This is a genomic window from Pseudoalteromonas sp. SG43-1 (assembly GCF_014164415.1).
Taxonomy (GTDB): Bacteria; Pseudomonadota; Gammaproteobacteria; order Enterobacterales; family Alteromonadaceae; genus Pseudoalteromonas; species Pseudoalteromonas distincta.
The window spans coordinates 1-57,671 of sequence record NZ_JACJFD010000019.1; the positions used below are offsets into that span (position 1 = coordinate 1).

Below are 57,671 nucleotides of genomic sequence, written 5' to 3' on the forward strand. Positions count from 1 at the left end.
TTGTTAGTATGTAGCATGAGAGTTACCTCTTATATGTTTTGATTTAAAGATTCGACACCTTTTATCAAAACGGGTAACTCTCACTTTTGCAAGTTGATGTGTCAGATCTTGTCTGAACTAATACAACTTATTGATAAGTTCATTGTTCGAGAAGTCCCACATTGTTCCGTGTCCTCCTGCATAAACTACCGCTTGATAATCTTCACTGTTTACATCTTCAATTGCTATGGTGTTTATAATTGAAGCCATAAGTTTTTTATCATTGATAAACCTAGAATTATCTTCGTCTGAAAAATCTAGACTTTCAGGGTCTATTGGTGCCATTCCACCTTCAATGCTAGCAACATCAACTTCAAAGCCTGCATCAGCAAGAACATAATAAGGGTGCGTTAATTCACCTAGCCAAAATCCAGTTTTCATATCTAACGAACCCATCTTATTGTGGCTAGTCAATACGAAAAGGACTTTATCCGCAGCAAAGCTTGGGGCAGCGAAAACTAGCGTCATGAATAATAATAGAAATTTCATAATATCTTTCTCATACAAATTTAACCAACGGACTCGTTGGTTACATATTTAATACTTTACCAACTACCAATATTTGGCATTGAAGCCCAAGGCTCAGCTTGTGGTAGCGGCTCACCTGCTTGTAACAACTCGACTGAAATATCATCTGGGGAGCGTACAAAGGCCATGTGACCGTCTCTAGGAGGTCTATTTATTTCGATACCTAGTGCCTGTAAATGAGCGCATGTCTCATATATGTTTTGAACCCTGTATGCTATGTGCCCAAAGTTTCGTCCAGAATATAGAGAATCAGGATCCCAGTTATACGTAAGTTCAATTTGAGCGCTTTCATCACCTGGTGCAGCTAAAAAGATTAGAGTGAACTTATCTTTAAAGTAGTCTTTCCTTTTAAGAATCTTCAACCCTAAACCTTCACAGAAAAACCTCAGTGATGCTTCAATATCTGATATGCGCAGCATTGTGTGAAGATACTTCATTTATCACAAACCTTAAAACACACGAGCTGTTTGAATATCGACTGATAGCACTCTATCTTCTAATGAGGCTTGTAATTGAAGATAATGCGGCAGACTCTTATGTTGTTCTAAAGAATCTATGTCACGCCACATTTCAACCAATGTGATCTTTTGTGAACCATTCGTATCAGGGTAAACATCATAACGCTCGCACCCATCTTCAAGCACACTTTCACTTGCGCACTTATAAATTGCGTTTAAAGCGGTGTTGTAATGCTGTGTTTCACATAGGATATCCACAACAATCATAACTTCATTGTTCATTTTTAACCTCTATTTTGGTGTATAAGGCTGCTTACACAGCCTTTAGTTCAAGAAGAGAGAATTAACGCTCAATGACGATTTTGCCTGTAGCTAATCCTGACTCTAGACGAGAGTGAGCAGCTTTAACTCCATCCAAAGTGAAAGGGAAAACACTATCAATCAAAGGTTTAACTTGGCCTTTATCTACAAGCCCAGCAAGTCGGCGTAGAATGTCACCGTGAGTATCTCTATCGATATTGTGAATAATCGAAATCGCCATAAATACAAGATCTAACCTAAGAGCCTTAAAGTGCATTTCAGTTAAGTTATAATCAGCATAACCAATTGTAGAAATAACATGCCCTTTCAGTTTTGCAGCGATTAGTGAGTTTTGCAGAACTGGCCCACCCACTGTATCAAATACAGTATCGAAACCATGACCATTGGTTAATCTTTCAACATATTCCTTTGGTTCTTCTTTAGGGAATAGAACCGTTTCGTCTGCACCCAATTGTTTTGCAATTTCTGCGCGTTCTTCATCTACAACAGTCGTTGTAACATGTGCACCTAGCGCTTTCGCAAGCTGTAGACCGATGTGGCCTACACCACCTGTACCACCATGAACTAAAACTTTATCGCTCGGCTGGATTTCAGCTCGACCAATAATTGCTTCCCAAGCGGTAATTGCTACTAAAGGCAAGCTAGCCGCTTCACCAAAGCTAAGCGTTTTAGGTTTGTGTGCTAATAATACAGCGTCAGCTTCAACCTTATCAGCTAGAGTACCTGGAATGCCAACAATACCACCGACACAACCATACACTTCATCACCAACTTTGAAGTTAGTTACACCTTCACCAACTTCACTGATTACACCCGATACATCCATGTGAAGGATTGCAGGGTAAACCATACCAGCAGTACCTTCACTGCCTTTACGGATTTTAGTATCTACAGGATTCACACTTGTCGCTTTTACATCAATTACGACATGACCACGTTTTGGTTTTGGTGCATCAACTTCGATTTCGTGTAGAACATCAACATCACCATGACCATTAATTGCAATTGCTTTCATAAAATTTACCTCTTTGTTATTGACGAAAGTGATGTTATCAACATAATTAACTACTAGAAACACACCAAAGGTTTAATGATTAATTCCGAAAGGTTGATAATGTGATTGATTCCATAGAAGAGCTGAAGATATTCAGTACGATTTTTGAACTCAAATCTATCCGAATGGCTGCTGATGCTCACAATCTAACGGCTGCGGCAGTAAGTAAAAGGTTGATAGCGCTCGAAAACAGACTGAGTGCGAAATTATTTTATAGAACAACTCGGACTCTTAGTCCGACATTTACAGGTGAGAAGCTATATAACCATGCACAAAGACTGTTAAGTATTAGTGATGAGATTGAACATGACCTTGACCCAACTAATACGTTAAAAGGAAAAATAAAAATAACTGCGTCGGCTTCTTTTACGCAAAGCTATTTATTACCTGTGATTAGCAGCTTTTTAAAAAATTTCCCGCAAGTTAATATTGAAATCATTTCTACTGACAGCTTGGTAAATTTAACTGAACAAGGTGTTGATTTAGCTGTTAGGCATGGCCCTTCGCGGGACTCATCGTTAATAGGTCAAAAGCTATCCGATACAAAGAGAGTCTTATGTGCAACGCCGAGTTATTTAGAAAAGAGAGGAGTGCCACATTCACCTGAATATTTAACAGAGCATACTTTATTAACCGTTGGTAATGAAACTAATTGGTCATTCATTAGAGAAGGTGAACGGAAAACAGTTAAGTTAAACCCTGCCTTTTCTTCTAGCTTAGGAGACAGCGTTTTGAGTATGGTGGAATTAGACCACGGTATCGCGCTTTTGTCAGATTGGCACATTAAAGAAAGTGTTGCTCAAGAGCGCTTAAAGGTTATTCTGGAGGACTGGGAATGCGACCCCTCAATTTCAATTAACCTGTTATATCCTTCTAGGAAAAACCAATCGATAATAGTTAAGAACTTCATTGACCACTTGAAAAAGTGGATAAAAAGTAATCCTCTTTAAATATAAACTTTGCTTTTTTGGAACTCTACCACTGCAAGACGGTTGCTATTAGAATTTAGAGGCTTTCCAGCTAACGAGACTGTAACTGATAATTTTACAAAAATGCGCTAGAGAGGCCGCCCGTTATTCGCTCATAGCTGCTTGTCAGATAAAGTCTAAACTATTTGCGTTTACTGTCAGATTAGATGTGAGCTACTACATTTAACTTCACCAAATGTACGCCTAGGCGAAGTTGAACGCCGACAGGTCATATTTTGTGCTTTAACGCCAAATTGCGTTATATACAACTCAACTGTTTCGTCTATTTGTTGTTTTTGCTGCGTAGTCGCTGCACTGTAAAATGCATCGTATTGCGCAGACCAATTCTCAACCCCCGCTTCTTTTGCAACACCTAGCCAGCCCATTCCGAGTTTAGTAGATTGCTCCAAGTATTGGCCTTTTAAAAACATGAATGCCAACGTATATTGTGCACTTTTATAGCCAAGTGCTGCCGGCTCTTTTAAATCATAAAAAGCTTGCTCGTATAGCCCCTTTTTATACGCTTTATACCAATTCGCTTAATTAAGTAATCTATTTTGAGGATGGAGAAACTTGTTGATAGCTAGGCAAAAAATTCGCTATTTAGTTGTTCTAAATGAAAATTTTTTAACGCAGGTAGCGACACGTTTAGCCCCGCAAAATGATTAAGTATTATTGCGGATTGGTATTAATACCATTGTATTCTTTTTTCTTCATTGTATTGTCGCTGTATAGGCTAACAGGGGTCGACCCACACCCACCTAATAAACCTACAGCCAAAATTGCTGCAACCGATATACATTTAGCCATAACTAGTCCTTTATTATTTTTATATGCGAGTACCGAATCTGGCTTACACTCTTTGCAAAGCCTGCTATTGTGTAATCCTGTTTGTATAATTAAAATACTATCATGAGCTTAGCAAGTTTACTTCGGTTATTTTTTCTGGCTGCAATTTGGGGCGCGTCATTTTTATTTATGCGAATGGCAGCTAACAGCTTAGGCCCAGCGGTGTTAATAGAATTTAGAGTTGGCTTTGCCGCACTCACCCTCTTTATTGTGGCGCTTTACTTAAAGCGCCGCTTAGCGTTTACTGAGCACACAAAACACTTTTTTATTATAGGCGCGTTTAACTCTGCTCTGCCGTTTTTATTTTTTGCTTACGCAGCCCAAACTATCAGCGCATCTACACTCTCAATTTTAAATTCTACAACACCAATATGGGGTGTTGTTGTTGGAATTTTATGGACAAAAACAAAGCCTAATAAAAGTATGGTGATTGGTTTACTGCTGGGTTTAATTGGCGTAGTTATTTTGGTTGGGCAAAATCATTTTGTGTTAAATAGCCAATCAATTTTGGCCATAGTAGCAGCATTAAGCGCATCACTTTGCTATGCCATTGCATCGCATTACACTAAAAACGCGCCTAAACTGCCCCCGTTCGATAACGCCCATGGCTCAATGTGGGCTTCAAGCTTTATGGTATTACCGCTTATCTTATTTATGCCAATACGAGAAATACCAAGCACCAACGTTATGCTAGGTGTACTTGTATTAGGAGTAATGTGTACCGCACTTGCTTATATTTTATTTTTTAAATTAATCGAAGATATAGGCCCTACCTCGGCGTTAACAGTCACGTTTTTAATTCCGCTATTTGGCATTTTTTGGGGGCATTTAATTTTAGATGAGCAAATTGGACCAAATACATTATTAGGCGCATTATTTGTTATTGTGGGCACTATGCTGGTTACTGGTTTCTTACCACGAAAAAAGCACTTAGCTAAAACAAGCTAAGTGCTTATATCAAGCGCTTTTACCAAAAAAGCTTACTTTTGCGCCTTTTTGCTTAAGTTTTCAATTAAGTCATGGGCGCTAAAACTGTTGTCGCTTGGCTTTATACCTTTGCCCATTTTAATATCAATTAAGGTGTGCACTTCTTTGCGTTTATCATTGTTACTTACCTGTACGCCTACGCTGCTTGTTGGGCGTGCACGAGTTTCGCAGGTTAATAAACCACAGCTTCGCTCATATTGCTGGCTTTGTGATGCACTAATAGATGACGCGGGAGCTTGCGATTTAGACTCAACAAAGGTTTCTTTGTTGGTTACAACAAACCAATCGTAGCCTTGTGCTTGGGTAAGCTCAGCCGCGCGTAATAATGCATAGTCACCGGCATCGGCTACATTATTTGATACGCTTTTAAACTCTACTCGGTATTGATCGTCGCTAATTTTTTGCTCGCTGTAACCTTGTGAGCCATTATTTGCGGCGCGATAATCAGGTTTAGATGCACAGCCCGCCATAAGTAAAATACTGATAATTAAAATAGATGTTTTCATAGTTCACCTCGTTTTATACACATTATTATTTGTTTAACTGCCACTTTGCGCTAATTGCTTGCTGCTCTTGCGCTCTATCGAGTGGTGCGCCGCTGATCATGCTATCTATAACAGCATCTAAGTCACTGTTATTAGACGCCGTTTGATATTGCGCGCCATTGTTACTTTGCTGCGTAGCTGTTTGCGCTTTAATTTGCCAACCGCTTTGCGTTTTACAAGCAATGCTTGTTTGCGTTGTATTATTTGAGCTTAGTGCATACTGCCTACAAAGCTCACCTTGCTGATTTTTAAAACTTAGCTGTGCGCTAAATACTGAGCCATCACTTTGCTCAAACACACCACTACTTAGCTGCGTATTAAGGGCTGAAGCTGTATTGCTGGCTACTAAGTTTTGCGCCTCACTGGGTTGTAAATAGCTCGTCATTGCAATACCAAATACCACAGCTACGCTTGCTGCTATTGCTATACTTTTATTAGCCGATTGCTTAACCTTTTGCCAAGGCGTTAACGTTACTACATTACTGTTTAACGTGTTTTTTGTCGTTGCTATATCAAGCTTTGCAACCGTTTTAGCTAATGAGTCACTAAGTGGTGCGTCGTCAATACTTGTTGCGTGCTCTTTCACTCGCATGTCTACTTCGCTTAGCTCTGCAAGTCGCATTACTAGTTCATCATCGGTTTCAAGGGCTTTACGCACTTGTTCCATTTCGTGCTCGCTTAGCTCTGAGTCTAAAAAGGCGCTAAGTGTTTCGTCGTTAATGTTCATACTTGCTCCTTTTTAAAGTCGGGTTTTATTAAGTTATAAAGTGTACTGCGTGCTCGTGATAATTTACTCATTACACTGCCTATAGGTATATCGAGTGTATGTGCTACCTCTTTATAAGCCATGCCCTGCACTGCCACCAGCGATACTATGGCGCGTTGCTCTTCGGGTAATTGCCCAAGTGCTGTATTTACATTTTTAAGCATTTGTTTATTTTCGAGTGTTTGGTGTTCATTGCTTGTAATTGGCTCTGGTAAAATATCGGCCTGAGCCGTATTTTGCCTTACCTTGCGTGAGCGGTATTCGTCTATCCACACATTACGGCAAATTTTAAATGCCCATTTAGCAGGCTCAACGTCATCCGGAATGCCTTTTACTAATAGTTTTTCAATTGTTATTTGCACTACATCGTCTGCATCTGCTTTACTACCCGTTAGCGAATAGGCAAAACGCCTAAGTATGGGCAATAAGGTTTTTATAGTTTCGTTCATTAATTTTTACCCCTTTTATAAAGAAGACGATTCAAAAAAACATTTATTCCCAAATAATTTAAATAATGAAATATTTCTATGTGTTAAACGTTAACTAACCAGCATGATAAATTTAATAGAAGTAACCCACTATGAATATTAAAAACACACGCGTTAAACACATAATAACCGCTTCGCTTTGTATATTTAGCGCAACGAGTTCAGCCAACATAGTAAGAGTCGATCAGGTGCTTGGGCAGCTAAACCCAATAGAGCAGCGTATTGAGCAAACTATAGAGCGAGCACAGCGCCTGCCGCTTCCGGTGCCTGTTCCACAAATATCGATTGATGAACTAAAAGCGCAAATTAGTGAGCCAATTAGCAGCTTACCCAATGTGCTTAACATTAATATAAATAGCCAAAACACCGCATTTGTTGAAGTAGAGCTTGAAAACGGCTTTAGAGCAATAGAGCGCCAATGGTTATTAATGGCAAATAGCCAACAACTTAATACCCTAAAGCAGCAAAATGTAACCATTGTATCGGTAAAAAATTACAACGCACTTAACATGAGCTTAGTGCGCTTTAATGTACCCCAAGGTGTTAACTCTAAAAGTGAGTTATTAAAAGCACTTAACTTAGATGAGTCTGCAATACTTGACCGAAACCACATTTACCAAGCGCAAACAGGCGAGCCTAGCGTGAAAGTAACACCAAATAAGCCTGTTGCTCCTTACTGCACACAAAGCGTAAAAATTGGCATGATCGACAGCGCAATTAATACCAAACACAACGCTTTTAAAGGCGCAAATATCACCACGCAAAGCTTTTTACCTAAAGGGTTAAGCTCGCCAAATTTACACGGCACCGCCATAGCGGGGTTAATTACAGGTAAAGGAGTAATGCTCAGCCCGCTTTTAAGCAGTGCCAAGCTTTACAGTGCCGAGGTGTTTTATAGGCAATCTGAATATGCACAAGGGGCTACATTATTTGCCATAGTAGAGGCACTTAACTGGCTAGTTAGTAATAAAATCCCCGTAATAAATATGAGCCTAACAGGGCCAAATAACGCAATTTTAGAAGCAAGTATTACTGCAGCAATAAAACAAAACGTATTAATTGTAGCTGCTGCGGGTAACCAAGGGCCGGCGTCGCAGCCGTTATACCCAGGCGCGTATAAAAGCGTGATAGCGGTAAGTGCTATTGATTCAAAAAACCACATTTATAGATGGTCAAATAAAGGCGATTACATAGACTTTGCAGCCCTTGGTGTAAATGTTGTTACAAGCCAAGGCAATGGAAAATTTGGGAGGGAGTCGGGTACGTCAATGGCGGCGCCGCATGTAAGCGCGGCATTAAGTTGTTTATTGTTAAAGCATGGGAATAATAAAACCAAAGCACTTAACGAGCTTACATCGCTGGTCGTCGATTTAGGCGAGCAAGGCAAAGACACCACCTTTGGTTATGGCGCCATTTACCCACCTAAAAGTGCACTTTAACTGACGCCGATAAAACCGATTGCGTATAGGTATTACTACTAAGCTTTGATTGATAATCGCCATATTCAGCCTCGGCTATTAGCGTTACGTGCTCAAACACATCTACGTTATAAAACGCATTAACTACATTTCGGTGCTCATCTCGCGACGGTATTTGCTCAAAAAAATCATCCGTTGTTTGCTCATCGTAATCTTTATTTTGATAACGCCAGCCAGCCCCTACTTTGTTAGCCACATTAAAGGCCGTAAATTTGTGCGTAACTTTAGTAGTAAAGCCGTAGCCGTTAAAGTCGTATTGGTTGTCGTCGGCGTTTTCTTTATCAGCACTTAGCGTTGCCATTAGCATGGTTTGGCCATTATTTATAAAATGATAAAGCGCTACATCCCCACCTACACCATCGGCATTACGTGCTTTTGCAGTAGCAAAACGTTTAGCTTTGGTTTTTATGCTCATACGCAAATACGTATGTGGGTTTAAAAAGTGGCCATAGTAAGCACTAGCTTGATTAAAATGTAAAAATGTTTCGCCATCTACATTTGCTTTTGCGCCATCGTAACGAACCCCTAGCTCATGGCTATTAAAGCTGTAGCTGCCATCTAAACCATATTGATGAAGGTCTAAATCGTATTGATCAAATTCATCGTAGTCTTGTTGTTCAAACCGATAGCTTGAGGTTAATTTGGCGCCTTTGGTTAATTTCCATTTTGCATTAACACCGGCTGCGGTTTTTATGCCACTGTCGCTTTGTGACGAAATATCGTCAAGCTCCTGAACAGAGAGCGCTGAATTGCTCAATACCCCAACTTCTGCATCTGCATTTAGCTCAAAGCTACTTTTAAAGGGTTTATTTTGCTCAGGAGTTTTAACGTGGTTGGTTTGTGCAAGCACCGCTTGGGCACTAAAAACACACAATGTGGCGGTTATAACTGCTTTCATATTTATTCTCCAACAGGCCGAATAGGTTTCCCTATTCGGCATTTGTGCAAACACGCGGCGTATTAAAGGCCTAGGTCTAAGTCGTTAGTAATGTTGGTTACTACTTCACTTGCGGTGCTAAGTGCTACATCGTTACTAATTTGATCAGTAACCGCTGCACTCACCTGCCCGCTAACACTTTGTTGTACCGTGCTTTGTAAACTGCTAACCGTACTATCTTGCACACTGGCAATTAAAGATTGCTGAACACTACTTACAATTTCATTACTGGTATTAATTGCATCACCTAACTGCAGTGCAGAACTCATTGAGTTTGCAGCCGTATTAGTAATTGCTAATTGGTTTGTAAGCTCACCCGCATTAAGCGCACTCGCTGCATCAGCTTGTGTTACTGAATCGGTTGCGCTGCCCACATTTGAAAGTAAAGAGGCATCTGTTGGTGTATCAGTAGTATCAGGCTGAGCGGCTTGCTCAGAGGTAAGTCCAAGTAATGACGATTGACTCACAGCGGTTGTTAAATTACCCGCCGATGAGGTTAACTGCGTTGTTGCATCGAGCGCTGTATTGGCTGTGGTAATGCCTGTGGTATTTAAAGACGAGGCCGATGCGTTCAATGAGTTATTTAAAGATGAACTGGAAGATGCAACTAATGAATTTGCAGGCTCTGCGGCCTCACTGCTTTCTTGCGCTGAAGTTTGCGTGTTATTCGCCGTTGAATCTGTGTTTTGCGAGTCATCAGCCGTTACTTGTGTATCGTTAGATACGTTTGACTCGTTGCTACCACTGGCTGTTAAACCATTTTGTGAAAGCGCAATAGATGTAGATGTTTGTTGCTGCGCCGACGTTGACTGAGATAGTTCAATATCAGCGGCATGCACTGCACCTGTAAAAGTACTCACACCGCTTAACATCATTACGCTTACAATTTTATTTAATTTAGTCATTGTTTTGTCCTCTAGTTTGTCGGATTGACATAAAGAAGACGATTTACAAAAACACTTTATTCCAAAATAAATTAAAAAATTACAATAAAATCACTTATTAACTAAATTTCAAATACTTAAAGGTAAGCCAATACCCTACGGCGTTAGCTTTCACTATTTTGTATCAGCAATAACAGCTCCGCAGTGGCGGTTGCGTCGGCCAATGCGCGGTGATGGCTGGTTAAATTTAAATTAAAATGCGCGCTAAGGTTACCAAGCGAATACGACTTTAAGCCTTTAAACGCTTTGCGCGATTCAACCACGGTGCACATTTTTGGCATTTTAAAAAAGTGCCCTGCAACCTCGCATTCTTTTTTAATAAAACCGTAATCAAAATTAACGTTATGGGCTACAAAAATACTGCCTGAGAGTTTATCTAATAGCGGCTTGGCTATATCGGCAAATACAGGCGCGTTGTAAACCATACTGTCGCTAATACCGGTTAATGACGTAATAAAGCCAGGTATATGGCGCTGCGGATTAATAAGTGTAGTCCAAGTATCAATTACTTTACCGTGCTGTACTTTAACTATGCCAATTTCGGTAATTCGGTTGCCGCCTTTTAAGCCGCCCGTGGTTTCTATGTCAACTACGCTGTAAACACGGTTTGGATCTACAAACCACTTAACTGCGGCAATATGTACCGTAAAGCCCACATTTTTTAAATTATCAATAGTTGTAAGTTGGTTGCGCCTAAGCTTATCGCCTGGAGCTTTTACTTCTTCAAAATGTACTTGGCCATTATTAATGACCATTAAATCGGGGTAGCCGTCTTTTAGCTGTAAATAATGTTTACTCATAGCCGTTAAGTGCGCAATTAGTGCCTCAAGTGGGCTGTTTAAAATAAGCGCTTCTAGTGGCTCTAATAAATTGCTGCGCCATCTAAATAAGCCATTGGGCTGATCAAAGTATTGCGCTGCATTTTTGCACACTAAATTAAGTAATGCTTGCGACGTTTGGCACTGAGCTAAGCGCTCGTTTATCTGTGTTTGCTGCGCTTCATAAAAATTACCAAGCCTTAATACTTGCGGATAAATATCAAACTCATTGCATGGCGGATAAGGCGACTCCACAAATAACTCGTGCCAAAATACTAAACCAAACAAACTTTGCCAAAGCGTGTTTTCGGTATTAAATACAGCCATACCTTCGCGAGTATAATAATCGTTTACGCCCTGCTCTACTTCACCTCGGTACAGTTCATCTATTTCTAGCACGCACTGAGTGTCGGCAAGCATGGCACTTAAACGCGAACGTGTTTTTTTATTAAACTTACGCATTAAAAAATCGTCAGCAAAATAAAGTAAATCATCAGTAAGTGGGTTTTCGATAATGGCTTCTAACCGTGCTTTTACCCACTCTTTATTGCCAAGCCTGTATTGCTCTCTTATTTGAATTTCTTGTGCTTCGCTATCATCCACGCACCCTTCAAGTAAACTAAAAGCAAGTTCGCTATCAACTGTTTTTAGCTGCCTATAAAGCCTAACTAATAGTTTGTTTTTTAATACAACGGCAATTGCACCATGTGCAGCTTGCACTAAAACCTGCGACGCTAAAACAACATAGTCGCTCTCATCTGTAATATTTTTAAATGCTAACCGGTAACGGTTTAATAAATAGTTTGATTGCGCTTCGTCAAGTGTTTCAAAACGCGACAAGCTCTCGCTGTGTCCTTCGCGCGTAGCGGTTAAGCCTAAGTCTCGCATTACAAAACGGTTTTGATGATTCACATCACCACTGCTTAGTTTGCCTGCAAATAAAAACTCAAAATACTCGTAGTAATCACTGCGGTTGTTAATTACATACTGGCTATAAAGTGGCGCAAGCTCTTTTGGGCATGCTTTAAAAAACTCACGCGCAATATCCACCAGCGCGCCTTTAGCGGCACTCTTTTTAAAACTTATTTGCTCACTGTAATTACTTAGCAACTCAACCAAAGAAGGCTTAGTTAAGTGCGCTAAAAGCTGCGAATAATGCTGCTCGTTTGGCTCAAATAAAATACCGGCTTTTTTTAGCGTATAAATAGCCTGATGCGGCGAGGTTATTTCTTCATAATTAAGCGATTGCGCCTGCACTAAATAAGGCTTTCGCGAGTACACACGCGCCAACATGCATTGGCTTTGCTCATCTAGCTGATTAATTTTACTAATGAATTCGCTGTGTTTGGGCTCAAGTAAATGCATACATTTACTTGTTACAAACTCAATAAGCTCTCTAAAATGCGCTAAATAGTATTTTGCTGGTAATTCTTTTTTCATAATATCGCCACAACTGTATATAAAAACAGTATCTAGTATTTGCGCTTATTATTCAATCTTAAACTTGTAACTAAAACACGCTATAGTGAGCTTATTAAAGCAAATTCATTAAAAATAAAGGACTTACCATGAGCGCGCATCCGTACGATGTTTTATCACTCAATAACGGCGCAAATATTATTTTTACGCCCTGCCCTGGTACAAAAACGCAAAACCTAGCGGATTCAATCAATACATTAAAAGCAGCTGGCGCTAACGTGCTGCTGTCGCTTATGCCGCAAAAAGAGCTTGAAAAAAACAACGTAGAAACAATTAATAGTGAGTGCAATAAGCACGATATAACGTGGTTTCATTTACCAATAAATGACGACGAAGCACCCAAACAGCCTTTTACATCAAGCTGGAACACCCATAAAATCGACATATTACAGGCCATACAACACAAACAAACCATTGTCATACATTGCAAAGGCGGCACTGGCCGCACAGGGTTGGTCGCTGCGCTTATTTTAAATTCGGCAGGTTACACAAAAGAAGAAGTATACAGCCTAGTACAATGCATTCGCCCTAAAGCGCTTACTATAGAATTGCAAAAAGAGTACTTTGAGAGTTTTAGTCGGTAATAAAAAAGCTAGCGTAAAACAGCAAAGCTACTGATAGTTAAACGCCCATTAACTGGGTCACAGGCATAACCATTAGACGCGTTTATATTACCGGAATGCAATAAATTACTTGGGTATATAACTGCCCGATTTAGCTTAGCCTCTACACTGTAAACTTGCTCAAACAAAGTTGTACTTCCATTTATATATTGTGGATTTTTATGAAGTTTTTGCGCCATGGCTTGTTGCTTAATAGCTTGCCTATAAAGCATAAGCCGCTCTTTTGTTATACGTTCATACCCTAGGGCTCTATGCTTATAAAATGAAGTGCCACCATGAGTTTCATCACATAAAAAGTGCACCATAGCAAGTTGATTCATATTAGGTGTATCAAAATGAGGGAGCATTTGTATTGGCCTGAGCTTATCAGGCTCAGTGCATGCAATTGAAAAAGCAGAAAGAATTACATCGAACTCGCTTTTATCCGCCATATCAAAGTGTGAATTAATAATTGGCGCAAGCGCTTTTAACCGCTCGATATAACTAAGCGGTGCTGCTTTTCTTACTCCTGGGTAAAAATCACTTTCTTGTGCGCAAAACGCTTCTCTAGCACTTTGAGAAAACGCAGCAAAATTAATAAGCGCATCTACATTATTTACAAAATCATCAATAACAATAATTGGGGTTTTTTCTTCCCCTGCAGTATGTATGTGTAACGCCATATTTTCGTTTAGTTTAAAATCAATCATCGGCTAAATTAAGCACTGCATTTTTACGCTCTATCAATGGGTATATTTGGCCAAGTGAGGTTATAACAGTATAAATAGCGGGTAATAAAGCGCTTTGATGTAAAAGCGTAATTTGATCACTATTAAGTTGTGCGAGTCTTTCTTGGTTAATAGTGTATAGGCCGTTTAACTTTGTTTTTTGACTGTTCTGAAACGTGACCTCAAGCGATAATGGCTGCAGTAGATCATGCTGTAACAAGGTATCAATTAACTTTTTATTGTCTATTTCGCCCTGTAGTAAATGCCCTAAACACTGCTTTATTTGTTTGAAATAGCTACTTTCTTCTGCGCTTTGGGTATAAATTGGTTCTAAATTATTCTGGCTTTGCGCTCGATTATTAACGACTGCTGGGCTATTTAAATTAATACACACAGGGTATTGAGTTTGCTGCGCATGAGTATCACCAACAAAAAATGGCTGACGCTGTAATTGAAGCGGTAAATACACACCCTGCCACTGCGAGTTCTGATAAAACAAGTTCTCATGTTGCTCAAAGCCTAATAAAGCATTGAGTGTAAACTCCCCTGTTTCTGAGTTTTTTGCAAAAACTATAGGCTGCTGAACAGCAATTTGATTAAGTTCTGCCATAACAACAGGGACCATATTAATGTTTTCTGCGTGTGATTGTGCCTTTTGTGTGTCTATTTTTATGTGCTGATGAGCACTTTGTTCTAATGCGACTAAATTTTCCATGTGTGTCTCTTTATTGTTTTTATGTGTAAATTTTTAAGCTAAATAGTGCTAAATCCATGATTCTTAACTTTATTTAACAATTCTCGGTTACTAGGTAAGTTAGTTACAGCTTGGTTTATCATGCTCTTATTTTTATCAAACTGACTTTTAGCAAAAACAGTGTCTTCAAGCATATAGGCAGTTGTGCTGTAATCACTTTTAAAGCCCATACCATATAAAACATATTGATAACTCGCCGCTGGAAACACCTCATTGTTACTTGTAAAATCGTGATCAGCAGGGGCGCGGTATTGCCATAGTTTCATTAGATCTTGTAAGCTTTGAGGAATCGTTTTAGGGTCTCTGTTATCGCTCCAAAATGCGTTATCGTCACGGGTTGATAAAATATAATGTAACTTTAAAAAGTCGATTATTTTTTCCCACCTATAGGTAAACGTCTCATTAAAGCGTTTGGCGGTAATATCCATAATATCCCGGGTATGGGGAAGTTGTTCGCTTATCATTTGCGCTGACATTTCTACTAATACCAATGCAGAAGCTTCTAGTGGCTCTAAAAAACCAGCCGAAAGCCCAACCGCAACACAGTTGTTTTGCCAAAAATGTGAGCGGTGGCCACTTTTAATAGGGATTTTTCTAATTGTTAACGACTCTATTTTATCGCCTACATACTCTCTAAGTTTTTCCCTTGCTTGCGACTCGGTACTGTACTTACTGGAGTACACATAGCCCACCCCACGGCGGTGCTGTAATCCTATATCCCATATCCAACCCGCTTCTTGCGCTGTTGAAATTGTGTGAGATGCAATACTGTCATTTTCATCTTCATAAGGGACTTGCACTGCTAAGGCGGTATCAATAAACAGCACATCATCGCAGGGCTGAAAAGGAATCTTATAATGCTCGCCTAACAACAATGATGAAAAACCAGTGCAATCGATAAATAAATCACCGCTAATTTCACCTTGTTGCTTTGTAGTAACGCTTGCAATATCGCCATTTTTAGCATTATTGACCTGGGTTACATCAGCTAAAATATGTTTAACGCCTAGCTGCTGAGTACAATGTTTTTGTAAAAAAACGGCAAATTTTGCAGAGTCTAAATGGTAGGCATAATTGGCTATAGCAGCATATTCTGGTGTACGAATTGTTTTAGGGGCAAGCCCTTGCTCACAAATAGCTTCTTGGTAACACACTGCGTTTGAAAAAGACGTTGACTCTGCTGTGTTATTTAACCAATGTCCTGCCATATCGGTTTTTGAAAAGCCCTGCGGCAGAACTAATGGGTGATAGTAAAAATCATCATCGCTGCCATCCACCCATTTGGCGAATTTTGCTCCTTGCTTAAAGCTTGCTTCACACTCGCGTATAAAATCGGTTTCGCTAATACCAAGTGCTATTAATGTACTACGCATGGTAGGCCAAGTGCCTTCACCAACACCTATAATTGGTACATTTGGAGATTCAACTAGCACAACATTAAGACCATCGGGGGTATTACTTTTATGGTGCGCCGCTAATCGACCAGCTGTTAGCCAGCCTGCTATACCACCACCAACGACAACCACTGTTTTTATTTCTTTATTTTGCTGGTTCATGCTTGTTACCTATAAAGGCGTATTTAAAAAGTGGCTATTACTAAATGTAAAAGCCACTTTTATTATTTAAGTTAGAAACTTCCACGAACACCTAACGCAAAACGTCGCCCGCTATCTTCAACCATTAGTAATTGATTAGAGAAGCGACCACGTTTGTGTACGTATTCTTCGGTTAAGTTTATACCCTCAAAGAACACCGATACATTTTCGGTAATATCATAGCTGCCACTGGCATCGAATTGTGCATAGTCTTCAACTATCGTCACACCATCACCATTTAACTGTGTTAGTGACTGTACAAAGCTATCGCGCCAGTTATAGGCTAAACGCGCCTGAAATGGGCCATTCTCATAAAAGCCAACCACATTATAAGAGTCGCTTAAGCCTGTTAATGCAAATACTTGAGTAATATCTGCAGGGTCTAGTTCTGCATCACTATCAACAAATGTTGCATTAACCATAAAACCAAAGCCACTATCAAAACTATGCTGTAAGGCTATTTCCCAGCCATCAACAATCGCCGATTCGCTATTATTTGGTAATGTGTTTGTAAATACAGCCGTCGAGTCAGCAGCGTCAGGGTTATCTACATCGTTACCTGTTGAGGGGTCAGTCAACAATCCGCCGTCAGACAATTCAAAGGTTAAATCTTCAGTGGTATTGATAATGAAGTTAGCAACATTCTTTCTAAAGTAACCAGCGGATAAATAACTGGCATCAGCGTAATACCACTCTAATGATAAATCTAAGTTATCAGAGGTAAATGGCTCAAGCGCAGGGTTACCAGAGCTTGATGTTAAATTGCCCCCTTGGCGCGTTGTTTCAATTACTGTTACAGGCGACATACTATCGAGTGTTGGTCGCGTAATTGTTTGTGATACAGCAGCACGTGCTATTAGCTCATCGCTTATTTCAAGCTTTACGCTAAAGTTAGGTAAAATCGCTTCGTAATCTGAACTTGCTGAAATATTTTCTACGGCGCCGAAATTAGCAAGCATTTCTGTTTTATCTAAGATAGTTAACGCGCTAACCGGCTCATCTGTGCCCTTTACTTTTACATCGGTGCTTTCATATCTAAAGCCCGCTGTTGCGTATAAAGGCATGCCTGCAAGTTCAGCTTCAAAATCAAATTCTGTATAAAACGAGAAAGTATCTTCAGTTATCTCAAACGACTTATTACGTTTAACTGCATCAAAACTAATAGGCTGACCATTCGCCGCAGCTATTTGCTCAAGGTACGCAAAGTTTGCCTCTCCATCATGTGCAAGCCATGACGTTGGCATACGACCGCTGCCGCTCACATCACCTAAAAAGTCATCTCCTGCGTCAAATACAAATTGCGCTAAGCCATCCATACTTGGGTCATCTGGGTAACCACAAAAGGTACAGTGAATACCTACGCCTTCGTTGTCCCAACGATCAAGGTTTTTAGTTTCAGTTGAATACATAGTACCAAATTTAACCGAAACTAGGCCTGAGCTGCCATCGTTATGCCAAATGCTATCCCAACGAAACTGATCCACAGTATCTTCTACAGCCCAACCACGGCGAAGCATTACGTGTGCACGGCTGTTGGCTGTATCTAAATGATTTGATACGCCATCAGGTGCAACTGCAGGGTTATAAGCAACACCGTCCAGCTCTTGCTGGCCGCTATAAATGTTAGGGTTAGCAGAGGCAAACTCACTCGCGTAAGGTAAGATACCGCCATCCACTTCAAATCGAACTCGGTTAGCATAGCCAATCAACGATAGCTGATCGCCACCGCCATTATTAGCCTCACGCTTGGCTTTTGAGTGGCTCAAATCAAACTTCATATTTAAGTTATCGTTTACATGCCAATCAAAGTTTAAACCTAATGCGCTAGAGTTGGTTAAACGATCAAACTTTTTAGCGTGCATATCGGTGGCAAGGCCTACCTCTTGATATAAATCAACCACAGTGCCATTTTCATCAACAGTTGGCCCTGCAGCGCCGCCAAAGCCTTCTAAGTTTGGAGCTGTAAACCAGTGCCCGTAAGACGTTGTGTCTGCTTCTACATCAAAATCTGAATAGAGCGCATCAGCAGTGATAACTAAATCATCTGAAGGTGCATACTGTATAACTAAATTTGCATTAGTGCGTGTACGTGTCTCTGTAGTAACTTTATGATCGTAATTACGTGGCGAGAAAATATTACCGGTGTATGCTTGCCCGCTTTGAGTTTGAGGATTTGGGACGCCCACGTTTTCTAACCAGCCGTCTACCTGTGCCTGATTTAAGCGTGTTTCGCGTTCTTGACGAGAAACGGCAAACAACAAACCCAGTGTGTCATCATTAAATGTATTACTAATTAAGCCAGAAATCTCAGGTGTGGTTTCTTCACTATTTTCATCGTAAATACCTTTAACACTACCCGCTATTTTAAAGCCACTAATCGCAAATGGACGTGCCGTATTAACGTTTACTGTTGAGCCAATACCACCAGATTGCATAGTGGCTGTTGAGGTTTTAAATACATCTAAGCTTTTAACCAATTCTGATGCAATGGTATCAAAGCTAAATGCACGGCTTTGATTCTCTGATGCCATTTGGCGTCCGTTTACTAGTACAGTATTAAACTGCGGGCCAAAACCACGCACCGTAATAAGCTGCCCTTCGCCGCCTGAACGGTCTATTGAAACCCCAGTAATACGTTGCAAAGACTCGGCTAAATTTGTGTCAGGAAATTTACCAATATCTTCTGCTGAAATGGAGTCAACCACGCCACCGGCTTCTCTTTTTGCATCCATGGCTCGACCAAGCGAGCCTCTAATTCCGCGTACTTCAATTATTTCTGGTTCTTGTGCTGCTGTTTCTGCTAATGCAGGGAGCGTTGTCATTGTGCTTAGTACAGCAAGTACTGCACTGGACACGCCATTTTTTTTATAGTTAGCCATGTTGTCAGTTCTCTCGAAGCTAGGGTCTATTAAAATAGAAATTTGCCCATCTTCGCTAACTTGCATTTGCAAGCCGGTACTGTCGAGTAAAGTCTGTAATGCATTTATTATTGAATACTCGCCAGTAATAGTATTTGTTTGTAACTGTTGAATTTTATCCAACGGAAAAAGCAAAGTAATATCGGCTTGCTCGGCAAAGTTTATTAGCGATAAATCGGCCCTTTGTCGAGGAATGTTAAACATTGCTTTTTCGTCCACCGAGCTCGCTTTCACCTCTGTGGTGACTAAGCTAAAAACAAGCACATATAGCGGTAAACAAAGTGGCAAATGTATACATTCCATGCGTATAGTTTTTGGCCATACACAGGATGAAGACGAGTGACTTTTTATTTTCCTCCATAAATATTTTTTATTTTTTTCAAATAATTTATTTTTTTGACTAGCCATACTTATTATTACTAAACCTTTATTATTTTTTGGTGTGCAAAAAAATGTTGTGGGGTTTCAACTAAAAAAGTTAAATATATTTTTATATTAATTAATTGGTTATATGAACACGTATAATTATAGAGCTAGCCTATACGTGTTAATAATTTGAAAAACTGTAGTACACTTGGTATTCAAATTACAAGCTTTTAACAACAAGGATTGATAGTGCCTGCAATTTTACAAATAGAAAAACAATTTATTTTAAAATTGAGTAGCGGATTTTTTATTACCAATCGTCTTAAGCTGTAATGGCAAAACAATAACAACAATTGCCAAAACCACACACACACGAGACACACACTCAATGACAAAAGACACACTATTTTATAAGGCTTATCTGGCCTCGCGCAAAGGTCTCTCAAATGTAGTGGCACGCATAGTGCCTCCACATGAAATTGAAGACATTGTGCAAGAAACTTACGTGCGAATTTGTCAAATAAAAAACACTGAAAACATTTGCTCACCAAAATCTTTTATTTATAAAACGGCGCGTAACCTAGCGCTCGATTATCAAAAGCAAGCCAATATACGACTAGTCGATAGTATCGACAACATGGAAGCATTAGAGCAACTCTTAACGGAACATCAGAAAGACGAAATGTACGAAAATGCGCTTACCGATTGCGAATTTTCAAATTTTTGTGAAGCTGTCAGGCTTTTGCCTGTTCAATGCCGTAAAGTGTTTGTATTAAAAAAAGTGTATGGTTATTCGCAGCGAGAAATTGCTGCTCAATTAAACCTTAGTGAAAGTACCGTGGAAAAACATATAGCAACCGGCGTAAAACGTTGTACGCAGTTTATGCGACAATCTGAAAAAAGTGTGTATGGCAAACCTAACTCTTCTTCACAAAAAAGTGCAGGGGGTAGTCATGAGTAATGTCCACCATATAGACGAACGAAATAATAAGGCAGTCGAAGACGCACGCCTTGATTGTGCAAGTGAATGGCTTGCTAAGCTCGATAGAGGTTTAACTAAACCCGAAAAAGACGCATTGCAGCTCTGGTTAGCTCAGTCATATAAAAACGTCGAAGTATTACTTGAAGTTGCACACCTATGGGACAAGATGGGTGAACTCAGCCGCTTATCTGATCTATTCCCGCAATCACAATCTAGACAAAAACGCCTCCCTGTGTGGTTAGGTGCAACGGCCGCTTCTGTTTTATTGGCTGTTGCACTTAGCTTTTTTCAAGAAGCATTTAATTTTTCATTTTTTTATCCCGTTAATCGGTCAGCTGTTGTCGCTAAGCAACTTAACTTTCAAACGGGTGTAGGTGAAAGCAAAGACATAATTTTGCCAGATAAAAGTGAAATTACATTAAACACTAATAGTTTTGTACAAATAAGATATACCCGAGACTCTCGAGTAATTAACTTACTGCGGGGGGAGATACATATAAATGTGGCGCATGATAAGGCACGGCCTTTAAGTGTTATTGCTGGTGATAAAGTTATTCAGGCAGTAGGCACTGCGTTTAATGTTGAAGTGGGTGAAAAACAAATAGAATTAATAGTCACTGATGGAAAAGTGCTTGTTGCCGAACAAAGTAATTCGCAACCATCAAGCCTCCAAAAAAATGGAACAAATAAGCTTGGTAAATTTTTATCAAATAACTCTACAGCAGTTTCTAAAGGTGAAAAGCTCGATTTAAGTTTCAAAGGTAAAATAGCTAAGCACGTTGAAAAAGTAGACCCTATAGACGTAGCGGCTAGTCTTTCTTGGCGTAAAGGAAGCCTTATTTTTAGAGGCGAATCTCTTGCCGATGCCATGGCCGAGATTAGTCGATATACGAATATAGACTTTGAGCTTTCTGATGATGAGCGTTTAACAAGGGTACAAGTCGCTGGTATGTTTAAAACAGGCGATGTTAAGGGCTTATTAGAAGTATTAAATAATAATTTTAATATTAGTTATGAAAGAATTAGCCCAGATAAAATTCGTTTAAATTACGCAGATCCAAGCGCTTCAATATAGTACAGTACACAATAATAAAAATCAGGACACACAATCATGACATCATCTTTATCGCCGAGGAATAATAGCTCGGCGCACACATCAAACACGTGCTCACTTTTTTACGTAATTTTTATCTCTGCCGTGGCTGCTATTGGTGGCTTTTTATTTGGTTTTGACTCAGGTGTTATTAACGGCACAGTGTCGGCACTCGGTAATGCTTTTAACTCAAGCAGTGTAGCTACGGGCTTTAACGTAGCGTCTGTGTTACTTGGCTGCGCCCTAGGTGCACTTGCTGCGGGGCCGCTGGCTGATAAATTTGGCCGCCGTGCAATTATGATCATCACCGCGATTATTTTTGCCATTAGTGCCTTTGGGTCGGGCATTAGCGAAAGCTCAGCTGAATTTATTTTTTATCGCTTATTTGGTGGCTTAGGTATTGGTGCTGCATCAGTATTAGCGCCAGCTTACATTGCTGAGGTTGCACCACCAGCACTTCGCGGTCGTTTAGCTACACTTCAACAACTCGCTATTGTACTGGGTTTGTTTGCTGCGTTTTTAAGTAACTATTTAATTGCTGATGCCGCAGGTAGCGCGCAAAATATTTTAATGCTTGATACAGCCGCTTGGCGCTGGATGTTTTGGGCTGAGCTTGTGCCTGCAATACTGTTTTTAGTGGGTGTGTTGTTTATTCCTGAGTCGCCTCGTTATTTAGTGGCGCAAGGTAAAGTGGATGATGCAAAAGCGGTATTTAGCAAAATTTCAGACGACAATGCAGATAAACAAATAAGCGATGTAAAACGCTCATTGCATAGCGACACAAAGCCAAGTATTCGCGATTTATTTATTGATAACAGTAAAAAAGTACACCCAATTGTTTGGGTGGGTGTTGCGCTGAGTGTATTTCAGCAATTTGTGGGTATTAACGTGGTGTTTTATTACGGCTCAGAGCTGTGGCAAGCCGCTGGATTTGACGAGTCGCAATCGCTATTTATAAATGTACTCGCAGGTACTACTAATATTGTATCAACCTTTATTGCCATTGCCCTAGTTGACAAAATTGGCCGTAAGCCACTGCTATTAGTAGGCAGTATTGGTATGTTTATTAGCTTAAGCGCGCTTACTTATATATTTGGTAGTGCAGGCCTTGATGAAGCAGGCAAACTTGCCCTTAGCGATAACATGGGTACGTTTGCACTGATTATGGCTAACTTATTTGTGGTATTTTTTGGCTTAAGTTGGGGCCCTGTTGTATGGGTATTATTAGGCGAAATGTTTAATAATCGTATTCGTGGTGCAGCCCTTGCTGTTGCAGCTAGCGCACAATGGATTGCTAACTTTGCCATTACCATGACCTTCCCTATTATGCTGGCTAACATTGGCCTTGCCGGTGCTTATGGCTTTTATGCGTTATCGGCACTTATAAGCATATTTTTTGTTGTTAAATACATAAAAGAAACACGCGGTAAAACGCTCGAATCTATGTAATTTTTAAAAGCGGTGATATTAATCACCGCTTTGCTTTTACATACAATGGCGTTATTTAAGAGTGATTGTTTGGATGAGCTCAACGTTAATTAATAAATATATTTTAAACTGCTGTTAATACGTAAACGCTCCTTTTACCAGCAAGCTTTTACTACCAAAGTTTATAGCTACCGATTGCATACTTAAATATCACTACAGCTCAATACGTTAGCGAAACTTTTAACTTAAGTTAAGGTTGAATAGCAATCTACGCTCATTTATTTTAACTTTATAACCATTGCCGTATTACCTTTTATTATTACTAATCTATTTAAATTCCTTTTTAGAATATCAAAAATTAGCTATTGTCCGCCCATTCCAACTTTATGTATTTACTAAAATGAAAAAACAGTTAATTTCAGGCTTAGCTTTAACGTGTGCGTTAGGTTCGTTCAGTGCATTTGCTACTAATGGTTATTTTACTCACGGCTATGGCATGACCCACAAAGGCATGGCTGGCGCAGGTGTAGCGCTGTCAGAAGAGTTAATGTCTGGCGCTAATAATCCAGCAACCTTTTTACCTAATGGAACAGAGCTATCACTGGGCTTAGAGCTTTTTTCACCTGAACGAAAATATACTGCATCAAAAGTAGATACTTTTTACCCTGGCGCATTTTATCTTGAAGCAAAAACCCAAAAAAGTGATAACACTTTATTTGCTATTCCTGAATTTGCTATTGGCCACCAGCTTAATGACAAAGTAAGTATTGGCTTATTAGTTTATGGTAATGGCGGTATGAACACCGACTACAGCGCCGATTCAGAGCCTGAAGGCACATTTTATGCTGGCACTACTGGTGTTGATTTAAAACAACTCTTTATTAGCCCAACAGTAAGCTATGAGTTGAATGAACAAACACGCCTTGGTGTATCTCCTATTTACGTGGTGCAACAGTTTGAAGCGCAAGGGCTTGGAAACTTTGCTCCTTTTTCGCAATCACCCCAAGCGCTTACAAATAATGGCACCGATACAAGCACAGGCTTAGGCATTCAACTAGGTATTAGCCAAGATATAAATTCGTCATTAAGCTGGGGGGCGAGTTACCGCTCATCAGTGTCTATGCAAGAGTTTGATAGCTATAAAGGTTTGTTTGCAGAGCAAGGCGGATTTGATCTACCAAGTTCGTTTCAACTTGGCGCAGCCTACAAGCTTACCCCAAGTAATCAGGTTGTATTTGATTGGCAAAAAATAAATTACAGCGAAGTAAAAAGTATTGCAAATCCAATCAGTAACTTGGTGTCAGCACCTTTAGGGGCTAACGCCGGCGCTGGGTTTGGCTGGAACGATATGACTATTTATAAGCTTGGCTATCAGTGGCAACGTACATCGCAACAAAAAATTCGTTTTGGGGTATCTTATACCGAGCAACCTATTCCTTCATCAAACGTTTTGCTTAATATTTTAGCCCCGGGCGTTCAAGAGTGGCATTTTACTACTGGCTTTAGCCATTCTTTTACCAAAAAGGTACAATTAAACGCTATGGCTTTTTATTCGCCAGCAAAAAAAGTAACGGGTGCTAACTACTTAGCGCCTAATCAACAATTATCAATCGAAATGAAACAAACCGGTTTAGGCGTTTCTATTGTTTGGGAAATTTAAAAATGATAACAGAATTCACCCTAGTATCGGCTGCAATAGGCGGGGCATTAATAGGTATAGCGTGTACGTTATTACTGGTTTTATACGGAAAAGTTGCGGGCATATCAGGCATTGTTAAGTCTGTATTCGCTAAAGCAAATTCAGACTCTCGTTGGCAGTTATACTTTATTTTAGGGTTGTTGTTGGCAGGAGTGGCTGTAAGGGTATTTGCGCCATCTTTATTAGAAGGCGAATTGCAATTACCGCCTTGGCTTATTGTTGTTGCAGGGCTTTTAGTTGGCGCTGGTACAACGTTAGCTAATGGGTGCACAAGTGGCCATGGTGTGTGCGGCATGTCGCGCTTTTCTACTCGCTCTTGGGTTGCAACATGCACATTTATTCTTGTCGCCTTCATTACAGCAAACCTTGTAGGATAAATAATGAAAGCAATTATGATGGTTGTTATAGGCTTTATATTTGGCTTAGGACTTATTATTAGCGGGATGACAAACCCCGCTAAAGTGATTAACTTTCTTACTTATGGAAACCAATGGGACGCAAGCTTAATTATAGTGATGGCTGTTGCCATGCTAATAATGATGCTTACATGGTTATGGGTTGCAAAAAAAGAGAAGCCACTTCTTTCAGGAACGTTTAATTTAAGTGATTTAAAAAAAATTGATGCGCGCTTAATTATCGGCTCGGTACTTTTTGGTTTAGGCTGGGGTTTAAGTGGTATATGCCCAGGCCCGGGCTTGGTTCAATTAGTATCTCTTAAAATGGAGTTTTTATTGTTTTTTGCAGCCGTGCTAGGCGGTATGTGGTTAGCCAAAAAAGTATAATATTTGCTGCCGACTAAACTCGGCAGCTACTTTTACCCAAACAAAGGTACATAACTTGCTGCAATATATAAAACTATATTGAACAGGTTTAAGTTATGCTAAATAAAGCGCTGGAATTTTCTAACAACACACCTTGGTTAGGCGCAGCGTCCTCCCTTTTACTTATAGCTATACTACTGTTTTTAATTCGTTTTTTTGTAATGTACTGGCTAAAAAAATGGACTTCAAAAACCAAATTTATATTCGATACTTTACTAATAGAGTCAATATCTAAGCCGCTAACACTGTGCACAATTATTGTGCTACTCACCATTTTAGAGCACGACACTTTCATTATTGGTACTTCTATTTCTCAACAGATCCCTTTTAATAGCATTAATATTGTATTAGCTCTGCTTGCACTTATTATGTTTTTAGACCGCTTTATTATTGGCACTATTAATTACTATGGTAAACAATCTGCCGTGGTTTTTAATTCAAAAAGCATAATTAAAGGCGTGATACGCGTTACATTATCGTCAGTGGGATTACTGGTATTAATGGGCACGTTAGGTATTTCTATTACGCCCATTATTGCCTCGTTAGGTATTACATCACTGGCTGTTGCTCTTGCTTTGCAACCTACCCTCGAAAACTTTTTTTCTGGCGTGCAGCTAGTAATAGATAAACCTATAAGGGTGGGTGATTTTATTGAGCTTGAATCTAAGGAGCAAGGCTTTGTTGATCATATAGGCTGGCGATCTACATGGGTTAAAATGCTACCTAACAATATGATTATTATACCTAATAGCCAATTATCTAAATCGCGTATTATTAATTACTTTTACCCTGAAAAAGAGCTAAGCGTGCCTGTTGATATAAGTGTGCATTACGATTCAGATTTAGAATTTGTTGAACAAGTAACACTTGAAGTGGCTCGTGAAATACTTATTTCACACGAATGGGGTGTTGATGATTACAATACCTTTGTGGTTTTTCATACCTTTGATAGATCAAGCATTAACTTTACGGTGATGCTTAGAGCTAAAGAATACTTTAATCGCTTTTGGGTAAAATCTGCTTTTATAAAAGCCCTGCATAAACGCTATAAAAAAGAAGGTATTGTAATCCCCTTCCCTATTACGGCTATTAACACTACTCAAGAAGCCGCTAAATTTAATAGTGATAAAAAGGTGCAAGGCGACACTTAAAAAAAGCGCGAGTGACTCTCGCGCTAATAAGTATTAAAACTTGTAGGTTATTTGCCCAATAATTTCACGAGGGCTGCCAGGAAAATGGCCATTTCGTTCACTAAATCCACTTACAGCATATTCTTTATCAAACAGGTTATTAATATTTACACTCAGTAATACGTCGTCAAAACGACTCGTCCAGCTCATATCAAATACGGTAAATGGTTTTACTTTTTGACCACTGGTACTCAGTTGCTCACTTACGTAATTTGCACCAAATGCAATTGATGAGTCAATTGAATCAATAGCGTAGCGAGTCCATAAACCTGCCTGGTGGCGTGGTGCATTAGCAAAGCGCGAACCATCTCCAAATGTATTTGAAAGCGTATCACCCGTTACGCCGTCTACCACTTGCGTATCGTTGTAAGCGTAGTTAGCCGTTACGGTCCAGTGCGCTGATAAATCACCGACTAAAGTTGTTTCAAATCCTCGGCTTTCTACTTCACCTATATTTAAAAGTGCAGCAATGCCATCCCCCGCTCCCGTATCGTCAGGGTTGCTCATTACCACGTTTTCTTTATTAATTTGGTAAATTGCAAAGGTGCTCATTATTTTGCCATCGAGCCATTGGTTTTTCATACCCAGCTCGGTTTGCTTACCGGTCTCTGGTTCTAAATTACCTTCGCCTTCTACATCTTCTTGGTCGGCTGATGATGTAGGGTTAAAGCTCTCTGAGTAATTAATATATACCGATGTGTTTTCTACTGGCTGATAAGTAACAGCAACGCGCGGCGTTATATCGTTATCTGAGTAACTAAAACCTGTTTCTTGATTAAACTCTTTAAAATGGTCATAGCGCAAACCTGCAATTATTGTCCACTGCTCGCCTATGCTAATTACGTCTTGCGCGTATACACCAAATCGGTCGGTATCTACGCCATCGCGGTTCATGTCGGTAAGGTTATAAGTACTTGGATCGGTTTCACCGTAGTTTAAATTAAAAATATTTAAATTAGCGACGCCATCGGCCTCATATCGGGCGCGAAAGTAGTCATATTCGGTATCAACGGTGTGGTAATCACCACCAAATAAAAACTGATGGGTTAATTGTCCTTGTCCAAAGTTATAAACAAAGTCGGTGGTTACACTTGCCTCTTTATTGGCACGAAATTGCTTACGGTATTCACGCTTAATCGTTTCATCGTCAATATTGGCAACGCCATCACCGTTTACATCTACCCAGCTTTGCGACTCATGGTAGGCTTGGTCTCGCTCGTTATCCATGTAACGAAACGTAGTACTTAACGAAAAATCATCATTAAAATAATGGCTAAGTTCTGCTTGAAGCACCAAAGCTTCCATATTTTGATAATCAAACGACTCATTGGCGTTATAACTTGGGTCAACTAAAAAGTTGCCGTTGTCATCTACCGGTACGCCACGTAAGCGGTTTCCGCCTAAGTCTTGTTTAATGTAGTCAACACTTGTGGTTAGGGTTGTTGAATCTGTTAAATCAAATAACAATCCACCTGTCAGCTCGGTATTTTTTGAGTCTGCATTGTTACGAAAGCTGTCTTGCTCTTCATAGTAACCACCCAATCTATAAGCCATTGTATCGCTTAAACCACCTGTCATATCAAGTGATGCACCACGGGTGTTGTAGTTACCTAAAGTAAGCTTTAGTTCGCGTTTTTGTGTGTAGCTTGGCTTTTTGGTTACGTAATTAATCATCCCACCAGGTTCGCCACCGCCATACAAAGCAGAGGCAGGCCCTTTTAATACTTCAACACGTTCAACATTAAATAACTGCGGTACACCAAAGCCCGAATATGGGTCGCCACGCACACCATCATAAAATACATTGGCGTCATCTCTAAAACCACGAAAAGTTACACCTGAGTAGCTGTATTCACTGACACCCGCAATTGAGCGGTATAAATCGGTAATGTCGCGCGCTGCTTGGTCAATAATAAGTTGCTCGGTTAATACCTGCGCAGATTGCGGAAGCTTAATAAGATCTAAATTAGTTTTGGTACCAATTTTACTTTCGGTTTCTAGGTAAAATTGCTGGGCACGGCCAGTTACTTCTATTTTTTCAATATCGTTATTTTGCTCGGCAAATGCCACATTAGAAAAAGCAGAAAAAGACGCAGCAATACTGAGCGCCAAATATTTTTGGTTAAACATATTGATCCAAAGAAGAGGTTTATAAAACACTGCGAATGATAACGACTATCATTAACATGTGCAATGTAAATAATTTCATATTCATCCTTATTTTTCGAATGAAGAGTTTTTGAGTAACACACTAAATTTGCAGCTCAGCATTAAAAAAATTAATTAGCATTACTGGAATACGAAATTGGTATAATATAACATACCTTTAATTGTAATTTAGTAAGATTATTAAATGATAAATAAACTGCCCGTCACAGTGTTATCAGGTTTTTGGGGGGCTGGTAAAACCACTGTACTTAGCCATATTCTTAATAACAGGCAAAGTAAAAAAGTGGCTGTTATAGTTAACGATATGAGCGATATAAATATTGATGCAGCCACTATTAAAAACGATGTATCGCTCAATCACAGTAACGAAAAGCTCGTTGAAATGAGCAACGGTTGTATTTGCTGCACCCTACGAGAAGACTTACTTGTTGAAGTGGGCAAACTTGCCAAAGATGGGCGTTTTGATTACCTCGTTATTGAATCAACCGGTATTTCTGAGCCATTACCTGTAGCCGAAACCTTCACATTTGCCGATGAAAATGGCGTATCACTGGGTGATATTGCCACCCTTGATACTATGGTAACGGTGGTTGATGCCGTTAACTTTTTAAACGACTACGAACAAGCAAATGATTTACAAGATACTGGCGAATCGTTAGGAGAAGACGACGAGCGAAGCGTAGCCGACCTACTTGTTGACCAAGTTGAATTTGCCGATGTAATCTTAATTAGTAAAACTGATTTAATTACAAACGATGAATTAAATAAACTCACTGCCATTTTAAATACGCTTAATACTCAAGCTAACATTATTCCTATTTCAGACGGCCATATTAATATTAACGAAGTGCTAAACACCGGTTTATTTAATTTTGAACGTGCCCAACAAGCACCGGGGTGGCTTAAAGAAATGCGTGGTGAACATATTCCCGAGACTGAAGAGTATGGTATTAGCAGCTTTAATTACACTGCGCGCCGCCCATTTGACCCAGAAAAGTTTTATAACTTTCTTCATAGCACCGAACAATTTGGCAAACTTATTCGCTCAAAAGGGTATTTTTGGTTAGCAACACGCCCTTTATTTTGCGCGCAGTGGAGCCAAGCAGGCGGTATAGCTCATTACGGATTTGCTGGTATGTTTTTTAAAGCCATCCCCCAAAAAGACTGGCCTACAGAGCCTGAACTGCTTGCTGACATAAATAATAAATGGGTAGAACCCTTTGGTGACATGCGCCAAGAGCTTGTGTTTATTGGTCAATCATTAAATAAACAAGCGATGATTAAAGCGCTTGATGACTGCCTACTACCAGAAGATGCGGTACTTAAGGGTAAGGACTTTTGGAGAACCTATAACGACCCGTTTCCTATTTGGGAGGAAGAGTAATGAATGCCCTAGCCCCAATAACTGCGCAAATAAAGCCTGCGGAACCGCTGTACCGAAAAGCAGCTAAAGAGTGTGACGCCGATGTATTGCCACAAATTTATAACCAAGAGACTAACATTGTTATTTGGCAAAGAGACCTTGAGCAAACATTTACAAATGCAGTTAATACTCTCATTAGCGCAAATGCTTTAAAGCCACTAGAACTTGCGGTATCGCCCGATGATGCGTTTGATCAATTAATAAAAACGCTTAAGCCAGAAGATAATAACCGCGATGAAGTTAAAGCGCTGTGTGAAGATATCGCACTGTTGGTTGAAATGTTTTGCTGCCTGTTTGATTTAAAACGCGCCGGTTTAAGGCTAAAAATATTAGATAAACCCATGTGCCCGCGTTTTCATGTAGACAAAATTCCGTGCCGGCTAGTTACTACCTATCAAGGTGTTGCTACGCAGTGGTTAAATCACAGCGATGTAAACCGCTCAAAGCTAGGTACTGGTAATTTAGGTAAACCCGATGAAGAGTCTGGCTTATTTAAAAGCCTAAATAATATTAATCAACTCAAGCAAGGTGATGTTGCCCTGCTTAAAGGCGAGTACTGGGATGAAAACGAAGGTGCGGGGCTTGTACATCGCTCACCCCCGGTGGCTGAAAACGAGCAACGCTTATTACTTACGCTCGATTTTATCTAAAATTTGTTGTGGTGATAAACGCTAAGCTAATGCGCGTTTATCACCCTAGCGATTACTTCGTACAAACCTTGTGTGCTTACAGGTTTAGATACAAAGTCATCCATACCTACACTTAAACAGCGCTGTTTATCATCTTCGTAGGCATTAGCGGTAATTGCAATAATGGGCACATGTGCCTTAGTGTTTACTTCGTTAGCACGTATGGTTTGGGTACATTCGTAACCATCCATATTTGGCATTTGGCAATCCATTAAAATTAAGTCAAAGGTGTTACCCTTAAGCACTTTTAACGCTTCAATTCCATCGTTAGCCATTGTAAGTTGTATATGAGTTGGCTCTAACATTTTTGCAATTACTTGGCGGTTTATGGGGTTGTCTTCTACCAATAGTAATTTTTTGCTACCAAGATCAGGTACTGATTGCGACTTTACTGCGGCTGTGGGCTCTATAAACTCAGCTTTAGGCGCATTAATGTAAAACTTGAGCATGCTGCCTTTACCGGGTGCACTATTTAAAGATATTTCACCCTGCATTTTTTTAATTAACCCTTGGCTAATGGCCAAACCTAGCCCGGTACCGCCATATTTACGCGCAACACCTACATCAGCTTGAGTAAACTCACTAAACAATAACGATTGCTGATCTTTTTCTATGCCAATGCCGCTATCAGACACACTCACAAATAATTGCTGGCCACTGTAATCAAACGATAAACGCACAAACCCGCGCTCAGTAAACTTATACGCGTTAGATAATAAATTAATAATAACTTGGCTTAAGCGTAAATCATCTACGTTAATACAATCTGGCAAGGTGTTACTACACTGAACTATAAACTGCACATCGTCAGAGCTTACAATGGGTGAAAACAACGATTTAATATTTTCGATAAACGGCGCTAAGTTTGTTGGGCGCGGGCTAATTTGCATTGCATTAGCCTCAATTTTAGAAAAATCTAAAATATCGTTTAAGATTTTTAATAAGTTTTGAGCACTTTTTTGTTGCGTATCTAAAAGATCTCTTTGCTCGTCGGTTAACGAACTATCACGCAGCAATACTTCACCCATGCCCAAAATACCGTTCATTGGGGTGCGTAGTTCATGACTCATATTTGCTAAAAACTGCGATTTAGCCACATTAGCTAAATTAGCACGCTCTACTGCTTGCTTAAGCTTGTTAGTTTGCTCAGCAACTTGTTTTTCTAGCTGCTGGTTAAACTCACTGAGTTGTTTGTTTAGGTCTTGGTTTTTTATATTTGACGCTTGCAGGTTTTCAATTGAATGCTGCAGCGCAGTGGCTAGCATTTCAAACTGCTGTTGTAGTTGCAATACTTCTTGCCAACTTGAATCTGTATTAAAAGTATGTTTTTTTGATTTATTAAAGCTTTGCATTAAATTAGTTAAACCACTAATTGGCTGCACTAATAAGTTTGCAAGTTGGCGTACAAACAGCACCACCATAATAATTAGCATAGCGCCTAGCAAAATACTTGGCAGCCATGCTTTAGCTACAGCCATACTCAAATGTTTACGATTATAAAAAGTGATTACTTGCCATTTACTCTGCGGATTAACATATCTAGAACTATGGTAAACCTCATTATTATTGGAGCGAAATAAATTTTTATCGCCCATATTACGCGCATTAAAACCATCTTCGTTAAAGTCGGTTAATATTTTAAACTGCTCAAGGGAGCTAAAAACCACTTTTTGCTTATCATCCAGTACAACTAATTCGCCAGTATTTTCAAATAAATTAGGAATAAACTGCTCTAATCGTCCAAGCTTTAACGACCCCTCTACTACGCCGAAAAACTCACCATCACGATAAATAGGTGCCGACAGCGCAACAATGGCTTCATTGCCAGGCCCTCGACCTTGAAACACACCACCGCTATAACCGAGAGGATATTGCTTAGCCTGATTAAAGTACTCGCGATCAGTGACATTACGCTGCGCCTTAGTTAACCCCGCTATAAGGTTATTAGGCGACGTTATTTCGACGTAGCCGCTAGGGTTTGCATACAAGCTTGTAGCAAACCCTGGAAATAGATTCATTAGCCTTTTTAACTGCTGCTCACTATCTGTGCCCGCGCTTATGGCGTCGCTACTCATTACAATGGCATTTTTATGAAACGTTAAATAATCACTTAATTGAGTGCTTATATATTTGGCTTTTTCTTCGAGTTGGGCGTCTACCTCATACTCTAACCGAGAGTGGTGATCGTTCACTAAAATTACACTGGTAAGCAGTATAACCAATATAATAATAACGCTTACAACATAGCTAAGAATGCGAGCAAGAGGCCTGCCCTGATAGGCACGGCTGGCGTGGGGTACAAATACACTAAATAAATCAACTAAAGCTAAGCTAATTAACGCATTTATGAGGTACTTTGATATTGCAACAACTAGCGTTAACCATGGCAGACCAATAAGAAACTGCCCTATTCCCCAAATTATAGGTAAACCAACTAACAGCCAAAAAACAGTACCAAGAGGGAGTATGGGTTTAGAGCGGCGTAAACAAAAAGTGTAAAGCCAAAAAAGCTCGAGTAAATAAACAATACTCGGCCAGCAATGCCCCCACCTATAAAGTAAAAAGCCAGATACAATCGCAAGGCTTAAGCACGCATAACGCAGCCCAATAAACACTAAGCTACATAATACAAATACTTGCCCAAATAAAAACTCAGAACTGTCGAAAAAATGTAACGGCGAGAGGTTAACTAAACCCCCTAGCAGCCCTAATAAAACAGCGAGTGTCCACTTACTTCTTTGAGGCATTACTTCAACCCTAGAGTACTTTGTTAACACGCAGTGTTAAATTAATATAATTGCTACATTATTGCGTACAAGTTAAAAGTTGTCTAGCGAGAAAAGGAGCTGGAAACTATTAGGTATTATGGATTAATTTAGTGAAAAAATATAAATATTAAGGAGTTAGCGATATACACCCAATGTTGCTTGGAGTATAAGTTGGCATAGAGTTGAATCATAAAATGGCATAAAGTGACTGGTTTTCTTAAATTAAAAGCTCCTGATACCAAAGCCAGTTTTTTAATGCTAAAAAATTCCGATTAATTTAGTAGAAATAGATATTTCTCATTAAGACTTAAACACTGTTAAGTTTCAATTTTTGATGGTGAAGAAAATGATTGGATAAATTTTATGGGATATCTATGTCGATGACATGACGTACCGATTCGCAACAAACGATTATATTAGCACATCAAGAATAGTGGAAATATCACCTCAGAACCAGCTAATCAAAACTGTCAGTGGTAGCCTTTATCAAGTTATTGGAAAAGGCAAAAAGCCGAAGTGCAAATATGAGTGAGCCATTTAACAATTTGGTTAATGCTAAATTATGTCATCTTATGCTTCTGGTTTATGCAATCTTTTAGTACAAATATGTCAACTTATACTTCAAACAACACCCAAATGAGGAATTTGGGTGGCAGTCTTACCAGCCACATCTCGGCACACACGTCACAAACTGTGGCTGCTCCCTTCCGGGCCTGACCAGGTTCGCCTGCTAGTGTTGCGAGAGGACCAATAAGACTACCATTGAGGGCCTTGGTTGGCGCGGGAAGGATTATCTCTACTTTTGCTCTGTTATTCAAGGGATAATCTAAAAAGAAAGTGCGATTGCATACTTCATATACAATCGCGACGTATTTAGCTGTTTTAGTGCGTATTAATTGTTCTCTAACTGCGCTTTTATATTACGAAGTGCTGCTTTTACTTTTTTCATGTTTTCTGGACCCATACGTAAAAGCTGTTTTTGCGCAGCAGGTAATTGCTCCCACTCCGAAAACGCATACTGATACGTCACTGAATCGCGAAGTAACGGCAAGTCACCTTCAGGCTCTGGCGTATCAAGTAATAAATCGATTGCATCGGCTAGCGTTTGATTAAACTCATCATCTCCATAACCAATTTCACTGTATGCATTATTTATAAGTGGCTTGTACTCTTCGTACATGCGAACGGCTTGCGCTGCACTCATACTGGTAAATATTTTCACATACGGGGTATAACGCTCGTAGCTGTTAGGGTTAATTGTGAGGATATCCCCTTCATTAACGCTAAATTTCTCTTCTGGCTGTACAACAGGCGTGTGCTTTTTAGCTACCTTACCTTTAGCTAGGTTATCTACAAATACAACACCACGGCGAATTACATCGTCGGTCACCATTAGGCTCATTACTGAGTCGCTTAGGTACTCATCCATTTTAGCAACCACAACTGCATCACTTTCGTTAAGTGTTGGTAGTGGCTCTACTTCAGGCTCCGGCTCGCTCGGGCTTTGTACTGGTACTTCAAGCTCGGCTGGTTTTTCTGGCATTACAGATGGCGCGTCTACCACTGGGTCGTTCTCGGGTTTAAGCTCCATCATAGGTTGCTCTTTAACTGCGGGCTCTACCTCAGTGCGTGTTTCTTGCTCGTCACTTGGTGTGAGCAATACGAAGGCAGCCGCACATGCTACGACTATTAAAATAATAACGGCGAAAAGAATATTGTTATTAGGTGGACGTTTTTGAACATCTGATGCTTCTGGTTTATCTGACATACGAACTCCATAAAAATTAAAATGCGATATCACTTAGAGTACGCTAAGTGGATTAAATTCATTCTTACACAAATACTATGACATTTTATAATACGGCAATTATAGCAAAGTAAGTTACCTACTAAATTGGGTGATTAAATAATGTAATAAGCATTAGGGCAGTTATCCTTTGATTCTTCTAGCTTAAAGACTTACAGTTAATAAATAAAGTAAAGACGTAGAACAGTTTAACCACCAATATGAAAATCAAGCAAGTTGATCCACAAAAACCTAAAACTGCCTTATTACTTACAGGTGGTGGCGCACGAGCTGCTTATCAAGTCGGTGTGCTAAAAGCGCTAGCTCATAGTATGCCTCGTACTGCTCCATTGCCATTTAGAGTAATAAATGGCACCTCCGCTGGCGCTATTAACTCTGCTGCATTGGCATGTTACGCTTCTTGTGCGCATTTGGCTGTACGAAAGCTCGAATCAGTTTGGAAAAACTTTTCAACCTCTATGGTCTATAAAAGTGACTTTTTAAGCGTGTTTGGTCATATTGCTCGCAATATCTTAACGAGCTTTCAGTCAGAGCATATTAACCACCCACCAGCGAGCTTACTAAATAACCGCCCTCTGCGTAGTTTATTAAACGAGATTTTAGATTTACACCGCATTGAGCGCAATTTACACCGTAATTATTTAGATGCGCTGTCTATTACAGCCTCAAGTTATACAACGGGTGACTCGGTTGCATTTTTTCAATCTAATACGCAAACATCGTGGCAACGTGCTAAACGCGAAGGCCGCGCAACTCGTATTAATGTTGAGCACTTAATGGCATCAAGTGCCATTCCTATGGTGTTTCCAAGTGTAAATATTTATAACCATTACTTTGGTGATGGCTCTATACATCAACTTTCTCCGCTGAGTCCGTCGATTCATTTAGGCGCTGAAAAAATATTTATTATTGGGGTCGATCAACCTAAAGAATTACACCCGCCGGGTTATTCGCCACATTATCCTGGACTCTCTGCTGTTGCGGGGCATTTACTAGACAGTGTATTTACCGACACTATGCAATCGGATTTAGAGCGTTTGGCTCGTGTTAACCGAACATTAGGGCTATTACCCGCGCGTGACAAACATCAAGAACTTAAACAAATAGATACCTTTGTAATTAACCCATCGCAAAACTTTAATGCTATTGCAGCGCAGTATTACGACGATATGCCTTGGGCTATTAAAGTATTGCTACGTACCATAGGTGTTAAAAAACATTCGCAATCGAGCTTAACCAGTTATCTATTGTTTGAAAAACGCTACACCCAGCATTTAATGCAAATTGGTTATGAAGACGGTATGAAAAAATTATCGGAGATACGCAAGTTTTTAGAACTAGATTAAGCTCAAACAGAAACGTTATTCTATTCCGTCGAGCAGGTAGTGCTCTACCCGCTCAACACGCCTTGGTTTACCTTGTAACACTAAAACGTCATTAGCCAATAAGGTTGTTTGTGCTGATGGCGTGTCTATTTCGGCTCCTTCTCTGCGCAGCGCTTTTACCAGTACCCGACGCTTTTCTAAATTTAGATTTTCGATTGTTTTATTAACTGCATAAGCTTTATCAGGCAGAGCAACCACATGTAAGTACTCTAACCGGTCACTTGATGTATCTTCGTTATCTTTAAAATAGCCTGCATAAAAGCTTTGCATTAACGGATAACGATTACGACGCTCTTTACTTACTCTTCGCACAATACGCGTCATCGGTACGCCCGACATAGACAACACATGCGACACGAGCATTAAGCTTGCCTCTAACGACTCAGGTACTACTTCGGTTACACCTAGCTCTTTTAAATAATCTAGCTGGCTATCGTCACGGGTACGAATGAGTATTTTAACATTGGGTGCTATTTGCTTTATGGCATCAATAACAACCTGTGCATGATCAAACTCTGTAAAAGTAATAATAACCAAGCGAGCTCGCTCTACTCCTGCGCACTTTAAAATATCTTTTTGTTTAACATAGCCAAATATGACAGGCTCACCCGCCGCTTTGCCTTCTTGTACTAAAATTGGGTTACTTTCAATCGCAACATAGTCTATTGCTTCGGGCTTTAAAAAACGCGCTATAGTTTGCCCAACTCGCGAAAAACCACAAATAACAACATGGTCACTATAAAGCGTACTACTTTGTGGCTCACTCTCGAGCGCCAAACTTGGGCGATCGAGTATGCCTAAACGCTTTAAAATAAATGGCGTTTTATCAATCAAAAATGGGGTAAATGCCATTGAAAGCACACCAAGGGCAATTAAAAATGAAGCTTGCTCTGAATTTAATAATTGATGCTGGCCAGCAAGTGCAATAAGTACGAAGCCAAACTCCCCCATTTGCCACAGCATAATGCCACAGGCGAGTGAATCTTGGTTTCGCTCATGCATTAGCCGCGCGCTAAAGGCTACCACTGCAATTTTTAACACCAGTAAACCCAGCAAGGCGCCAATAATTATTACGATATGCCCCAGTACAAATAAAATATCTAGCTGCATACCTACAGTAACAAAAAATAGCCCCATTAAAATATCGCGAAATGGGCGTATATCGGCCTCTAACTGATGCCTGTAATGGCTCTCACCTAACATCATTCCGGCTAAAAAAGCACCTAGCGCCATAGACAAGCCAAACATATACGTTAAAAAGCCTGCAAACAACGCGACTAATATGGTGGTAAGTACAAATAACTCATCGGTTCGTACTTGCGCTATTTCTTTAAACACAATGGGCAATACCCATTTACCAATTGCCCAAAGAAGCACACATACAAATGCGCCTTTACTTAGGGCAAACGCTAAAGCCCAGCCAATACTTTGAGAGTCACTTGATGCAAATAAAGGAAGTATTATTAATAGAGGAACAACAGCAATATCTTGAAAAAGTAGAACACCAACGGCTAATTGCCCACGGCGCTGATTAAGCTCACCCGTTTCTTTTAATAGCTTAACTACTACAGCGGTTGAAGAAAGCGCCATAATTGTGCCGATGGTAAAACTGGTGAGTAATGAAAAGTTTAAGCAATATAGAATAATAATGAAGAGTAAACTGGTTATACCTACTTGTAATGAGCCCAAACCAAATACTAGGTTTCGCATTGCCATTAGTCGAGAAATAGAAAATTCTAGCCCTAAACTAAATAACAAAAACACAATACCCAATTCAGCTACAAACTCTATTTCGTGAGATTGTGCAAGCCAGCCAATACCATGACTACCGGCTAAAACCCCCGTTGCTAGGTACGCTAAAATAGGCGGCAAGCCAATGCGCTTAAAAAACCACACAAAAAGAACTGCCGCGACTAATAAGCCAAAAATTTGAGCATTAATACTTTGCAAATGCAGCCTCGCGTTTAAATTAAACTAGTAGCTTGTAAGTAAATATAACAACCATATGTTTTTCATGCAATTTTAAAATATGGCACAAAAATAGCTTAGTTATTGCAAAGTAACACCCTCGGGGGAGAATTTAATGGAAAACGTCCATATTTTGACGCAGCGTGTGTCTGGTCGCGGTGATTTTTTGCCGTTTTCGGCTGAACACTCACCTACAAATGAAATAACTGAAACGCATGAACTCGTCGCAGAGCTACAAACAAGCTTAGTGATCGAGGATGTTCTGGCTATTTACGCTAAATTTGCAAAACAATTGCTCAATTTTTCTGGATTGCAGTTTCAATCAACTTTAGGTACTGCTCAAACATCACAAAGTGATACAAATAGTACACCCTATATTTTTGATTTAGCGATTAATAAAGACCACTTAGGGCAGCTAATTTATTTTAGTAAATTCCCACTTGGTCACGCAATTGAGAAAAAATTACATACATTACATAGTGCGCTGGTTTATCCACTTCGTAATGCGATGATGTATAGCCGCGTACTAAAGCTTGCCACAAAGGATGCGTTAACCGGTTTAAATAATCGTAGTCAATTTAATGACTTTTTACTTCAAAAGCTTGAAAACTGTCGCCGTTATCAACGCCCATTTAGTTTAATGTTGCTTGACTTAGATAACTTTAAACAAGTTAACGACAACTTCGGCCATAAAATTGGTGACGATACACTTAAAGAATTTTCAAAAGTACTGTGTAGCAGTATACGCGGCACTGATTCGGTATTTAGATTTGGTGGTGATGAGTTTGCTTTACTTATTGAAGACCCTGAGTTTACAACTAATAAAGTGATTGCTGAGCGTATAATGTGCTTAGTAAGAAAATCGCCATTAATGTCTAAGTATAAAGTAACAACCAGTATTGGTTTTACTTTAGCTAACAGCCAAGATTGCGAAACTGAGATATTTGCTCGAGCCGATAAAGGTTTATACAAAGCAAAGGCATCAGGTAGAAACTGCGCAAAAGCATATTAGCCTTTACTTAACTGCATTAAATAAAAAAGCCTAGCTTCCCCCGCTAGGCTTTGCACATACCAATTTATAAATAAACAACGCAGCACAAAAACCAAAAAAGAACCCGCTAATTAAATTAAGTAATGCAGTAATAGTCGCAAGCGGTGTAAATAATACTAAAAGCAGTGGCAGACTCACGCCTAAAATAAAAAACAATCCACCTTTACCTAACCAATAAGCTAATAAAAGTACTGCAGATGCAATCCCACCAGCGACTGCATAACCTAACGTAACTATATTTAACTCAAGTAAAACATTAGCGATAACAGCAATAAGCGCTGTTATTAGCATACCCATTGGCGCTTTTTTTACTAACGATAAGCCAACATGCGGCTGTTTACTCATTTATTTACACTCCCAAAAAATACCATTTTCATCAACATGCTTAGCACTTATAAAATAACCAACCACTTGAACTAATTCATCATTATAAAAAATAAGTGGCACACTGGCGCGTAGCCACGGCGCTATTTTTGCATCTTTAAACCAATGCTTAACTGTATTACTACCAGGCTTTTTAAGTGGTTTAATACGTGCGCTATTGCAATTAAAGCGCACTATTACTTGCTCATTTGAGTGTGGAGGTCTTACTCCAAAACCAATGCTTTTAATTAATAAGCGCCCGTCTGCAAGTTTTAGCTGCGAATGATTTAGCTCAATGTCTGTTAATACTTCACTTGGTGTTACAAAATACAAATAACCTTGATGACGACGTATTTGCCCATAGAGCAAATCAATACGCATTTGCGCGTCGTTTTTTGCGCACATTGCTTGATTAATAATTTGCTCAAGCTGCTTTTGCGATGGCATGACCTGTGTAAATAATGTAAGCCACGCACGTACTATATTTGCAATACGCGCTGAGCTGTATTCGCTTATTTGGCTAATGCACAGTGCTTGGTACTCGTTAATACACTTATTTAAATCAAGCTGAGTGTACTCATCAAGTAGTGTCTGCTGTTGTTGTAGTAGCTCAATACTTCGTGCTGTACATTGTTCAAACCCAGTAAAACGCTCGGCTAACACAGGTACTATTTTTGAGCGTAAAAAGTTACGGTCAAAACTTTCATCTGTATTTGAGTCATCAGTTATGTGGTTAATACTAAAGCGCGCCGCAAACGCTTCTATATCGCTTCGCTTTACGTTTAACAATGGCCTAAAACATACACGGCCACTTTGCAGCAAACGCACTTGGTGCATGGCGCCAAGCCCTTTCAAACCCGAGCCACGCTTTAAGCGCAGTAAAAACGTTTCTACTTGGTCGTTTAAATGTTGGCCCAATAAAACAATGCTGCCTTGTGGGCTTAGCTCATCAAGTGCTTTGTAACGTGCATCGCGAGCTTGGGCTTCAAGGCTCGTACGCGACTGCTGCTCAATTACAACTTTTGCGACTTTAAAAGGCACATCAAGCTCAATACATACATTTTTGCAAAAGCGTTGCCAGTCATCGGCATACTGGCTCAAGCCATGGTGAACATAAATAGCCGATACATCAATTGCAGGGTTATCGGCTCTTAAAGCACGCATTAAATGCAGCAACACCACAGAATCAACACCACCAGAAAGCGCCACAGTAAAAACAGTGTTACCTTGCTCAATATAGCTATTTAGTGATTTTTTTAATTGCTGATAAATTGCTGTTGTATGCATATGGCCGCACTTTTATATAAAAACTCTGAACATTTTAAAGCAAAAAAGCCGCATAAGCGGCTTTTTTTAACAATTAATGTGTTTAGCAATAACCAAACGACATTAAACGTTTGTAACGTTGATCAAGCATTTCTTCAAGCGTAAGTGCTTGTAAGTCTGCTAGGTCACGCTTAAGGCGTACTTTTAAGTTACGTGCCATAGCATCGTAATTACGATGTGCACCACCTAGTGGCTCATCAACTAAGTTGTTGATTAAGTCTAGCTCTTTAACGCGCTCTGCAGTTACACCCATTGCTTCTGCTGCAAGCGGTGCTTTGTCAGCGCTTTTCCAAAGAATAGACGCACAACCTTCAGGCGAAATTACAGAATAAGTGCTGTACTGCAACATGTTAACTCTGTCGCCAACACCAATCGCTAATGCACCACCTGAACCGCCTTCACCAATAACTGTACATATTGTCGGCACTTTAAGTGACGCCATTACTTTTAAGTTACGTGCGATTGCTTCAGATTGACCACGTTCTTCAGCGCCAACACCTGGGTATGCACCTGGTGTGTCAATAAAGGTCATGATTGGCATTTTAAAACGCTCAGCCATTTCCATTAAGCGTAATGCTTTACGGTAACCTTCTGGCTTTGGCATACCAAAGTTGCGTTTAATTTTTTCAGCAGTATCACGACCTTTTTGTTGGCCAATAACCATTACCGGTTCGCCATCTAAACGCGCAATGCCACCTAAAATAGCTGGATCGTTAGCAAAAGTACGATCGCCAGCAAACTCGTCAAATTCCGTGAAAATGCGCTCGATATAATCTCGAGTGTAAGGACGCAACGGATGACGTGCTAACTGTGATACTTGCCAAGCGCCTAAATTAGAAAAAATCTCCTGTTTTTGTTTGGCACTTTTTTCTTTTAATTTGCTGACTTCCTCTTCTAACTCAAGGTCTAATTCGCCAGCGCGGCTGATACTTTGTAATTCTTCAATTTTTGCTTCTAATTCTGCAATTGGAAGCTCAAAATCAAGATAATTGAGGCTCATGCTCTAAACTACCTAATTAGTTAAATTCTAGTTCTACATCTTGCGCAGCCATTAGTGATAACTTATGGATTAAGTCGTCACTTGGCGTAACACACCATTCGATCCCAAGAGTTAATTGCGCCAACGCATCTGGACGTTGGTAATAAACCTTGATCGGACACGTTCCCATTTTATAGGGTTCGAGTACTTTTTGTAATTTATCGAAGAAACCTGCCTCGATTTGCACCATGTTCAGCGTCATTTTAATCGCTTTAATACGCTTTTCACGCGCTTGAGCAATGGTGTTTATTTCTCTGGCGGTCATTGTAATACCACCGGAGAAGTTATCAAAGCTGACCTGTCCAGATATTACCAAGATATTGTTAACTTGGAGCATATCTTGGTACTTTTCAAACTCGTCTGAATACAAGCGTACATCAATCCGTGCACTCTTGTCATCTAAAGTTACTAAGGCCCAACGATTTCCTTTTTTATTAATTAATACTCTAGAAGCAATAACTAAACCAGCTGCCGTTGCAAACACATCACGATTAGTTGGCTGTAAATCAACTATTTTTCCGCTAGTGTAATGCCTAAGCTCACGGCGGTACTGATTTATTGGATGCCCAGTTAAATAAAGGCCTAGCGTCTCTTTTTCGCCATCTAACCACTCGTTATCAGTAAGCCCTGTGGCTTTAATAAAAGCTTGTTCAACTTCATCAGGCTCAGTGGCTAATAAACCAAATAAGTCACTTTGTCCTAATTGCTCAGCTTTGTTGTGTTGATCGGCCGCACGCATAGCATCTTTTAAACTGGCTAGTAATGTAGCACGCCCAGATTGGGTTTTCTCTGGTCCTAATTGATCCAAAGCACCTGCGTAAATTAATTTTTCAGTAACACGTTTATTTAAGCGTTTTAAATCAACACGGGCACAAAAATCAAATAAATCTTTAAATGGGCCGCCTTTTGCACGCGCTTCTAAAATTGCTTCAACCGGAGCCTCACCTACGCCTTTTATCGCGCCAATGCCGTAAACAATTTCACCTTCAAGGTTTACTGTAAACTTAAACTCACCTGCATTTACGTCTGGTGGTAATAAGGTGAGCTTCATGTTTTCACATTCATCCACCAAAATAACTATTTTGTCGGTGTTATCCATATCGGCCGACATTACAGCAGCCATAAACTCTGCAGGATGATGCGTTTTCATCCACAATGTTTGATACGATACGAGTGCGTAAGCTGCTGAGTGAGATTTGTTAAAACCGTAACCTGCGAACTTTTCTACCAAGTCGAAGATTTTTATCGCAAGCTCGCCGTCAATGCCGTTATTTCTTGCGCCATCTTCAAATGTTGAACGCTGCTTTGCCATTTCTTCGGGTTTTTTCTTACCCATTGCACGACGCAGCATGTCGGCGCCACCTAGCGTGTAACCTGCTAGTACTTGCGCAATTTGCATTACTTGTTCTTGATACAAAATAATGCCGTAGGTTGGATCAAGTATTGGTTTTAAGCTTTCGTGCTGATACTGCGCATCTGGGTATGAGATTTCTTCTCGGCCCAGTTTTCGGTCGATAAAGTTATCTACCATGCCTGATTGCAGTGGACCTGGTCGGAACAAGGCCACAAGTGCAATCATATCTTCAAAGCAGTCGGGCTTAAGGCGGCGTACTAAGTCTTTCATACCACGCGACTCTAGCTGGAATACAGCGGTCGTTTCGGCGCGAAGTAACAACTCAATACTTTTTTTATCATCCAGTGGAATGGTGTTTATATCAACGGGGTCTTTACCTTGGCGTTTCATGCGCACATTGGTCATATCGACCGCCCACTGCAATATAGTCAGTGTACGTAAACCCAAGAAATCGAACTTAACTAAGCCGGCTGTTTCTACATCGTTTTTATCAAACTGTGTTACAGGAAACTTACCTTCGTCATCGCAATAAAGTGCAGCGAAATCGGTAATAGTGGTTGGCGATATTACTACGCCACCCGCATGTTTACCGGCATTACGTGTACACCCTTCAAGGATGCGACACATGTCGATTAAGTCTTTTACCTCATTGTCGCCATCGTAGGCTTCTTGCAAGCGCGGTTCTACATCAAACGCTTTGGCAAGTGTCATACCGGGGTCACCCGGAATCAATTTTGAAATTCGATCAACAAACCCGTAAGGATGGCCAAGCACTCGCCCTACATCGCGTATTACCGCTTTTGCAGCCATGGTACCAAAGGTAATAATTTGCGAAACCGCATCCCGACCATACAAAGCCGACACGTGATCAATTACTTCGTCTCGTCTATCCATACAAAAATCGACGTCGAAATCGGGCATTGATACACGTTCAGGGTTTAAGAATCGCTCAAAGAGTAAGTCAAACTCAAGTGGATCAAGGTCGGTAATTTTAAGCGCGTACGCAACTAACGAACCCGCACCTGAACCACGACCAGGTCCAACTGGAATATTATTATCTTTACTCCACTGAATAAACTCCATTACGATTAAGAAGTAACCTGGGAATCCCATTTGGTTGATTACACCGAGCTCAATTGCAAGACGCTCATCGTATTCAACACGTTTTACTTTTCTATCTTCTTCGTCGGGGAATAAAAACTGTAGTCGTTCTTCAAGGCCGTCTTGTGACACTTTAACTAAAAAGTCTTCAATTTTAAGCGAGCCGGTTGGGTAATCAGGTAAAAAGTAAGTACCTAATTGCACAGTTACATTACAACGCTTAGCGATTTCTACGGTATTTTGTAGGGCTTCTGGAATATCGCTAAACAACTCAGCCATTTGCTCAGGTGTTTTTAGATATTGTTCTTCAGAGAACCGTTTAGGGCGGCGCTTATCATCGAGCGTGTAACCGTCAAAAATAGCAACACGAATTTCGTGCGCTTCAAAGTTTTCTGGCTTTAAAAACACCACTTCGTTGGTGGCTACAACCGGTATTTGCTCTTTAGCAGCAAGCTCTACCGCCATGTGCAAGTAATCTTCTTCAAGCGGTCGATTGGTGCGAACAAGCTCTAGGTAGTAGTTATCGCTAAAATGCTGCTTATAAAAACTAACAACCGATTCAATTACAGTCGAATTATTTTTTAATAATGCTTTACCTAAGTCACCGTCTTTAGCGCCTGAGAGAATAATTAAGCCTGCTTTTAGCTCAACTAACCACTCGCGGTCAATCACAGGGCGATGAAATACATGCCCACGCTGATAAGCTTTAGATATCAGCAAGGTAATATTTTTATAGCCGTCGTTGTCTTTGGCTAATATAGTTAAGCGGCTTGGCTCATCAGGAAACTCTGGGCTACGAACCCAAAAGTCAGCACCCACTATAGGTTTAATACCCGCATTATGCGTGGCGCCATAAAAACGCACTAAACCACAAAAGTTCATTTGATCAGTAATTGCAATGGCTGGCATTTGCAGCTCTTGCGCTTTTGCGACTATTGGCTTTGTTTTAGCAAGGCCATCAACCATCGAAAAGTCTGAATGAACTCTTAAATGAACAAAATCAGGAGCAGCCATGCTTAGCCCTCACCATTGGCTTGCGCCAAAACGCGCTGCACAGGTTTAAAGCTTTTACGATGCTCGTCAATTGCACCGTACTGTTCAAGCGCTGCAAAATGCGCTTTAGTGGGATACCCTTTGTGCCCTGCAAAACCATATTCTGGGTGGAGTTTATCAAGTTCAAGCATTTCGTCATCGCGTGCTACTTTAGCTAAAATAGACGCCGCTGAAATTTCGGCCACTAAGCTATCACCTTTAACAACAGCTTGTGCTGGCATAGTGAGTTTTGGCAATCGATTACCATCTATAAATACAAATTCAGGTTGTGTGCTTAATGCTTCTACTGCGCGAGTCATGGCAAGCATCGTTGCGTGCAGAATATTTAACTCATCAATTTCTGTTGGACTGCAGCGTCCATACGCGTAGCACAATGCTTTTTCTTTTATTTCAACTGCAAGTGCTTGGCGTTTTTTATCCGTTAATTTTTTAGAATCTGCTAAGCCTGCTATTGGTTTAGTGAGATCTAAAATGACGGCGGCAGTAACTACATCACCAACAAGCGGGCCGCGCCCTACTTCATCTACACCAGCAATTAAGGATACATTGGGTCTATCAATTTGCATTTATTAACTCCGCCACAGCATTGGCTGCTTGTTCACTGGCATTTAATCTAATTTTTTCGTGAATAGCTAAAAAGCGTGCTTTTAGCTCTTTGTTATCTGTGTCAAGCATAGGGGTAAGTGCGTTTGTTAAGTTAGTCACATTACACTCGGTTTGTAAAAACTCAGGCACTAGCTCTTCGTCAGCTAATAAATTAGGCAGCGAAAAGTACTTAATATTAAACGTAAATAAAGTTTTAAAAATCCAATAGCTCAAAGGCTTTATTTTATAGCCCACAACCATTGGCTTTTTATAAAGCATACCTTCAAGTGTTGCAGTGCCCGAGGCTAATAAAATAGCATCAGCAGCTTGCATCGCTAATTTAGATTGCCCATCTAGCAGGTTAACATTAAGGTTTGGCGCGGTAGCGTTTAATATATCACTAAACTGCGCTTTGCGTTTTTCGTTAACTAACGGCACCACAACTTTAAGGTTAGGGTTTTTAGCTTGCAACTCCGCGGCTGTTTTAATGTAAGTCTCGCTTAGCAAACCAACTTCAGAGCCTCGACTACCAGGTAGCAGCGCCAGTACTTTGTCATCAAGGCTTAAGCCGAGTTCTTCTCGTGCTTTAGTATCGTCGTGCTCAAGTGCTATGTCGTCAGCCAAGGTATGCCCCACAAATGTACATGGCACTTGGTGCTTATCGTAGAACTCTTTTTCAAATGGTAATAATGCTAACACTAAGTTAGTGGCTGCACTTATTGTATGAATGCGCTTTTCGCGCCACGCCCAAACAGACGGACTTACATACTGTACGGTTTTAATACCCGCATCTTTAAGTGGCTTTTCTACACGTAAGTTAAAATCCGGTGCATCTATACCTATAAATACATCAGGTGGGTTATCTACAAAATGCTGCACGAGTTGTTTACGTATTTTAAGCAAACGTGGTAAACGCCCTAGCACCTCAACAAGCCCCATAACCGAAAGCTCATCCATGTCGTAAAGTGTTTTACAGCCCTGCGCTTGCATTTTAGGTCCTGCTATTCCTTCAAAAATAGCGTCCGGAAAGTGTTTTTTAAGGGCTTTAATTAAGCCTTCACCTAAAATATCGCCCGACAGTTCACCTGCCACAATACCAATTCGTAGTTGTTTTTTATCTTTATTCATTTGATTTTATTTCACAAGTAAACCAGGCGTTCATGCTTGTTAGTTTACCGTGTTTTACTGTTTGGTTAAACGCTTTAAATAACTGGTTTTTTATTACCTAAGTTAAGGCTTTATGTTGTTTGTTTTTAATACTGATGTAGCATAGGAAATATATATTACGCTTTACTAATATGTATGTTGACAAAGATTGCACAAACGTAAATACTATTACAAACTTTCAGTAATTACTGAAAGTTCATTAAATTTTAACTTTGCCAATAAAATGTTGCCCTGTTAATCCGTCACTCTCAAGGAGCCAATAATGATAGATGAAACCTTTGTGGATCTATCGCGATTACAGTTTGCTGTTACCGCTCTCTTTCATTTCTTATTCGTACCGTTAACGATAGGTATGACCTGGATTTTAGTTATTATGGAATCGGTTTATGTTATGACCGGTCGCGAAATTTATCGTGATATGACTAAGTTTTGGGGAAAATTGTTTGGTATTAACTTTGCAATTGGTGTGGCAACAGGCCTTACCATGGAATTTGAGTTTGGTACTAACTGGTCTTATTACTCCCATTACGTAGGTGATGTTTTTGGGGCTCCCCTGGCTATTGAAGGTTTAATGGCATTCTTTTTAGAATCGACCTTTGTGGGTATGTTCTTTTTAGGCTGGGACAGGCTTTCTAAACGCCAACATTTAGGCGCGACCTTTTTAATGGCCATTGGTACTAACATGTCGGCGCTGTGGATTTTAATTGCCAACGGTTGGATGCAAAACCCAGTAGGCGCTGAATTTAACTATCAAACCATGCGCATGGAAATGACCAGTTTTGCAGAGCTTGTGTTTAACCCTGTAGCCCAAGTTAAGTTTATTCATACTGTATCGGCAGGTTATGTAGCAGCGTCTATGTTTGTGCTTGGTATTAGTAGCTGGTACATATTGAAGGGTCGTGATTTAGCATTTGCTAAACGCTCTTTTTCAGTCGCATCAGGCTTTGGTTTAGCGTCAATTTTGTGTGTAATTTTACTCGGTGACGAATCAGGCTACGAAGTAGGCGAAGTCCAAAAAGTAAAACTTGCCACAATTGAAGCTGAATGGCACACAGAAGAAGCTCCGGCTGCGTTTACCGCATTTGGTTTTCCTGATTCAGAAGAGCAAGTAACACATGCGGCGGTTAAAATACCTTACGCACTTGGGTTAATTGCTACGCGCTCACTAGATGAGCAAGTAACGGGTATTAACGACCTAGAAAAACAACATGAAGTACGTATTCGCAACGGTATGATTGCTTATGAATACCTTACAAAACTTAGAAACGGTGAAGATACGCCAGATAATATCGCCAAATTTAATACTCTAAAAGATGATTTAGGCTATGGCTTGCTACTTAAGCGCTACACACCTGATGTTGTAGATGCTACTGAAGAACAAATTCAAAAAGCTGTTAAAGACTCTTTTCCTAAAGTAGGCCCTATGTTTTGGTCATTTAGGATTATGGTTGCCTGTGGTGTGGCCATGCTAGGTGTATTTATATTGGCATTTTACTACAACGCACACCGCGTTATTGAGCAAAAACGCTGGTTGTTATGGGCTGCCGTATTGAGTATTCCACTACCTTGGATAGCGATTGAGTTTGGCTGGATTGTTGCCGAGTATGGTCGTCAACCTTGGGCTATATCTGAAATACTGCCGACCTTTTTAGCCACGTCGTCACTAACAGTAAACGATATTTTAATTAGCTTAACTGGGTTTATTGTTTTCTATACTGGTTTAGCCATTGTGGAAGGCTGGCTGATGATCCGCTTTGTTAAGCAAGGGCCAAGCTCGCTACATACTGGTAAGTATCATTTTGAATTACCAAGCAAAGCTGATAAAACTGAAGGAGAGCAATCATGATTTTTGATTATGAAACATTAAAAATGCTTTGGTGGTTGATCATTGGTGTGCTGCTTATTGGTTTTGCTATTACCGATGGTATGGATATGGGCGTTGCTATGTTGCTCCGCCTCGTTGGTAAAACAGATTCAGAGCGCCGCACAGTAATAAACACAATTGGCCCGCATTGGGATGGTAACCAAGTATGGTTTATAACTGCAGGCGGCGCGTTATTTGCGGCGTGGCCTATGGTTTATGCAGCTGCATTTTCGGGCTTTTACTTTGCCATGATGCTAGTACTCTTTGCTTTGTTTTTTAGACCACTTGGATTTGATTACCGCAGTAAAGTAGACTCAAAACGCTGGCGCAATAACTGGGATTGGGGCTTGCTTGCAGGCAGCGCGATTCCAGCATTAGTATTTGGTGTTGCGTTTGGTAATTTATTTTTAGGCGTACCGTTTAATATTGATAACCTTATGCGTGTAAGCTACCAAGGATCATTTTTTGGCTTGCTTAACCCATTTGGATTACTTGCAGGTTTAGTGAGTATTACCATGTTAGTTGCGCATGCGGGTATGTGGTTACAACTTAGAACAGCAAGTGTGGTCGCAGAGCGTTCGGGTCAATATGGTCGCTATTCTCTTATTGTGTTTATCGTGTTATTTGCTGCAGCTGGTTTTTGGGTGGCTAACTTAACGGGTTACCAAGTTGTATCTATGGCTGATACACAAAGTCATGCAGACCCTTTAGCTAAAGTAGTCACTACAGCGCAAGGTGCTTGGTTAAGTAATTACAGCACTCGTCCGTGGACAATGACCTTCCCTATTTTAGCCTTTGCAATGGCATTAAGTGCACTTGTGTTTTCAAAATTAAATAAACCTGCACTTGGACTTATTTCAACAAGCTTAATGTTAATTGGCGTAATTATGACGGCCGGTGTTTCTCTGTTCCCATTTATTATGCCATCAAGTAATAACCCTAATATTAGCTTAACAATTTGGGATGCGGTATCGAGCCATAAAACGCTCAATATAATGTTTGTTGCAGTGTGTATTTTTGTACCACTAATATTGTCCTACACCACTTGGTGTTACGTAAAAATGTGGCGCAGAGTAACGGTAGAAGAAATTGAAAACAACACTCATGGTAGCTACTAAGGAGACTAAACAATGTGGTATTTCGCTTGGATTTTAGGTGTACTTTTGGCCTGTACCTTAGGTGTAATAAATGTAATGTGGTACGAATTTCATCAAAATAAAAACAGCATTGCTGATGATGAACAAGCCATGCACGATTTATTAAATGATGCTAACAACACAAAAGATGACGACTAACCCCCGACCAGATCGCGCGCAGCAGCAATCACTGCGCGCTTTTTTAAAGCGTCAAAGTAAACCCGCTGCAGTGTGGTTAAAGTTAAGCATTGCACTGGGTACTTTTAACGCATTACTGATGATTGCAGGTGCTTATTTACTGGCTCAAGCTATTCATAATGCAATGTTTGAAGGTAATAATTTAGCCCAAGTCACTCATTTATTATGGCCCTTAGCAGGCATTATTTTATTGCGCGCGGTGTTTTTAGCGTTAAGTGAGCGCTTAAGTGCATTTGCTGCGCTTAAAATAAAATCGGCTATGCGCCAAACACTTCTCCATAAGCTCAGCTTACTTGGGCCTAGTTATATAGAACAACACGGCCAAGGCGCTACATTAAATACCCTGCATAATGGCGTTGAAGCACTTCACGACTATTATGCTAAATACTTGCCAGGTGCTGCTTACAGCGCGCTTATTCCGCTGGCAATATTGGTTGTTATTTTTCCGACAGATTATAAAGCTGGGCTGATATTTTTATTAACCGCCCCGCTCATTCCTTTTTTCATGATTTTGGTAGGCTCAAAAGCCGAAGCTTTAAACCAAAAACGCTGGAAGCAACTTGCCGTGCTAGGCAATTACTTTTTTGACCGCGTACAAGGTTTAACTCAACTCAAGCTATTTAATGCAACACGTACCGAGCTGAAACAAATAGCTAAAATTTCAGATGATTTTAGACACGCTACACTCGATGTTTTAAAAATCGCGTTTTTATCATCATTTGCACTTGAGTTTTTAGCTACCATTAGTGTGGCACTCGTTGCCGTAATTATTGGTTTTAGACTGTTTTTTGGTACTCTTGATTTTGCCACTGGCTTTGTAGTGCTACTTTTAGCGCCTGAATTTTATTTACCACTGCGCCAACTGGGTAGCCATTACCATGCACGCTTACAAGGCATTAGTGCAGCGGCCGATATGGTTGCGATTTTAAATGCACCACTGCCAAGTGACGAAAATGCGTTAGTGGCTACAAGCACGCCTGAAAACAATTTAACTTTAAATGCAATTAACTCCATGAGTATTACCGACCTTAATTTTATATATCCAGATAGTAACGAAGGCATTAATAATATAAATTTAACACTGCCAAATAAAGGCTTAATTGCAGTTGTGGGCAGTAGTGGATCAGGTAAAAGTACGTTGTTTGATTGCCTATTAGGGTTTCATCCTGAGGTGATTAACCACCTATCTATTAATGAGCAGAGTTTAAGTACAACCGATATTACTTACCTGCAAAATAACATTGCATGGATACCACAAAAAGCGACGCTGTTTTACGACACCATTGTTGCCAACATTAAATTGGCCAAACCAACTGCCACACAGCAAGAGCTTGAACATGCAGCAAAGCAAGCTGGTGTGCTTGAATTTATAAATACCCTACCAGATGGTTTTAACACCCAGATAGGTGAGCAAGGAGAGGGGCTTTCTGGCGGACAAAAGCAACGCATCGCACTGGCTCGCGCATTTATAAAGCAAGCACCAGTCTTAGTGCTTGATGAGCCTACAGCGCACCTTGATAGCCAAACAGAGCAGCTTATTCAAGATGCTATTAATGAATACGCTAAAAACAACTTAGTATTAGTCATTGCTCATCGACTAAATACCGTTAAACACGCTAGTAATATAATTGTTATGCACGATGGAAAGATAGCTGAGCAAGGTCACTTTGAGAAACTTGCAGCGCAAAATGGTGTATTTGCTAACTTATTAAAAACGGCTAAGGAAGGGGTGGCGCATGCATAATTTTATTCGCTTATTAAAGCTTTGTGCTCCTCATTACAAAGCAATGCTACTAGGCACATTTTTAGCGACGATTACGATATTAGCTAATGTGGGTTTATTGGCTATATCTGGCTGGTTTTTAGCATCAATGGCGGCTGCAGGTATTGCGGGCGTGCAAATGAACTACTTTACTCCAGCAGGTACGATTCGGTTTTTAGCAATCGTACGAACTGCATCGCGCTATGGAGAACGTTTGGTCACTCATAACGCCACGTTTTTATTACTAAGTGAAATACGTACCAATGTATTTGCAACGTTAAGTAAGCTTAACAACGTTGATTTAGCAATGAGCCGCAGCGCCGATTTAGTTAACCGATTACAAAACGATGTAGACGCACTCGACAAGTTTTATTTAAACGTTTTACTGCCTATGCTGGTCGCTCTTTTGAGTGTACCAATCATCATGTTGTTTATGTCGGCCTATAATGGCAACGTCGCCCTTATTTGCTTTACTGGCATTATACTTATTGGTGTGGTTATACCTGCCCTACTCAGCGCTAAGCTCACTAAAAACAGCCATAAAGAAACACAACTTAGTGCACAACTTCGCTCTGAGCTTTCAGATACACTCACAGGACTTAGAGAGCTTAGTATTTATCAAGCCCGTTCGCAGCAGCTTAATAAGTGCGATGAATTAAGCGAGCAGTATAATCAGCAATTATTTATTCGCCACAAAGCACTGGCAAACTCAGATGGGATGAGCTTGTTGGTTGTTCAATTAGCCATGCTTGCTAGCATAGCAACCATTGTCCCGCTGGTTTACGCCAACAGTATGGTAAATGTAGAACTTGCTATGTTAAGCCTATTTGTACTGGCAAGTTTTGAAAGCGTATTGCTACTACCTAACGCGTTTATAGAGCTTCCTAGTGTACTAAAAGCAGCAGAGCGATTATTTTCGCTTGAAGATAAAGCAGCTAACTCACAAGTTAAAGATACACATGTAGACGTTGATGAAAAATTTAGTGCGCAAAATAACACATTGGCACTTAACAATATCAGCTATCAATATGGTGAACAAATAGCACTAACTGATGTTAGCTTTGAGTTGATACCCCAGCAAAAAGTAGCGATTGTCGGTAGAAGCGGCAGCGGTAAAACCACGCTTGTAAATTTACTTACTGGTTTATGGCCTTTGCAACAAGGGAACATCACTCTAAATAATCAAAATAGTGTTGTTAATTTATATTCATTAAATAGCGATATACGCGCAAACGTTATAAATATACTCGCTCAGCAGCATCATATTTTTGATGGCACACTGAGTGAAAATTTGCGTTATGCCGCACCGAGTGCCACTAAAGAGCAATTGATTGAAGCGCTAACGTTAGCGCAATTAAGCCCATGGTTTAATGAACTAAAAGAAGGCTTGAAAACACGATTAGGCACTGGCGGACGTAACGTATCGCAAGGCCAATCTAGGCGTATAGCCATTGCGCAAGCATTACTTAAAAACCCTGCTATTTTAGTCCTTGATGAACCAACAGAAGGTCTCGATAATCAATCTAAGCAAGGGGTAATGCAAGCAATCATGCATGTTATGAATAACGCGAGTGTGCTCACAATTACGCACGATCCCGCTCTACTTGCTCAAATGGATAATGTTGTATGGTTAGAAGACGGTAAAGTAGTGGCTCAAGGCTCTCACAAAGAGCTCAGTAGCGCTTATCCAGATTATGTGGCACTAACTACCCGGTTTTAATACCTTTACTGATACATCAATAACGCCGACTTTAGGGTCGGCTATTTTTTTAAACATGCTTTTTGATAAATCAATAATACGACCTCGCACATACGGGCCTCTGTCATTTATTCTTACTGTGACTGATTTATTATTAGCTAGGTTGGTAACAATTACTTTAGTACCAAAATCGAATTCTAAATGGGCAGCCGTTGCAGCTTGTTGGCTAAAGCGCTCTCCGTTGGCAGTTGTCCTCCCGTGGTATTTATCTGCATAAAAAGATGCTTTGCCAACTTGTGTGATTTCCCCAGTAGATGATTTAACAATAGGCTGGCTACTACAAGCGGCTAAAGCTGAAGTAATAAAAAGAGTGACAACTAACTTAGGTAAACGCATAGGATGACTTTTATTATACAAATTAGATGCATACTAACTTGAGTTCGCTGAGTATTAACTGAATTGGGTCTAAACCATGGGCAATAAAAAACCACCTTCGATTTATCATCTAGGGTGGCTTTTTAAATACTTAAAGCAAACTCGCGAATTATCTTACGATGCCGCGCTCTGAGTTTTTAACAAAGTCGACCATCAATTTCACAGCAGGATACTTTGCGGCATCCTCACTAAGCGACTCAATAGCTTCTTCTGCACCTAAGCTTTTACGATAAAATGCTTTGTATGCTCGGCGTACAGCCATAATTTCATCACTTTCGAAACCACGACGCTTCATGCCTTCTTTATTGATAGCTGCAGGACCTGCAGGCATACCAATGGTAGTAACAAATGGTGGTACATCTTTGTTAACACCAGAATACATACCAATAAAGGCATGTGCACCAATTTTACAAAACTGATGAACACCCGAATTACCACCAAGGATAACCCAGTCACCAACATGTACATGGCCGGCTACACTTGCATTGTTAGCAAAAATTACGTTATCGCCAATTACCGCGTCATGTGCAACGTGGGTATAAGCCATAAACAAATTATTACTACCAATTTTAGTAACGCCTTGGTCTTGAATCGTTCCACGGTGAATTGTGGCACATTCACGGATAACGTTGTTATCACCCATGATCAATGTAGTTGGCTCGTTATTGTATTTTTTGTCTTGGCAGGCTTCGCCTACAGACGCAAATTGAAAAATATGATTGCCAGAGCCAATAGTTGACGGCCCTTTAACAACAACGTGAGACTCAATAATACAGTTATCACCGATAACAACATCATTGCCAATATAACTATACGGACCAACTGAGACATTGTTGCCTAGTTTAGCGCCAGGTTCGATTATTGCTGTAGAATGGATCACTATTAAAACTCTCTTCTAGCACACATAATTTCGGCACTACATACTACTTTGCCGTCGACTTTTGCTTCTGCAGAAAACTTCCAAATGTTGCGACGTTCTTTTAAAAACTCAACATGAAGATGCATTGTATCGCCTGGTATTACAGGTTGCTTAAAGCGCGCATTATCAACAGCTGCAAACAAATAAAGCTCATTTTCGCTGCGATTTTCAACCGTTTTAAAACCCAATAAACCCGTTGCTTGTGCCATCGCTTCTAAAATTAACACACCCGGAAAGATGGGCTGGTTTGGAAAGTGCCCAGTGAAAATAGGTTCGTTTATAGAAACATTTTTAATAGCATGTAAAGATTTACCTGGAGTAAAATCGATAACACGATCAATTAGTAGCATCGGGTAACGATGCGGTAATAAAGCTAAAATTTCTTGAATATCAAGGCTATTTAATTCGTTTGCCAAAATAGCATCCTTATTAGTGTTCAATATTATGACTTAGCCAATGCTTCAAGCGCTTTAAGACGAGACTTCATATCTGAAAGGTTACGCAAGTGAGCAATAGTTTTACGCCATTCTTTGTTTGTTGTATGGGGCATACCAGATGAGTAAATACCTGGTTCGGTGATTGATTTTGTCACCATACTCATGCCGGTAATTATAACACCATCACATACAGACATGTGACCATTAATTGCAACCATGCCACCAATTTGACAGTTCTTGCCAATGGTAACGCTTCCTGCAAGAACAGTGCAGCCCGCAATTGCGGTGCCTGAATTAACTTCAACGTTGTGCGCTATTTGACACTGATTATCGATAATAACATTGCTGTGAATGATGGTATTGTCCAGTGCACCACGATCAATTGTCGTACTAGCACCAATTTCAACTTTGTTGCCTATGATCACTGAACCAAGCTGAGGTATTTTAACCCACTGCCCGCGCTCATTTGCATAGCCAAATCCATCACTACCTACAACACTATTTGCTTGAAACAAACAATCTGAACCAATTTCAACATCGTGATAAATAGTCACACTAGGCCAAAGCTTAGTGCCTGAACCTATTTTAACACGTTCCCCGATAAAACTGTTCGGACCAATTTGCGCGTTGTCACCTATCACTGCATCAGCTTCAATGACTGCGTTAGCACCAATAGCGGCGCTATCACTAACAATCGCTGTTGAATGAACAGTTGCACTTGGATGAATACCCGTCGAGGCTGAGCGTGGTGTAGTATCCATAAATTGCGCTAATTTTGCGTAACTTACATACGGATTAGCAACAATAACTTTGCTACCACTAAAGTACTCTGCATCAGCTTGGCTTACTATTACAGCGCTGGCTTGAGTAGTCTCAAGTTGCGAGCGATATTTTGAGTTCGCTAAAAATGCAATATGCCCAGAATGGGCATTTGCAAGTGTCGCTATTTTTTTTATTTCTAAAGCGCCATCACCCTGAAGTTCGGCGCCTAGAAGTTCCGCAATTTGCGAAAGCGTATAATTTTGCATAGAGTGATTATTTCTTACTAACAGCGGCTACAACTTTAGATGAAAGATCAGTCACTTCTTTAGGGTTAAAGTAAATAGTAGTGTCCTTTACTTTAACTTCGTCGAAGTCG

General features: G+C 40.1%; 50 protein-coding genes, 1 other RNA gene and 1 pseudogene (1 of these 52 running past the window's edge). 20 read left to right on the forward strand and 32 right to left on the reverse strand.

Features of this window, described 5'->3' with window-relative positions:
• Positions 1-117: 117 nt before the first annotated feature.
• The 4 genes from H5159_RS13425 to H5159_RS13440 all read right to left on the reverse strand — a co-directional run bounded on the left by H5159_RS13425 (position 118) and on the right by H5159_RS13440 (position 2,361).
• Positions 118-528 carry a type 1 glutamine amidotransferase domain-containing protein gene (locus tag H5159_RS13425; RefSeq protein ID WP_182780433.1) on the reverse strand — a complete coding sequence of 137 codons (411 nt, stop codon included), beginning with the start codon at positions 526-528 and terminating at the stop codon, positions 118-120.
• Positions 529-584: 56 nt separating this feature from the next.
• Positions 585-1,004 carry a VOC family protein gene (locus tag H5159_RS13430; protein WP_182712605.1) on the reverse strand — a complete coding sequence of 140 codons (420 nt, stop codon included), beginning with the start codon at positions 1,002-1,004 and terminating at the stop codon, positions 585-587.
• A gap of 12 nt (positions 1,005-1,016) precedes the next feature.
• Complete coding sequence (locus H5159_RS13435; protein ID WP_182780434.1) at positions 1,017-1,307, reverse strand: putative quinol monooxygenase; 291 nt, start codon at positions 1,305-1,307, stop codon at positions 1,017-1,019.
• A gap of 61 nt (positions 1,308-1,368) precedes the next feature.
• On the reverse strand, positions 1,369-2,361 hold the full coding sequence (locus H5159_RS13440; protein ID WP_182693738.1) for a zinc-binding dehydrogenase: 993 nt from the start codon (positions 2,359-2,361) through the stop codon (positions 1,369-1,371).
• Between the two features lie 101 nt (positions 2,362-2,462).
• Here H5159_RS13440 and H5159_RS13445 point away from each other — a divergent pair, with 101 nt between their 5' ends.
• Positions 2,463-3,350, forward strand: coding sequence for a LysR family transcriptional regulator (locus H5159_RS13445; protein WP_182693739.1), 888 nt, complete (start codon positions 2,463-2,465; stop codon positions 3,348-3,350).
• A 176-nt stretch (positions 3,351-3,526) separates the two neighbouring features.
• Here H5159_RS13445 and H5159_RS13450 read toward each other — a convergent pair.
• A pseudogene (locus H5159_RS13450) lies at positions 3,527-3,904 on the reverse strand (sel1 repeat family protein); the annotation flags it as partial.
• 136 nt (positions 3,905-4,040) lie between these two features.
• Positions 4,041-4,178 (reverse strand): hypothetical protein, encoded by a 138-nt coding sequence (locus H5159_RS13455; RefSeq protein WP_002958262.1) that lies wholly within the window; start codon positions 4,176-4,178, stop codon positions 4,041-4,043.
• A 102-nt stretch (positions 4,179-4,280) separates the two neighbouring features.
• Here H5159_RS13455 and H5159_RS13460 point away from each other — a divergent pair, with 102 nt between their 5' ends.
• Positions 4,281-5,165, forward strand: a complete 885-nt coding sequence (locus tag H5159_RS13460; protein WP_182780435.1) for a DMT family transporter — start codon at positions 4,281-4,283, stop codon at positions 5,163-5,165.
• Between the two features lie 32 nt (positions 5,166-5,197).
• Here the strand turns inward: H5159_RS13460 and H5159_RS13465 are convergent, their stop codons facing one another.
• The 3 genes from H5159_RS13465 to H5159_RS13475 are packed head-to-tail and all read right to left on the reverse strand — an operon-like array spanning position 5,198 to position 6,964.
• Positions 5,198-5,710 carry a CC0125/CC1285 family lipoprotein gene (locus H5159_RS13465; RefSeq protein WP_182721366.1) on the reverse strand — a complete coding sequence of 171 codons (513 nt, stop codon included), beginning with the start codon at positions 5,708-5,710 and terminating at the stop codon, positions 5,198-5,200.
• Between the two features lie 25 nt (positions 5,711-5,735).
• Positions 5,736-6,476: a hypothetical protein gene (locus tag H5159_RS13470; protein WP_182780436.1), complete on the reverse strand. Its 741-nt coding sequence runs from the start codon at positions 6,474-6,476 to the stop codon at positions 5,736-5,738.
• Entirely contained in the window at positions 6,473-6,964 is a 492-nt protein-coding gene (locus tag H5159_RS13475) for an RNA polymerase sigma factor (protein ID WP_182737156.1), read from the reverse strand. Before H5159_RS13475 ends, H5159_RS13470 begins: the two co-directional genes overlap by 4 nt.
• Positions 6,965-7,095: 131 nt before the next feature.
• On the opposite strand from H5159_RS13475, the gene H5159_RS13480 reads away from it, so the two are divergent.
• Complete coding sequence (locus tag H5159_RS13480; protein ID WP_182724957.1) at positions 7,096-8,442, forward strand: S8 family serine peptidase; 1,347 nt, start codon at positions 7,096-7,098, stop codon at positions 8,440-8,442.
• Here H5159_RS13480 and H5159_RS13485 read toward each other — a convergent pair.
• The 3 genes from H5159_RS13485 to H5159_RS13495 form a co-directional block, all read right to left on the reverse strand.
• A complete protein-coding gene (locus tag H5159_RS13485) occupies positions 8,426-9,379 on the reverse strand; it encodes a hypothetical protein (RefSeq protein WP_182780437.1) in 954 nt (317 codons plus the stop codon). The two genes, H5159_RS13480 and H5159_RS13485, sit on opposite strands and share 17 nt — an antisense overlap.
• A gap of 62 nt (positions 9,380-9,441) precedes the next feature.
• Positions 9,442-10,323 carry a hypothetical protein gene (locus H5159_RS13490; RefSeq protein WP_182780438.1) on the reverse strand — a complete coding sequence of 294 codons (882 nt, stop codon included), beginning with the start codon at positions 10,321-10,323 and terminating at the stop codon, positions 9,442-9,444.
• A 143-nt stretch (positions 10,324-10,466) separates the two neighbouring features.
• Positions 10,467-12,620, reverse strand: a complete 2,154-nt coding sequence (locus H5159_RS13495) for an exonuclease domain-containing protein (protein WP_220496457.1) — start codon at positions 12,618-12,620, stop codon at positions 10,467-10,469.
• A gap of 128 nt (positions 12,621-12,748) precedes the next feature.
• Between H5159_RS13495 and H5159_RS13500 the strand changes: the two genes are divergently transcribed.
• On the forward strand, positions 12,749-13,243 hold the full coding sequence (locus H5159_RS13500; RefSeq protein WP_182780439.1) for a dual specificity protein phosphatase family protein: 495 nt from the start codon (positions 12,749-12,751) through the stop codon (positions 13,241-13,243).
• 8 nt (positions 13,244-13,251) lie between these two features.
• Here H5159_RS13500 and H5159_RS13505 read toward each other — a convergent pair whose 3' ends face one another.
• The 4 genes from H5159_RS13505 to H5159_RS13520 form a co-directional block, all read right to left on the reverse strand.
• Positions 13,252-13,944: a DUF6445 family protein gene (locus H5159_RS13505; RefSeq protein ID WP_259399115.1), complete on the reverse strand. Its 693-nt coding sequence runs from the start codon at positions 13,942-13,944 to the stop codon at positions 13,252-13,254.
• A 19-nt stretch (positions 13,945-13,963) separates the two neighbouring features.
• Complete coding sequence (locus H5159_RS13510) at positions 13,964-14,704, reverse strand: SapC family protein (protein ID WP_182724962.1); 741 nt, start codon at positions 14,702-14,704, stop codon at positions 13,964-13,966.
• A gap of 38 nt (positions 14,705-14,742) precedes the next feature.
• Positions 14,743-16,299, reverse strand: coding sequence for a tryptophan halogenase family protein (locus tag H5159_RS13515; protein ID WP_182733815.1), 1,557 nt, complete (start codon positions 16,297-16,299; stop codon positions 14,743-14,745).
• A 71-nt stretch (positions 16,300-16,370) separates the two neighbouring features.
• Positions 16,371-19,664: a TonB-dependent receptor gene (locus H5159_RS13520; RefSeq protein WP_182780441.1), complete on the reverse strand. Its 3,294-nt coding sequence runs from the start codon at positions 19,662-19,664 to the stop codon at positions 16,371-16,373.
• 346 nt (positions 19,665-20,010) lie between these two features.
• On the opposite strand from H5159_RS13520, the gene H5159_RS13525 reads away from it, so the two are divergent.
• The 7 genes from H5159_RS13525 (at position 20,011) to H5159_RS13555 (ending at position 26,796) form a co-directional block, all read left to right on the forward strand.
• Positions 20,011-20,583, forward strand: coding sequence for an RNA polymerase sigma factor (locus H5159_RS13525; protein ID WP_002958279.1), 573 nt, complete (start codon positions 20,011-20,013; stop codon positions 20,581-20,583).
• Positions 20,576-21,679 (forward strand): FecR family protein, encoded by a 1,104-nt coding sequence (locus tag H5159_RS13530; protein ID WP_182716195.1) that lies wholly within the window; start codon positions 20,576-20,578, stop codon positions 21,677-21,679. The genes H5159_RS13525 and H5159_RS13530 overlap by 8 nt, the downstream gene beginning before the upstream one ends.
• A gap of 36 nt (positions 21,680-21,715) precedes the next feature.
• Positions 21,716-23,146: a sugar porter family MFS transporter gene (locus H5159_RS13535; RefSeq protein WP_182780442.1), complete on the forward strand. Its 1,431-nt coding sequence runs from the start codon at positions 21,716-21,718 to the stop codon at positions 23,144-23,146.
• Positions 23,147-23,525: 379 nt separating this feature from the next.
• Positions 23,526-24,785 (forward strand): OmpP1/FadL family transporter, encoded by a 1,260-nt coding sequence (locus H5159_RS13540; protein ID WP_182780443.1) that lies wholly within the window; start codon positions 23,526-23,528, stop codon positions 24,783-24,785.
• 2 nt (positions 24,786-24,787) lie between these two features.
• Positions 24,788-25,201 carry a YeeE/YedE family protein gene (locus tag H5159_RS13545; protein WP_182780444.1) on the forward strand — a complete coding sequence of 138 codons (414 nt, stop codon included), beginning with the start codon at positions 24,788-24,790 and terminating at the stop codon, positions 25,199-25,201.
• Positions 25,202-25,204: 3 nt separating this feature from the next.
• The gene (locus H5159_RS13550) at positions 25,205-25,606 is read left to right on the forward strand and encodes a DUF6691 family protein (protein ID WP_002958285.1); all 402 of its coding nucleotides are present in this window, start codon (positions 25,205-25,207) and stop codon (positions 25,604-25,606) included.
• Between the two features lie 95 nt (positions 25,607-25,701).
• Positions 25,702-26,796 carry a mechanosensitive ion channel family protein gene (locus H5159_RS13555; RefSeq protein ID WP_182696034.1) on the forward strand — a complete coding sequence of 365 codons (1,095 nt, stop codon included), beginning with the start codon at positions 25,702-25,704 and terminating at the stop codon, positions 26,794-26,796.
• Positions 26,797-26,829: 33 nt separating this feature from the next.
• Here the strand turns inward: H5159_RS13555 and H5159_RS13560 are convergent, their stop codons facing one another.
• On the reverse strand, positions 26,830-28,965 hold the full coding sequence (locus H5159_RS13560) for a TonB-dependent siderophore receptor (protein WP_024595619.1): 2,136 nt from the start codon (positions 28,963-28,965) through the stop codon (positions 26,830-26,832).
• A 223-nt stretch (positions 28,966-29,188) separates the two neighbouring features.
• On the opposite strand from H5159_RS13560, the gene zigA reads away from it, so the two are divergent.
• Both zigA and H5159_RS13570 read left to right on the forward strand, forming a co-directional pair.
• The gene (zigA, locus tag H5159_RS13565; RefSeq protein ID WP_182780445.1) at positions 29,189-30,388 is read left to right on the forward strand and encodes a zinc metallochaperone GTPase ZigA; all 1,200 of its coding nucleotides are present in this window, start codon (positions 29,189-29,191) and stop codon (positions 30,386-30,388) included.
• Positions 30,388-31,077 carry a DUF1826 domain-containing protein gene (locus H5159_RS13570; protein WP_182780446.1) on the forward strand — a complete coding sequence of 230 codons (690 nt, stop codon included), beginning with the start codon at positions 30,388-30,390 and terminating at the stop codon, positions 31,075-31,077. The genes zigA and H5159_RS13570 overlap by 1 nt, the downstream gene beginning before the upstream one ends.
• Positions 31,078-31,103: 26 nt before the next feature.
• Here H5159_RS13570 and H5159_RS13575 read toward each other — a convergent pair whose 3' ends face one another.
• The 3 genes from H5159_RS13575 to H5159_RS13585 all read right to left on the reverse strand — a co-directional run bounded on the left by H5159_RS13575 (position 31,104) and on the right by H5159_RS13585 (position 35,652).
• Complete coding sequence (locus H5159_RS13575) at positions 31,104-33,863, reverse strand: response regulator (RefSeq protein ID WP_182780447.1); 2,760 nt, start codon at positions 33,861-33,863, stop codon at positions 31,104-31,106.
• Between the two features lie 677 nt (positions 33,864-34,540).
• Positions 34,541-34,637, reverse strand: an RNA gene (ffs, locus tag H5159_RS13580) — signal recognition particle sRNA small type.
• A gap of 139 nt (positions 34,638-34,776) precedes the next feature.
• The gene (locus tag H5159_RS13585) at positions 34,777-35,652 is read right to left on the reverse strand and encodes a DUF3014 domain-containing protein (RefSeq protein WP_182780448.1); all 876 of its coding nucleotides are present in this window, start codon (positions 35,650-35,652) and stop codon (positions 34,777-34,779) included.
• A gap of 239 nt (positions 35,653-35,891) precedes the next feature.
• On the opposite strand from H5159_RS13585, the gene H5159_RS13590 reads away from it, so the two are divergent.
• The gene (locus H5159_RS13590) at positions 35,892-37,037 is read left to right on the forward strand and encodes a patatin-like phospholipase family protein (protein WP_182780449.1); all 1,146 of its coding nucleotides are present in this window, start codon (positions 35,892-35,894) and stop codon (positions 37,035-37,037) included.
• A 15-nt stretch (positions 37,038-37,052) separates the two neighbouring features.
• On the opposite strand, the gene H5159_RS13595 is transcribed toward H5159_RS13590, so the two are convergent.
• Positions 37,053-39,026: a monovalent cation:proton antiporter-2 (CPA2) family protein gene (locus H5159_RS13595; protein WP_024596261.1), complete on the reverse strand. Its 1,974-nt coding sequence runs from the start codon at positions 39,024-39,026 to the stop codon at positions 37,053-37,055.
• Positions 39,027-39,159: 133 nt separating this feature from the next.
• Here H5159_RS13595 and H5159_RS13600 point away from each other — a divergent pair, with 133 nt between their 5' ends.
• A complete protein-coding gene (locus H5159_RS13600; RefSeq protein WP_182696038.1) occupies positions 39,160-40,056 on the forward strand; it encodes a GGDEF domain-containing protein in 897 nt (298 codons plus the stop codon).
• A 30-nt stretch (positions 40,057-40,086) separates the two neighbouring features.
• On the opposite strand, the gene H5159_RS13605 is transcribed toward H5159_RS13600, so the two are convergent.
• The 6 genes from H5159_RS13605 to lpxB form a co-directional block, all read right to left on the reverse strand.
• Positions 40,087-40,440 carry a hypothetical protein gene (locus H5159_RS13605; protein WP_024596259.1) on the reverse strand — a complete coding sequence of 118 codons (354 nt, stop codon included), beginning with the start codon at positions 40,438-40,440 and terminating at the stop codon, positions 40,087-40,089.
• Positions 40,441-41,745: a tRNA lysidine(34) synthetase TilS gene (gene tilS / locus H5159_RS13610; RefSeq protein ID WP_182780450.1), complete on the reverse strand. Its 1,305-nt coding sequence runs from the start codon at positions 41,743-41,745 to the stop codon at positions 40,441-40,443.
• An 82-nt stretch (positions 41,746-41,827) separates the two neighbouring features.
• Positions 41,828-42,784, reverse strand: coding sequence for an acetyl-CoA carboxylase carboxyl transferase subunit alpha (gene accA, locus H5159_RS13615; RefSeq protein WP_002958297.1), 957 nt, complete (start codon positions 42,782-42,784; stop codon positions 41,828-41,830).
• A 16-nt stretch (positions 42,785-42,800) separates the two neighbouring features.
• Complete coding sequence (gene dnaE / locus H5159_RS13620; RefSeq protein ID WP_182780451.1) at positions 42,801-46,292, reverse strand: DNA polymerase III subunit alpha; 3,492 nt, start codon at positions 46,290-46,292, stop codon at positions 42,801-42,803.
• 2 nt (positions 46,293-46,294) lie between these two features.
• A complete protein-coding gene (gene rnhB, locus H5159_RS13625; protein WP_182733801.1) occupies positions 46,295-46,897 on the reverse strand; it encodes a ribonuclease HII in 603 nt (200 codons plus the stop codon).
• Positions 46,887-48,044, reverse strand: coding sequence for a lipid-A-disaccharide synthase (gene lpxB, locus H5159_RS13630; RefSeq protein ID WP_182780452.1), 1,158 nt, complete (start codon positions 48,042-48,044; stop codon positions 46,887-46,889). Before lpxB ends, rnhB begins: the two co-directional genes overlap by 11 nt.
• A 301-nt stretch (positions 48,045-48,345) precedes the next feature.
• Between lpxB and H5159_RS13635 the strand changes: the two genes are divergently transcribed.
• From H5159_RS13635 to cydC, 5 genes are read left to right on the forward strand one after another with little or no spacing between them, the layout of a single operon-like run.
• Positions 48,346-49,929: a cytochrome ubiquinol oxidase subunit I gene (locus tag H5159_RS13635; protein WP_182696042.1), complete on the forward strand. Its 1,584-nt coding sequence runs from the start codon at positions 48,346-48,348 to the stop codon at positions 49,927-49,929.
• Positions 49,926-51,065, forward strand: coding sequence for a cytochrome d ubiquinol oxidase subunit II (cydB, locus tag H5159_RS13640; RefSeq protein ID WP_002958302.1), 1,140 nt, complete (start codon positions 49,926-49,928; stop codon positions 51,063-51,065). The genes H5159_RS13635 and cydB overlap by 4 nt, the downstream gene beginning before the upstream one ends.
• Before the next feature lie 12 nt (positions 51,066-51,077).
• Positions 51,078-51,242: a cytochrome bd-I oxidase subunit CydX gene (gene cydX, locus H5159_RS13645; RefSeq protein ID WP_002958303.1), complete on the forward strand. Its 165-nt coding sequence runs from the start codon at positions 51,078-51,080 to the stop codon at positions 51,240-51,242.
• Positions 51,232-53,025: a thiol reductant ABC exporter subunit CydD gene (gene cydD, locus H5159_RS13650; protein WP_182780468.1), complete on the forward strand. Its 1,794-nt coding sequence runs from the start codon at positions 51,232-51,234 to the stop codon at positions 53,023-53,025. Before cydX ends, cydD begins: the two co-directional genes overlap by 11 nt.
• Complete coding sequence (gene cydC / locus H5159_RS13655) at positions 53,018-54,763, forward strand: thiol reductant ABC exporter subunit CydC (RefSeq protein WP_182780453.1); 1,746 nt, start codon at positions 53,018-53,020, stop codon at positions 54,761-54,763. The genes cydD and cydC overlap by 8 nt, the downstream gene beginning before the upstream one ends.
• On the opposite strand, the gene H5159_RS13660 is transcribed toward cydC, so the two are convergent.
• The 5 genes from H5159_RS13660 to H5159_RS13680 all read right to left on the reverse strand — a co-directional run.
• Positions 54,746-55,138 (reverse strand): septal ring lytic transglycosylase RlpA family protein, encoded by a 393-nt coding sequence (locus H5159_RS13660; RefSeq protein WP_182780454.1) that lies wholly within the window; start codon positions 55,136-55,138, stop codon positions 54,746-54,748. The two genes, cydC and H5159_RS13660, sit on opposite strands and share 18 nt — an antisense overlap.
• A gap of 148 nt (positions 55,139-55,286) precedes the next feature.
• A complete protein-coding gene (gene lpxA / locus H5159_RS13665; RefSeq protein ID WP_007580998.1) occupies positions 55,287-56,057 on the reverse strand; it encodes an acyl-ACP--UDP-N-acetylglucosamine O-acyltransferase in 771 nt (256 codons plus the stop codon).
• A 2-nt stretch (positions 56,058-56,059) separates the two neighbouring features.
• Positions 56,060-56,512 carry a 3-hydroxyacyl-ACP dehydratase FabZ gene (gene fabZ / locus H5159_RS13670; RefSeq protein WP_024599065.1) on the reverse strand — a complete coding sequence of 151 codons (453 nt, stop codon included), beginning with the start codon at positions 56,510-56,512 and terminating at the stop codon, positions 56,060-56,062.
• A gap of 26 nt (positions 56,513-56,538) precedes the next feature.
• Positions 56,539-57,561: a UDP-3-O-(3-hydroxymyristoyl)glucosamine N-acyltransferase gene (lpxD, locus tag H5159_RS13675; protein WP_076924455.1), complete on the reverse strand. Its 1,023-nt coding sequence runs from the start codon at positions 57,559-57,561 to the stop codon at positions 56,539-56,541.
• Between the two features lie 7 nt (positions 57,562-57,568).
• Positions 57,569-57,671, reverse strand: partial view of an OmpH family outer membrane protein gene (locus H5159_RS13680; protein ID WP_007580993.1) — the end only. The gene runs 416 nt beyond the window's last position; the window shows 103 of its 519 coding nt (coding positions 417-519); the start codon falls outside the window, past its right edge; it ends in the stop codon at positions 57,569-57,571.

Excerpts from the sequence above, each read along its gene's own strand:
- H5159_RS13430 (WP_182712605.1), bottom strand. The coding sequence starts at position 1,004 with ATGAAGTATCTTCACACAATGCTGCGCATATCAGATATTGAAGCATCA.
- H5159_RS13475 (WP_182737156.1), bottom strand. The coding sequence starts at position 6,964 with ATGAACGAAACTATAAAAACCTTATTGCCCATACTTAGGCGTTTTGCC.
- H5159_RS13605 (WP_024596259.1), bottom strand. The coding sequence starts at position 40,440 with ATGAGTAAACAGCCGCATGTTGGCTTATCGTTAGTAAAAAAAGCGCCA.
- H5159_RS13600 (WP_182696038.1), top strand. The coding sequence starts at position 39,160 with ATGGAAAACGTCCATATTTTGACGCAGCGTGTGTCTGGTCGCGGTGAT.
- H5159_RS13525 (WP_002958279.1), top strand. The coding sequence starts at position 20,011 with ATGACAAAAGACACACTATTTTATAAGGCTTATCTGGCCTCGCGCAAA.
- zigA (WP_182780445.1), top strand. The coding sequence starts at position 29,189 with ATGATAAATAAACTGCCCGTCACAGTGTTATCAGGTTTTTGGGGGGCT.
- H5159_RS13490 (WP_182780438.1), bottom strand. The coding sequence starts at position 10,323 with ATGACTAAATTAAATAAAATTGTAAGCGTAATGATGTTAAGCGGTGTG.
- H5159_RS13530 (WP_182716195.1), top strand. The coding sequence starts at position 20,576 with ATGAGTAATGTCCACCATATAGACGAACGAAATAATAAGGCAGTCGAA.
- H5159_RS13575 (WP_182780447.1), bottom strand. The coding sequence starts at position 33,863 with ATGCCTCAAAGAAGTAAGTGGACACTCGCTGTTTTATTAGGGCTGCTA.
- rnhB (WP_182733801.1), bottom strand. The coding sequence starts at position 46,897 with ATGCAAATTGATAGACCCAATGTATCCTTAATTGCTGGTGTAGATGAA.
- H5159_RS13465 (WP_182721366.1), bottom strand. The coding sequence starts at position 5,710 with ATGAAAACATCTATTTTAATTATCAGTATTTTACTTATGGCGGGCTGT.
- H5159_RS13570 (WP_182780446.1), top strand. The coding sequence starts at position 30,388 with ATGAATGCCCTAGCCCCAATAACTGCGCAAATAAAGCCTGCGGAACCG.
- H5159_RS13440 (WP_182693738.1), bottom strand. The coding sequence starts at position 2,361 with ATGAAAGCAATTGCAATTAATGGTCATGGTGATGTTGATGTTCTACAC.
- tilS (WP_182780450.1), bottom strand. The coding sequence starts at position 41,745 with ATGCATACAACAGCAATTTATCAGCAATTAAAAAAATCACTAAATAGC.
- H5159_RS13455 (WP_002958262.1), bottom strand. The coding sequence starts at position 4,178 with ATGGCTAAATGTATATCGGTTGCAGCAATTTTGGCTGTAGGTTTATTA.
- H5159_RS13590 (WP_182780449.1), top strand. The coding sequence starts at position 35,892 with ATGAAAATCAAGCAAGTTGATCCACAAAAACCTAAAACTGCCTTATTA.
- H5159_RS13485 (WP_182780437.1), bottom strand. The coding sequence starts at position 9,379 with ATGAAAGCAGTTATAACCGCCACATTGTGTGTTTTTAGTGCCCAAGCG.
- H5159_RS13585 (WP_182780448.1), bottom strand. The coding sequence starts at position 35,652 with ATGTCAGATAAACCAGAAGCATCAGATGTTCAAAAACGTCCACCTAAT.
- H5159_RS13535 (WP_182780442.1), top strand. The coding sequence starts at position 21,716 with ATGACATCATCTTTATCGCCGAGGAATAATAGCTCGGCGCACACATCA.
- H5159_RS13555 (WP_182696034.1), top strand. The coding sequence starts at position 25,702 with ATGCTAAATAAAGCGCTGGAATTTTCTAACAACACACCTTGGTTAGGC.
- H5159_RS13495 (WP_220496457.1), bottom strand. The coding sequence starts at position 12,620 with ATGAAAAAAGAATTACCAGCAAAATACTATTTAGCGCATTTTAGAGAG.
- cydB (WP_002958302.1), top strand. The coding sequence starts at position 49,926 with ATGATTTTTGATTATGAAACATTAAAAATGCTTTGGTGGTTGATCATT.
- H5159_RS13520 (WP_182780441.1), bottom strand. The coding sequence starts at position 19,664 with ATGGCTAGTCAAAAAAATAAATTATTTGAAAAAAATAAAAAATATTTA.
- dnaE (WP_182780451.1), bottom strand. The coding sequence starts at position 46,292 with ATGGCTGCTCCTGATTTTGTTCATTTAAGAGTTCATTCAGACTTTTCG.
- H5159_RS13550 (WP_002958285.1), top strand. The coding sequence starts at position 25,205 with ATGAAAGCAATTATGATGGTTGTTATAGGCTTTATATTTGGCTTAGGA.
- H5159_RS13545 (WP_182780444.1), top strand. The coding sequence starts at position 24,788 with ATGATAACAGAATTCACCCTAGTATCGGCTGCAATAGGCGGGGCATTA.
- accA (WP_002958297.1), bottom strand. The coding sequence starts at position 42,784 with ATGAGCCTCAATTATCTTGATTTTGAGCTTCCAATTGCAGAATTAGAA.
- cydD (WP_182780468.1), top strand. The coding sequence starts at position 51,232 with ATGACGACTAACCCCCGACCAGATCGCGCGCAGCAGCAATCACTGCGC.
- H5159_RS13510 (WP_182724962.1), bottom strand. The coding sequence starts at position 14,704 with ATGGAAAATTTAGTCGCATTAGAACAAAGTGCTCATCAGCACATAAAA.
- lpxB (WP_182780452.1), bottom strand. The coding sequence starts at position 48,044 with ATGAATAAAGATAAAAAACAACTACGAATTGGTATTGTGGCAGGTGAA.
- H5159_RS13435 (WP_182780434.1), bottom strand. The coding sequence starts at position 1,307 with ATGAACAATGAAGTTATGATTGTTGTGGATATCCTATGTGAAACACAG.
- H5159_RS13425 (WP_182780433.1), bottom strand. The coding sequence starts at position 528 with ATGAAATTTCTATTATTATTCATGACGCTAGTTTTCGCTGCCCCAAGC.
- H5159_RS13560 (WP_024595619.1), bottom strand. The coding sequence starts at position 28,965 with ATGTTTAACCAAAAATATTTGGCGCTCAGTATTGCTGCGTCTTTTTCT.
- H5159_RS13635 (WP_182696042.1), top strand. The coding sequence starts at position 48,346 with ATGATAGATGAAACCTTTGTGGATCTATCGCGATTACAGTTTGCTGTT.
- lpxD (WP_076924455.1), bottom strand. The coding sequence starts at position 57,561 with ATGCAAAATTATACGCTTTCGCAAATTGCGGAACTTCTAGGCGCCGAA.
- H5159_RS13505 (WP_259399115.1), bottom strand. The coding sequence starts at position 13,944 with ATGGCGTTACACATACATACTGCAGGGGAAGAAAAAACCCCAATTATT.
- H5159_RS13500 (WP_182780439.1), top strand. The coding sequence starts at position 12,749 with ATGAGCGCGCATCCGTACGATGTTTTATCACTCAATAACGGCGCAAAT.
- H5159_RS13540 (WP_182780443.1), top strand. The coding sequence starts at position 23,526 with ATGAAAAAACAGTTAATTTCAGGCTTAGCTTTAACGTGTGCGTTAGGT.
- H5159_RS13515 (WP_182733815.1), bottom strand. The coding sequence starts at position 16,299 with ATGAACCAGCAAAATAAAGAAATAAAAACAGTGGTTGTCGTTGGTGGT.
- H5159_RS13460 (WP_182780435.1), top strand. The coding sequence starts at position 4,281 with ATGAGCTTAGCAAGTTTACTTCGGTTATTTTTTCTGGCTGCAATTTGG.
- cydC (WP_182780453.1), top strand. The coding sequence starts at position 53,018 with ATGCATAATTTTATTCGCTTATTAAAGCTTTGTGCTCCTCATTACAAA.
- H5159_RS13660 (WP_182780454.1), bottom strand. The coding sequence starts at position 55,138 with ATGCGTTTACCTAAGTTAGTTGTCACTCTTTTTATTACTTCAGCTTTA.
- H5159_RS13470 (WP_182780436.1), bottom strand. The coding sequence starts at position 6,476 with ATGAACATTAACGACGAAACACTTAGCGCCTTTTTAGACTCAGAGCTA.
- cydX (WP_002958303.1), top strand. The coding sequence starts at position 51,078 with ATGTGGTATTTCGCTTGGATTTTAGGTGTACTTTTGGCCTGTACCTTA.
- H5159_RS13480 (WP_182724957.1), top strand. The coding sequence starts at position 7,096 with ATGAATATTAAAAACACACGCGTTAAACACATAATAACCGCTTCGCTT.